The organism is Microcoleus sp. AT8-A3, from assembly GCF_036705675.1.
GTDB lineage: Bacteria > Cyanobacteriota > Cyanobacteriia > Cyanobacteriales > Microcoleaceae > Microcoleus.
The window spans coordinates 319,973-373,544 of record NZ_JAUBVD010000001.1 but is presented as its reverse complement, the minus strand read 5'-3'; the positions used below and the strand labels follow the sequence as shown (position 1 = coordinate 373,544).

Below are 53,572 nucleotides of genomic sequence, written 5' to 3'. Positions count from 1 at the left end.
ATCAATTACGCACTTGATTTAGCTAAACACTTCATCTTATCATGTTTGAGGTTGAAATTAAGATGCGTTTACCCTGGGTTAATTGCGGCTGTTTTTTCATCATTCTGTAGGTTGGAATAATGGTTTCAATCCCTGATAGGGAGTTTGGTTAATTGCGGCTTGTCTAGAGTCAATAGGTGACTACTAAGTAATTAGTGTTTCAATCCCTGATAGGGAGTTTGGTTAATTGCGGCGTAGATTATGTCTACCCTGATGAGACTTCTCATTGGGTTTCAATCCCTGATAGGGAGTTTGGTTAATTGCGGCGGTACATGAGCACAGGAGCCAAGCGCAAGCTTAAGTTTCAATCCCTGATAGGGAGTTTGGTTAATTGCGGCTTAATAATACTTTGGATGGAAGAGATTATATGGTAGTTTCAATCCCTGATAGGGAGTTTGGTTAATTGCGGCATCTGGATGGGCCGACGAGTAATTTACCGCGAGTCAGTTTCAATCCCTGATAGGGAGTTTGGTTAATTGCGGCTTTACAGATGTGATCTCTACTGTACCTATGCTCTTAAGTTTCAATCCCTGATAGGGAGTTTGGTTAATTGCGGCTCAAGATTGGGAGCCGGAAAGCGTGGCTGAACAAGGTTTCAATCCCTGATAGGGAGTTTGGTTAATTGCGGCTCGGCGGCTGGGGCGTGTCGGTGCCGGTGTCCGTGTTTCAATCCCTGATAGGGAGTTTGGTTAATTGCGGCCAGATTTTGGAGAAGTACAACATAAAGCCGAGCCAGTTTCAATCCCTGATAGGGAGTTTGGTTAATTGCGGCCCGCTGACTTTTGCTGAAGAAGAGATACTGCCAAGTTTCAATCCCTGATAGGGAGTTTGGTTAATTGCGGCACTAAACGCAGTCGGTACTTTTCAGCTAAGAGTGTTTCAATCCCTGATAGGGAGTTTGGTTAATTGCGGCATTATTGAAAATTATCATACAGAGTATACAGGTGTAGTTTCAATCCCTGATAGGGAGTTTGGTTAATTGCGGCTGCCACTTTCGGGCATCAGCAGGGAACAATCTAGAAAGGTTTCAATCCCTGATAGGGAGTTTGGTTAATTGCGGCCTTCCCGGTATCCTATGGCATCTCCCCCGGTGAGCGTTTCAATCCCTGATAGGGAGTTTGGTTAATTGCGGCTTTGACGGGGTGGAATGTTTAAATACAGAAGATTGGTTTCAATCCCTGATAGGGAGTTTGGTTAATTGCGGCAATCGGCTCTTTCAGATTTGAGCCTGTGGGAGATGTTTCAATCCCTGATAGGGAGTTTGGTTAATTGCGGCAAACAAAATGACTTACAGCAAATACGATCCAGAGTTTCAATCCCTGATAGGGAGTTTGGTTAATTGCGGCCCTTTGGATGGACTGCCCAATATCTCGATCACAAGTTTCAATCCCTGATAGGGAGTTTGGTTAATTGCGGCCCCATGAACAATCTTATCGCAATTACGCAGCAAGGCGTTTCAATCCCTGATAGGGAGTTTGGTTAATTGCGGCCCACCTGTCGAGCGCGATCGGGTGTTTGTCTTTAGTTTCAATCCCTGATAGGGAGTTTGGTTAATTGCGGCGGATTTAGATTTAGATTCTCACGCTAAGGCTGGGGCTGATCGTTTCAATCCCTGATAGGGAGTTTGGTTAATTGCGGCCCTAGTTGCCATTGCTTACTCCTTAAAAATTTTCGTTTCAATCCCTGATAGGGAGTTTGGTTAATTGCGGCTCAGATACTCTAGCTGCGTTACACTACTTTCTGGTGTTTCAATCCCTGATAGGGAGTTTGGTTAATTGCGGCTTAATTCGTTGTCGATGTCAGCGAGTACGCCACGTTTCAATCCCTGATAGGGAGTTTGGTTAATTGCGGCCTGGTTAATCCTTGGGTTGTTTGGCACTGTCTTAGCTTTGGTTTCAATCCCTGATAGGGAGTTTGGTTAATTGCGGCTTGTCGATTCAAAGGTGGTGGATTTCATGGTGGAGTTTCAATCCCTGATAGGGAGTTTGGTTAATTGCGGCTCGGCAATCCTGGGAGTCCATGAAAAGAGCCAATGCGTTTCAATCCCTGATAGGGAGTTTGGTTAATTGCGGCGGAGAAGAGCTAGAGAGGGGAGGGAAGGCTGGGAAAGTTTCAATCCCTGATAGGGAGTTTGGTTAATTGCGGCGTGCCGTGCTTGCGCTATATAGCCGATTGCCTAGTTTCAATCCCTGATAGGGAGTTTGGTTAATTGCGGCCGTCTTTGCTCCCGTTTTGTAATTGATTCGGATTCGTTTCAATCCCTGATAGGGAGTTTGGTTAATTGCGGCTGATTTGTTTGTATCGTATTTTTTGAGTATAGCGGTTTCAATCCCTGATAGGGAGTTTGGTTAATTGCGGCGTAAAAGCCTTGCCTCTGACGGTGAAGTATTAAGTTTCAATCCCTGATAGGGAGTTTGGTTAATTGCGGCCCAAAGCCAAATCAATGAAAAACATTAACCATAGAGTTTCAATCCCTGATAGGGAGTTTGGTTAATTGCGGCTTAGAAAAATAAAGGGGGACTTTCCCCCTTTTTCGTTTCAATCCCTGATAGGGAGTTTGGTTAATTGCGGCACAAGACGAGATTAAATCTCCTGTTTATTGGTCATGTTTCAATCCCTGATAGGGAGTTTGGTTAATTGCGGCCAAAAGACCCGCGGGGCAAGCGCCAGAAGGGAAGGTTTCAATCCCTGATAGGGAGTTTGGTTAATTGCGGCTATTCGGAGAGTCGATCGATTCCTAATTTTTTGAGGTTTCAATCCCTGATAGGGAGTTTGGTTAATTGCGGCTGGCGGTTCAGTTATTGAAGGCAAAAATTATTTGTTTCAATCCCTGATAGGGAGTTTGGTTAATTGCGGCGCGTTATTGACCTGCGTTATAGGTTAGTGTCCCTGGGTTTCAATCCCTGATAGGGAGTTTGGTTAATTGCGGCCTTAATGAAAAGCTCGATCGCCTTTACCACTGCTGAAGTTTCAATCCCTGATAGGGAGTTTGGTTAATTGCGGCAAATCGAAAAAGATGATTTTGGTCATGGCTTTAAGTTTCAATCCCTGATAGGGAGTTTGGTTAATTGCGGCTGGGGAGAGACCTGGAACGATTCTAAAAATAGATGTTGTTTCAATCCCTGATAGGGAGTTTGGTTAATTGCGGCTAAGGGGGCAGCCAACTTGTTCGGATGGGTCTACCGGGTTTCAATCCCTGATAGGGAGTTTGGTTAATTGCGGCCTGAGAAATTCCATCCTGCTTAGCCGCCGATCGCAAGTTTCAATCCCTGATAGGGAGTTTGGTTAATTGCGGCTCTTTCATATCCTCAGTCGGTGCAGTCTTTGAAGTTGTTTCAATCCCTGATAGGGAGTTTGGTTAATTGCGGCAGATGAGCTTGTGCTGCTCTCCAGCCAGCGAAATTGTTTCAATCCCTGATAGGGAGTTTGGTTAATTGCGGCGTGCCGGCGCTAGCGCCGGCCGCGCGAGGCACGAGCGCGTTTCAATCCCTGATAGGGAGTTTGGTTAATTGCGGCCCGGCACGTCTAGTTTATGCGCTTCTTCATCTTGAGTTTCAATCCCTGATAGGGAGTTTGGTTAATTGCGGCTTTGCAGATACCCACTTTTTGCACTTATCGGTATCGTTTCAATCCCTGATAGGGAGTTTGGTTAATTGCGGCTTCTGAGTTGTGTTGCCTGTAATCTCAGCCTGAATCGTTTCAATCCCTGATAGGGAGTTTGGTTAATTGCGGCTTATTGCTTGGGAATATTGGGACGCAGAATTAAAAGTTTCAATCCCTGATAGGGAGTTTGGTTAATTGCGGCATACCACTATCAAGCATTCCTTCTTGTAGCTTGGTTTGTTTCAATCCCTGATAGGGAGTTTGGTTAATTGCGGCAGCCGATCGCACTTCCCGCAGAAACCCCGGCACTGTTTCAATCCCTGATAGGGAGTTTGGTTAATTGCGGCTGCATAGCTTTAGTGCCATCCCAATCAACCATTTTTGTTTCAATCCCTGATAGGGAGTTTGGTTAATTGCGGCTAACTTGAAACTTGAAACCGCAACCAATCAATTTTGTTTCAATCCCTGATAGGGAGTTTGGTTAATTGCGGCCGAAATTACTTAATTTGATTGATGCTCTTCAAAAGGTTTCAATCCCTGATAGGGAGTTTGGTTAATTGCGGCCCAGAAGATTTTGGTGAGCATCCTGATGCAGCCGTTTCAATCCCTGATAGGGAGTTTGGTTAATTGCGGCGTTTTGCCCCGCGGTGGAGCTCAAAATGCTGGCTGGGTTTCAATCCCTGATAGGGAGTTTGGTTAATTGCGGCAGAGGAAGCTTGGGAGAACTTCGCAGAATTTCTGTTTCAATCCCTGATAGGGAGTTTGGTTAATTGCGGCATTTAATCACAGCCGCCAAAATCCAAGAAGCCCTAGTTTCAATCCCTGATAGGGAGTTTGGTTAATTGCGGCGCATCAGTGATTCCATGAATTTCTGTGCATCACGCTTTGGTTTCAATCCCTGATAGGGAGTTTGGTTAATTGCGGCTAGCTTGAGATATCAAGAGCCTCCAATAATGGCTCACGTTTCAATCCCTGATAGGGAGTTTGGTTAATTGCGGCGCGTAGCTCGCATCCCATTGGTGCGGCGAACATCGGTTTCAATCCCTGATAGGGAGTTTGGTTAATTGCGGCGGGCGGTGTTGCCGCAGGGCATAAGTCTTTGAGTGTTTCAATCCCTGATAGGGAGTTTGGTTAATTGCGGCCAGAAACGCAATGCCAACGAAAGAGCGTTTGCTGATGCTGTTTCAATCCCTGATAGGGAGTTTGGTTAATTGCGGCATTTTGGTAGGTACATATGCAGATGAGGGGTGACGTTTCAATCCCTGATAGGGAGTTTGGTTAATTGCGGCTATAAAAAAAATCAGTGGACAGGCTGGAATAAAGGTTTCAATCCCTGATAGGGAGTTTGGTTAATTGCGGCAATAAAAACTTTTCGATTCAGGATATACGGTAAAGCTTGGTTTCAATCCCTGATAGGGAGTTTGGTTAATTGCGGCCTGATAGGAAATATCTCCCAATTGCTTTAGCGGTGGGTTTCAATCCCTGATAGGGAGTTTGGTTAATTGCGGCTCTTCTATACCCACAAATTGAATGTCCATTAATCCGTTTCAATCCCTGATAGGGAGTTTGGTTAATTGCGGCGGCAGTAGTTTGGATGAAGCTGCAAGGTTGATCGTTTCAATCCCTGATAGGGAGTTTGGTTAATTGCGGCAGTATCTTCAATTGCAATTGATGCTTTTTGAATGGGAGTTTCAATCCCTGATAGGGAGTTTGGTTAATTGCGGCCTGGCTAGTAGATTTTCACTCTTTATACCCTCATATGGTTTCAATCCCTGATAGGGAGTTTGGTTAATTGCGGCAAGAATGGAATACCTGAAAGAAGCACTCTTGGTAAGGTTTCAATCCCTGATAGGGAGTTTGGTTAATTGCGGCCGCCCGTTCCAGAGGCTTTGCTGTATTTGGTTTTCAAGGTTCATTTGCGTCTGCATAAAACAAAAGTACCATTTCAGCCTTCGACTTGTCAATACCCAACTTTTCAGACAGCCCTCAAACCCTTGTCCCGCATAGATTTCAGCGATTGCGTCTACCATTTTATTGCTTGAAGGGCCTCTAACCCTTACAGCATCTACATTATAGCCCCCCAATTTAACACCTCGATTTTTACACCTACTCATAGACGCATTTTCCACCCAAAAACAGACATCAACCGATCACCACTTACCCAAAGCCCCCCAAACAGTACCCGAAACCACCCCCCAAATCGCCCCCAAACCAGCCCCCACGATCGCCCCCGCCACAGGCCCCAACTCCACCGGCACCCCAGCGCTAACAGCCGGAAACATCGCAGACACCCCCGCACCCAACACAGCACCCGCAAAAGTCCCCAAAAAACTACCCCAAATCGCCCCCAAACTCCCACCACTTACACCCGAAGGCTGAAACGAAATCGGCAACTTCGGCGCAAACCCGCAAAAACCCAACAAACCGCCAGAAACCACACCTCCAACAGAACCGACACCAGCCGCCACGATCGCCACACCCAGCAGCAAACGCGCAAACTCATCCACCGGCCGCATCTGGACACCGTACTGCTGCCAAACCACCAGCCCAGCCCCCAAAAAAACACCAGCCAGAGTCCCCACAAACGAGCCCCAGACCGCCCCCAAATACCCTCCCCGCCGGCCCCACACCCTCCCCACCGGCAGCGCCAGAGGAGGCTGAAAACTCGCCCAAACACAGCCCCAGACAGCACCAACCCCCGCCCCAGCCAAAATCCTCTCCCCGATCCCCGGAGTGCTATTAATCGCCCCAAACACCGCACCGCCGATCGCCGCCAACAAAAAAGCCCCCCAAGCCGCCCCCACCAAAACTCCCCCCCACTTCCGCCAAATTTGATTCGGCGACAAAGTAAAAACCCCCCACATCACCCCAAAAAAACAGCCCCAAATCGAACCAACAAAAATCGCCCCCAAAATAGCACTGCCGCCCTCAGCTATTGCCGAATAAATCCCCCCGATCGCCGCCAAACACAAACTACCCCAAACACCTCCCCAAGCAGCATCCTGAATAATGCGCTCAAACTTGCCCAGGGGAACCCGAGGCGCAGGAGTCCGACTCCGAGAAGACATTGGCATCGGTAGCAACGGCACTGCGTACTGGCCCATGGGGCGCGACAGGCCCGTGGCGGGCTGTTGCCGACGCACTGCGGGCTTGGGCACGACAGGCGGTGGTTGGGGCTTTTTACGCTTGGTTTTCGCGGGCTGCAAGTGCAATCCGTGGCTGATTGCTTGCCGCGAAGGAAACGGATCGCGCCCTTTCAGGAGTTTTGCCCGATCGCACCAAGGGCACCGACTGAGATGATTTCCGTATTTATGCTGACTGTTTTTGCTGCAAGTAACTAAAGCATCTTCCGCTTCCCGAATCGCATTCACCCAAGTTTTCGCATCCGGGCGCGCCGCAGGATTGCCGTGCCCTTCCTCAAAACAGCGGATAAACATCTGCCGCAGTCGGGGATGCAGCATCTCAAAAGGAGGCGCAGCGGGCATCGGGCGGTAGGGAATCCGTTTCGTACCTGTGGGGAAATGGCCCGATCGAATTCTCGCTTCCAAAGACGGCGGTTCATCGCTACCGAGATAAACTCCCGCAAACGGATGCGTACCTTCCATCAGCAATTGAAAAATTAATACCGCTAAACCGAACAAATCGTGCTCTGGAGATCGATCGATATCGCGGAAAGTCTGCCCCTGCAACTCCGGCGGCGTAAACTCCGGTTTCCCCACGGGACACCGATAAACGTAACCCGTATAAGGATCGCGGACTTGAAACGAATCCGTGTCCACCAGCGTTACCAGCGCCGTATCCGTCACGAGAATGTTCGACTCGTTTACATCGCCGATGACGTAACCCCTGACGTGGAGGGCATTTACAGCCGAGGCGAGGTTTCTGGCGGTACGGTGGAGGTAAAGATAGCTAAATAGCGGTTTTTGTTCGCGCCTGGTTTTGGGAGTGTAGAAAGTGTGTACCGGCATCACTTTGTTGACGCGTGGCATCACAAAACCGACGATTTTTTCGCGCCCGCCGACAGTATGCAGCAAATCGATCGGCCAAGCAATGGAAGCGTGCCCGGGTTCCGCGATCGGCGCATCCGGCGGCATACTGAACATGACTGTGAGTTTGTCGCCGTCTTCGTCTGTCGGTTTGTGGTAGATTTTTGCTACAAGGGACGAGTCTTGGGCGATCGGGTAGATGCGACCTTCACCCCCACTGGCGATCGCGTTTTTGGTGTCGATCGCAATCAGTTGTCCGCTAAATTGGCGCTGCAACTGCATAGAATTCGCTTAGGGTATGGGGGCATCAATCGATTTTAGATTTGAGATTTTGGATTTTAGATTAAAGAAAGCTACCCCACTGATAAATCCGTAATTCTATTTTATTGTGGGGAGTAGGGGTTGGGCAGGAGAGCCCGCCCTGGAAAATTCAGCAACAGGCTACGAGGGACTGTTCCACGATAATTCTATTTTATTGTGGGTTGGGCAGGAGAGCCCGCCCTGGAAAACTCAGCAACAGGCTAGGAGGGCCTGTTCCACAATAGTTCAATTTTATTGTGGGGAGTAGGGGTTGGGCAGGAGAACCCGCCCTGGAAAATTCAGCAACAGGCTACGAGGGCCTGTTCCACAATAGTTCAATTTTGCAGTTGTGCTTACAATTGATTGGGATCGATGCCCATTTCTCGGAGTCTTGCTTCCAAAGCTTGCGATCGCGATCGTTCTTGTTCCAGCAGCATTTCTGCCTGTTCGGCCCGCGCCTCGGCTTGCTGGATCTGTCGATCGAGTTCCACAAAACTTCTAAACGGTTCTCCAGAGGGCCCGAACATTTCGAGTCCTGTTTCTGATAATTGAAACCGCACTCCCAGTCTCGGACTTACCCAACCATCAATTTGTTCGATCTGTTCTAATTTTCCCTCAGCCCGCAACCATCCTATCAGTTCCAATTTTTCGGGATCGTACAAATAGTATTCTTCTACACCATAGCGTTCGTAAAATTGAAATTTTTGCATCATCGGAGTCAGACGATTTCCCCGCGACCAAATTTCAAATGCGACTTGTGGCGCAATATCATTTTCATACCACTGTTGATAGGAACCTCGATATCCTTTGGGGATGCCAAAAACTGCCATTACATCTGGTGCTTGAGACAGTTTGTTATTGCCTTCCACCGGATACCAAAGCAAGTCACCTGCTACAAAAACATTTGGATCGTCGGCAAACAGCAATTCTAAGTTTTCTTTAATCCAAACAATTAATCGAAACTGATCCGTATTGTTTGACATCGGTTCGCCGTTATCGTCGGGGTAGATGATATTTGATTTTTCGGGAGATTGCAGTTGTGTAACCATTGCTGTTTCCCCAATTTTTTTGACAATTTGATTTTATTTCAGTCGATCGCCTGTTTCCTCTTCCAGTTCGTCAACTGCGGTTTGGATAAAGTTATCCACCAACCAGTCGCGGGTACGCGAGAAATTGCTTCTCAACTCCAGGTACTGACTGCCTAGTTTTGCCTTAAAGTCTTTGGGGAAAATCTCTTTGGCCACTAACATATTTTTCCAGCGAGTTAGCTGGCTGGCGTTGCGTTCGGGAAAGCGGTTGTACAAATAGTCGATCGCGATCGCATCTAGAATATCCGCCCCCAGGATTTCCCGGCGTTTCACCTCGTTTTCTGGCCCTGTTTGTCGCCGCTGAGTTATCTCCCCATGCTGGCAAACATTTGGTTCAATCAAGTGCTGAATCAGCCAGTTTTCTGCACGAAAAAAATCGCGATCGAATTCTAAGTAAATCGCGCCAAACAAAGCTTCACAAGTCTCCGAAAAAACTCTATTGCGATCGCTTTCTTCTGTTTCTCTCCCATTCCATACGCGCCAACTGAGTTCGTTGAATTTCAGATTTTGTGCAAAATCCGCAAGTTTTTTGGGTTCTGCTAAACGAGCTTTTAAGGTTGAGATAGCATCGGGATCTAGTTCGGGATATTCGCGGTAGAGGTAATCGGTAACAATAGCACCGAAAATCGCTCCCCCTAGGAGTGACAGGCGTTGGTACTTAACCTCTTGCCAAGCGGGAGACTCCTCCGGGCGATCGGAGTAATAGCTGGTAGAGGAACGGCAATTTAAGGCAATTTCCAGCAGTTTTGTCTGCTGAAAGCTGGAAAGGTCGATCGCTGCTTTGACTGCTTCAATATCTACCTTTTTATTTTTTATTAGCTCTAATTCTTCTTCACATTTTCCCCACTTTTCCAACCAATCACCGCCCGCGTCTTCCACATACAAATCCACAAAATCTACCCCGTAATTCATCCATTCATCCTGCATTTTTCTGGCTGCTTCCAGTTCTTCCCAGACTTTTTGCAAGTTATTTTCAACGGTATGTGTACCTTGTACTGTCATAGTATTTGATTTTGATGTAATTAGATTTTATTTCCAACAATTTCACCGCAATTAAATCAAATCTCAATTCAATTTAGGCAGACTTGCTAGTTATTTCACCCGATTGATTGCTGCGGTAAATGTTCCCATTGCTTAGCCTTCGTATCAAGCACCTCTTGCCTGTGTCTGGCAAACCCCTCCCGGAGACAGAAAAGGGGAGGAAAAATCTTGCTCTGTTTTCCCTTTTCCAGAATCTGTCTGGGGACTAGGCTGTTGCCCTTCTCGAAAATTGTGCAATATGTGAGTTAGTCAAATTTTTTTTCACAGAGTTTGGAGCAGTCGAACTATTCTCAGCAGCAGATATGCTTGATTTACGGGAACTTGAGGTAACGACCTGCGGGCAAATTATCACTATTATATAATGCTATATTAACTAACTGATTCAGGAAATTTGCATCGTTTTTATCATAACTTAAAAATAATCCTCTGTCAATCCCCCAATCTTGAAGAGTTTGTTGCCAATTATGATATTTTTGTTCAGAGAATTCATCCGAAAGAGTTGTGACTTGAATGCAGAGGGGCTGCTGTTGGCGGCTACTAACGATCGAATCGGTTGCCATAGAAAGATCTGCAACATATCGATACAAAACAGTGCCTTGGCGATCGACTATTCGGGCTGCGATCGCTCGAATGACGAGATCGTCAGCCGGATCGAATTGGCCGGCCTTGAGTTTTTGTTTCCAGATGTAAAATTTGCGATCGTTTTCGCTCAGCCATTTAGGAAATAGATAGCTGTACCAATACCTTTCCCCCGGCGTCATTAACTCAAACGCGGCTTGCTGTTCTCTTTCCGAAGGTAGAGATTGAACTGCCAGCCAAACCTGAGAATCTCGGATAAGCTGCAGCAAAAAAGCCATCACAAATTTTTTAGCAGTTAGCGAACCGGGTTTAACATCTTTCACCCAGCGATTGATTTCATCCAATCTTCTCGCCAAACTCGGATCTATTGGATCTGCGGCGCTAATTAGGGAGTTGAGCTTATCCTTAATCTCTTGTGCTTGCAAACGACGACCTACTGTACAGACTAAAGCAGAATTGTTGACACCTCGATTTTATTATAGAACCGCGCCAAATTTTCACCGCTGATGAGGTTGAACGCATTAGACTTGTTGCAAAATTCAGAATCGGAAATTTTTAACCGCAGATCGACGCCAATTCACCCAGATGGGTATTGGCTGTGGCAAAATGTTTATTTTTAATTGTCCTGTGCCTCCGAACTCGAAAAAGTTGCTAGCAATAATGTTAAGTCATCATCGGTGCGTTCGGAAACGCGGGGCGATCGCAAAAATGACTCTAACTGCTGTTTCGCATCTTCTTCTTCTTTCCACTCGCCCGAAAACCGAAACAAAGGCGCAAAAAACGGCTTGTGCGGCGTGCCTTCTGGGATTTTGAGGGCTAGCATTTGCAACCCGTCGGAAAACACGGCTAAGTGCTGCAGTTTTTCCCGCAGTACCTGAAATTGCGCTGTTTCAATTGCATTCGGCGAAATCAAAAAGATAGTTTCGTTGATGTATTCGCCACAGGGGGGTACTGTCAGGGCGATCGCATTTCCTGCACTATCACCTGCTACCGCCGCACCGTCGCCGATTTGAGCAACGGCGATTAATTCCGGCGTAGCAACAACAGCAATTAAAGTGCAGGCTAAATCTCTCGCAGCCACTTCCCGCACTGCCGCTTCTGCTTCCACCTGCGCCCGCGCAACTTGCAGTGATGCTGTCAAGAATACCTGCCATTCATCGTCATTTTGAGGCAGCCTTTCCTGTTGCTGGCAAATCGTTTCGACAACCGCTTCCACAGCAATTTTTGCCCCAACTTCTGCGAGTGCTGCCGAGCCCGCACCATCGGCAACCGCTGCCGCTAAAACACCGTTTGGCAAGAGACGCCAGCAGTGGGCATCTTGACAAGGCTGCGATCGTTTTTCGTGGCTCGTACCTATCACCGATGCCGCTACAACTTGCCAATTAAAGGATGAATTCTGCATTAATAACTCTTTAACTCAAAACTTCGTAAATTCACAACTATGCAAAGTCTGGACGGGTTTATTTATCCCTAATTAGGTAGGGCGATGCACACCACACTTTACTAATTTGGTAGGGCGATGTACACCACACATTACCGCTTGTCACATACTAATGACCAATGACCAATGACCAATGACCAATGACCAATGACCAATGACCAATGACTAATGACTAAACAGTTCCCCATCCGGGTGGGGGCAGTGCTACTTGTTCATCAATTTTTGAGTGAGAAACTCTCTGCATACTAGCCGACAGCCAGATGAACATCTCTCTAAAGTCTAATCCTCTCAATTTTACAGGCGTGCGCTCGACAATTTGCGCGAGACGAGGAATATTAGCACCTTCCACTCCGACTGCAAAAAATGCCACGCGCTTGTTAATTTCTTCCTCTTTAATCCGCTGTGCTGCTATTTCCACAACATCGTCGGATTCACCTTGAGGTTCGCCGTCAGTAATCATAAATACCCACGGGCGGTAGTAGGTAATGCCGTTGTTGCGGTATTCCGATTTGCGGGCCGCAATGGTATCTAATGCTAGCTGAATGCCGGCGCCCATGTGGGTTTGTCCTTGAGCTGTCAGCAGTGGCGTCTCGAACTGGTCGGCGGTAACGAAGTCTTGCACGATTTTGATTTGATTGTCAAATGAAATAATCGCGACTTCGACTCGCTTTTTAGCTAGTTCGTCTTTAATTAGGTCATTCCTAAAAATTTCCAGCCCCTCATTCAAGGCATCTATGGGTGCGCCTTGCATGGAGCCGGAGGTGTCCAGCAGGAGGACGCAGGGACAGCGCGGCTCTGGGTTTTCGGCAAATTCTACGGCTTCGTCTAGTCTCATGGTTCGGGGTTGACCTGGGAGTGGCTCGATTTCTAGGTTTGTTACTTTCTACCCTAGCAAGTAGGTGACATATTTAACTCAATCTGCCCGCTGGCGATCGTATTTTACCATTTACGTGAATCGATTTTTGATTTTTGATTGTATATTTTAGATTTTAGAATTGGATGTCTGCCGTCAAAAAAACAAAATTCTTCCTGCCTGTGGTAATATAGGCTAATAGTATTACTGCAAAATAAGGATAAATCTTATGATTGCAACAGTCACACAGCAATTAACCTTTGACCAATTCCTTGTAGAATGTCCAGAAGATGGACGTTATGAACTGGTAAATGGAGAAATAGTAGAGATGAATTCCACAAGAAATCATGATGATGTTGCTAATTTCCTGTTATTTGGCTTCAACGATGAAATCCGGCGACTAAATTTGAATTATGTAGTCAACACTACAGCCGTTATCAGAACTGTAAGTAAAGCCGGCATCGAACAAGGGCGGAGACCGGATGTCAGCGTCATCGATCGCGATTTGTGGCGATCGAACCGTTCTGCTTATGCTGCAATGCGGGAACCAATTCAACTGGCAGTGGAAGTAACATCAACAAATTGGGAGGACGATTATATAGACAAATTGGACGAATATCGGCGCCTCGGAATTCCTGAGTATTGGATTGTCGATTATTTAGCAATTGGCAGCAGGGAATTTCTGGGAAATCCCAAAATTCCAACTGTATTGGTTCACCTTTTGGATGCAGATGGCAATTATCAAAGAAGCGCGTTTAAAGGCAGCGAACGAATTGTGTCGCGGACTTTTCCCGAATTAACGCTGACAGCAGAAGATGTGATGAATGTTTAACTTCGGTTAATCCAGCTACCCAGACTATTATCCCTAAAAAATTACTAAAAATATGAAATCTATTTCTGATAATAAACTTTCTAATCAAAAAGCTATTAGTCCTTGGAGTTACAAACCTTGGTGGTGTCAGCCTTGGTCGATTCTTTTAACTGGTACTAGCCTGATTAGCGGTAGTTGGTTTTTATTAAAAACTGTTTGGATAACGGTTTTAGTCGCGATTCCTTTATTAGCTTGGATGGGCTTTTTCTTGTTAGTTTGGCCGAGGTTGATGCTGTCTAGCGGAGTTTTGGATTCCGATGCAGATTAGGTTTTGGTGACGCGCACCTTATGTTTAGGGTAAGGTGCGCGGTCATTGGTGTGAACTTAACGTTAAACCCTCAGTCCGGCAGGGTTTGAAACAACAGCCTCAAAGCGAAAGTCCTCGCTATGAAGACTAATGAGTTCTTCAGTCCTCTTTGAGAGGACTTTCGCTATCAGACAGGGAATTCATTCCCTGGCGGACTGCCGGGTGAGCCGGAGGACTGGCGGACTAAAAGCTTCAGTTGACACTAATAGTGCGCCCTGCACACCCTACCTTTGAGTGTTTCCCAGTCTAGGCTTGCGGGTAATAGTCTTGAATTGCTTTTACTTCCATCGGGTGAGATTTGAGCGATCGAATTCCCGCTGCTGTCGCTTTGGCACCGGCTATTGTGGTAATAATCGGGATTTTGTAAGTCAAAGCTGTGCGGCGGATAAAGATTCCGTCGGCCCGGGATTCTTCGCCGGAAGGTGTGGTGATAATTAGTTGAATTTTCTCATTTTTGATCGAATCCAACAAATTCGGCCGCCCTTCGTGCAGTTTCAATTCCAAATCTACCTCTAAACCTTGCTCTCGCAAAACTTTGCGTGTCCCGTGAGTTGCGACTACTCGGAAACCCAATTCTAAGAATTCCTTGACAACGGGTACAACTGCTAGTTTGTCCCGATCGCGCATCGAAACCAACACGGTTCCAAACAGCGGCATCATTTGTCCAGCACCTAATTGAGCTTTGGCAAATGCTTTACCAAAATCGGTGTCAATTCCCATGACTTCGCCGGTCGATCGCATTTCTGGCCCTAACAAGGTATCAGTTCCTGGGAACTTAGCAAAGGGCAATACAGCTTCTTTTACCGAAACATGAGTGGGTATAATCTCTTCAGTAAAACCCAAAGCTTCTAGAGTTTTGCCAGACATGACTCGCGAGGCCATTTTTGCTAAGGGAACTCCGATCGCCTTGGAGACAAAAGGCACTGTTCGAGAAGCGCGCGGGTTAGCTTCCAAAATGAAAACTTCTTCCCCTTGAACGGCAAATTGAATATTCATCAACCCGATTACTTTCAGGGATTTTGCTAATTCTACAGTCCAGCGACGGATTGTTACCAAAGCTGCATCAGAAAGTGTTTGGTAAGGGATAGAACAAGCAGAGTCGCCGGAGTGGATTCCCGCTTCCTCAATGTGCTCCATAATACCGCCGATCGTCACATTGCCAGTAACATCGGCGATCGCATCGACATCAACCTCGATCGCATTCTCCAAAAACTTATCAATTAAAATCGGATGATCGGGTTCTACCAGCACGGCATAGGTCATGTAACGTTCCAATTCCGTATCGGAATAAACAATTTCCATGGCTCGGCCGCCTAATACGTAACTCGGTCGCACCACTACCGGATAACCTATGCGTTGAGCTACTATTAAAGCATCCTCAAAACTACGGGCCAAACCGTTAGCAGCTTGCTGAATATCCAACTCGCGCAGAATCTTTTCAAATCGCTCCCTGTCTTCAGCAGTATCAATGGAATCCGGCGAAGTACCCCAAATTTTTGTTTGTACATCGGGGTGATTTTCGAGGGCTTTTTGTAAAGGAAGCGCTAATTTCAGTGGGGTTTGTCCGCCAAACTGAATAATTATTCCCTCTGGATTTTCGGCTTCGATGATGTTGAGAACATCTTCTTTTGTTAGCGGTTCAAAATACAGGCGATCGCTCGTATCGTAATCCGTCGAAACCGTTTCCGGGTTCGAGTTGACCATAATTGTCTCAAAGCCATCTTCTCCTAGGGAATAGGAAGCGTGACAACAGCAGTAATCAAACTCAATTCCCTGTCCGATCCGGTTGGGCCCGCCACCTAAAATCATCACTTTTCGCTTGGTAGAAGGCAAAACTTCCGACTCCGGCGCGAGACTGTGGCCCACAGGCGAAACTTTCTTTTCTTCATCGCCCAATTCCCAAATAGCCGCACCCGCTTCGTAGGTGGAATAATAATACGGTGTAAACGCTTCAAATTCAGCGGCACAGGTATCGACTGTTTTGTAAATCGGAATGACGCCTAACTGTTTGCGGTAAGCGCGAACTTGATCTTCCGATGTTTTGGTGGCGTAAGCAATTTGGCGATCGCTAAAACCCAACTGCTTTACTTCAAACATTGTCTCTTTTGTCAACTGTTCCAACCGCGTTCGTTTCAAGAACTTCTCAGTTTCCAGCAATTCCTGCATTTTATCCAAAAACCAAGGATCGATTCCTGTAAACTCGAAGATATCTTCCACCGACATTCCCATCATCATCGCGTGGCGAACTGTAAAAATGCGATCGGGATTTGGCGTCCGCAATCCGGCGCGAATTTGTTCCAAACTCGGCAACTTTTCCGGTTTGTCGCAGCCGAAACCCGCGCGGCCTGTTTCCAATCCCCGCAGGGCTTTTTGGAAGGATTCGTTGAAGCTGCGCCCGATCGCCATTACCTCCCCAACTGACTTCATTTGCGTTGTCAGAGTCGGTTCGGAACCGGGGAACTTTTCAAAGGCAAATCGGGGAATCTTCGTCACCACGTAGTCAATTGTCGGCTCAAAAGACGCCGGAGTTTTCTTGGTGATATCGTTGGAAATTTCGTCTAGGCTGTAACCTACCGCTAATTTTGCCGCCATTTTGGCAATAGGGAAACCAGTTGCTTTCGAGGCCAAGGCGGAGGAACGGGAAACCCTAGGGTTCATTTCAATAACGATGAAATCTCCGTTGACTGGATTGACGGCAAATTGAATGTTGGAACCGCCGGTTTCAACTCCGATTTCGCGAATAATTTTCACCGAAGCATCTCGCAGGCGCTGATATTCTTTGTCTGTGAGAGTTTGCGCCGGGGCGACGGTGATCGAATCGCCGGTGTGGACGCCCATCGGGTCGAGATTCTCGATCGAACAAATAATCACTACATTATCTGCCAAATCTCGCATTACTTCGAGTTCGTACTCTTTCCAACCAATCAAAGATTGTTCGATCAAAATTTGCGAGACTGGACTGGCATCAATCCCGCCTTGTGCCATTTCTTCAAATTCTTCTTGATTGTAAGAAATGCCGCCTCCCGTGCCGCCCATTGTAAAAGCAGGACGAATAATTAACGGATAACTGCCGATTTGGTGACCAATGGCTTTGGCTTCGTCGAGAGTGTTGGCAATTCCCGAAGGGCAAACGGCGACACCAATTCGCGCCATCGCTTCCTTAAATAATAGCCGATCTTCTGCCATTTCAATTGCTGGCAATTTAGCACCAATCAACTCGACGTTGTATTTTTCTAAAACGCCATTTTTAGCGACGGCAACTGCTAAATTTAGCGCCGTTTGACCGCCCATAGTCGGTAAAATTGCTTGAGGTCTTTCTTTAGCGATGATTTGTTCGAGGATGGCCGGCGTTAGAGGTTCGATGTAAATGCGATCGGCAGTTTCCGGATCGGTCATAATCGTTGCCGGGTTGGAATTCACCAACACTACTTCAAAACCTTCTTCTCGCAAAGCTTTGCAAGCTTGTGTCCCTGAATAGTCAAATTCGCACGCTTGACCGATAACAATTGGGCCGGAACCAATGAGAAGAATCTTTTTTAAGTCTTGACGACGGGGCATAGGTTCGTAATTGGTAATTGGACAAGGTTGAGGATTAATTGATATTTTGCATCACTCTTAGAAACAGGCTTTCTAAGCTGTTCCCCCAAAAGCTTACTCAAAAAAGTGCAAGTTTTGTTGTTAATTTGAAATTGTGCACCATTCTCAGCCTTTTGGAAGCAGAACCTAGCAACTCCGGCCCACAGACACCCCCAGCTAACCAGAAATATTGATGAGAAAAGGGTGCAGTCGATCGGTAAATCAAGACTATTTTAAGTGTTGCGGTCAAATCGTGTTCTAAAATACACAATCCATTTATTCCGCCAGATTAATCATTGTAGGGACACTCCAAGAAGCCATTGGTGTCAACTTAACGTCAAACCCAATCACAGACTGTTGTTTGAGTATTAAATCTAGATCCCCCCTAGCCAACCCCTACTCCCCTTAAGAAGGGGGGGACAAGAGTCTTCTCAAAGTCAACCCCTACTCCCCAACAATCAGGGGGATTTAGGGGGATCTAGACTTAGCTAAAAGCTAGATTTATCAATGGTTTCAGGCGATTGTTGACACAACGAAAGACACGGTTTCCCTACCGTATTTCACCCTATTTTTAGGCTTTGCGCGATCGGCGAATGAGTACGCTTATAACTTGTCCCGGCTGTGCGCCTCGCTGGGGCGGACTCCAATCCCCGACGGCGGCAAATCCCAGTCGGTACAAGGTGTGGATGGTTTCTAACACGGCGGCGCGGGAACCGACAACCGTTATCCGCACGACTTCCTGTTCGGATACTGCTGAGTCGTCATTTGGACGCGCGGAAAAGTTATCGTCAGGCACGAATTCCTGTGACATAATATGATCTCCTGGTTTTTGGTTTTCTAGGAAAACCCAAAAACCCAGCCGCCCCGCACGTTAACACAGAGCAGGGCGGCTACAGAGAATGTTAGAATTCTCCATTAGCCTCCATACTGCTTACTCAGTTTGGCGGTAGCTGTCCATTGCTGCTGGTAACAGCTTTGGGCAGTGCAACTAGATTTTTGAGCGACGCGGGCTGCTTCCTCCTTGAGGAAAGCAGCCTTATTTTCACAGCGTAGCCGCAGAGGGGGGCCGCCGTCAATCGATTTTAGATTTTAGATTTTAGATTTTAGATTGGGGTTTTCCTCCTGCAACTCAATCGATTTTAGATTTAAGATTTAAGATTGAGATTTTCCTGCAACAACTCTCTGGTCTCTCCCACCCTCCCCTTCTCCCACTCTCCCACTCTCCCCCTCTCCCCCTCTCCCTCTCCCCCCCTCTCCCTCTCCCTCAATCCAACCCACTAGATGAGGGAATGCGCCGAGGAAGGGGTAAAATATGGAATCGTTCCAAAAGCTTAAAATCAAAAATCTAAAATACAGATATGCCTACAACTCAAGTGCGAATATTCCTTGCACCTGCTGCTTGAAGGCAACCACATCAATTTTTGATTTTTGATTTTTGATTGTCCTCCAACAACTCTCCCCATCTGCTATGCCTAGAACACCAAGCGAATATTCCGTACACCTGCTGCTTGATGGCGGCCACCGCGAAGAAGTGCGTTTCGCAACCCTGCAAGATTTTCAAAAGTGGTACAGCAGTACGCTGGTGCCGAAACAAGATTCAAGAGAATTTCTTAACGTCCCGATTAAAAATATTCAAGGCGAATACATGGTAGTTCGGCCTACCAGTGTTCTCGCAATTCGCGTAGAACCGATATTTACTTCTAGCGTCGAACGATACGATGAATAAGGAAAATAATCAATTGAGTAGGGAAGATTGGAAATTGAGCAAGATTTTTCGCTATCAGCTATTAGCGATCGCCTGTTGCGTTTTGGCGATCGCTTTTTCGGTGCCAGCCGTTGCAGTTCCGTCGCTGCAACCAATTAGTATAAATCAATTGCAAGCGAGTGAGTTGGAGTCGATCGCCTTTGACGCTCAAATCTGGGGCGAAAATGGCAAACCGGGCGATAAAGAATTGCTGTTAAGGTCGATCGACCACAGCCTGCGCTATCTCAATACATCAGCCGCCGCCACTGCTTACAGCCGCTATCCAGTAGCAGGAGTTACGCGCGATCAAGTCCGCCGTTCCCTCGATCGATTCCGCCAATTAGTTGTCAGTTCCACAACCCCAGCACAACTTCAGGAATCTGTCAAGCGCGAATTTGTATTTTACAAATCCACGGGCAAAGACGGCAAAGGAACAGTAGCATTTACAGGTTATTTCGAGCCGACTTACGCAGCATCTCGGACGCCGAATTCCGAATACCGTTATCCCCTGTACCGGATGCCGCCAAACATGGCATCTTGGCCGAAACCTCACCCGACAAGATTGCAATTAGAAGGCGCAGATGCTTTGCAGGCAAGTAAAGGATTGCTGCGAGGATTAGAATTAGTTTGGTTGCGCGATCGATTCCAAGCATTTCTCGTGCACGTCCAAGGTTCTGCGAGATTGCAACTAACAGATGGTAGCGAGATGACCGTCGGTTTTGCAGGCAAAACCAGTCACAGTTATACAGGAGTCGGACGAGAATTAGTTAAAGACGGAAAGTTTACTTTAGAAGAGTTAACTTTGCCGAAACTAAGGGAATATTTTACCAACTTTCCCGCAGATATGAACAAATATTTGCCGAAAAATGAAAGCTTTGTATTCTTCCGGGATAGTAATGGAGCTCCAGCCACAGGAAGCATTGGAGTGCCAGTAACTGCCGAAAGGTCGATCGCCACGGACAAAGCCTTAATGCCACCAGGTGCGCTAGCATTAATTAGTACAAAACTCCCTTATCCGAATGCGGCAGGACAACTCGAACAAAATGCCGTGAATCGGTACGTTTTGGATCAAGATACTGGCGGCGCAATCAAAGGCGCGGGGAGAGTTGATGTATTTATGGGAACGGGGGATTTAGCGGGCGATCGGGCCGGTTATATCAACTCAACAGGAGAACTGTATTATCCGCTTTTAAAGTAGGAACAAAGCGAGTGGCCAGAAACCGGGTTTTTACAAAAAATATTCGCGATAATCCGCAGATTAGGAAAAAACCCGGTTTCTTCGATATTCACTCTATCTACGGTATTTGGTAATATGGGTTAGTTGGTTGGGTAGGGGCGGGTTTATAAATATTTGGGATGGGAATTATAGATTGTGGGCGAACCCGCCCCTACGGTATTTGATAATAAAATAATACATCTAAAATAGCAAAATTGGTAGGGCGGGTTAGCCGAAATTTATATCATCAAATAGCATAATTCATCAACCCGCACCCACCGATCCCAGATACTCAAACACCCGCCCCTTTCCCATCGCAGATACCGACAAACCTGTCCGCATTCGTATAAAATAGAAACAACCCAACCCATCCCCACAAATGCTAAACAAAATTTGGCAATTCCTCAAACGACTCATCCAGCGCCTATTAGGAACCGCACCCCCACCACCGCCGCCACCACCTGCGCCCCGCCCCACCCAAACTGACGCGGAATACGAGTCGAAATTCATGGAAATCCTGGAAGGGGTGAATGTCGGTTGGAGTCGAGGAGATGTAGCGGGATTCTTAATCGCAAAACGCCTTAAAGATGGTGAATTGGCTGCTTGGCTGCGACGGTTTGGGACTCGATTGTTAGAGGGGGAAAACCTGCAGGGCGGGCACGGGGGCACCGCCCCTACGGATGCGGTGGCATCGCTTCAGGAATTGGCGCAGCGGCTGGTTTTGTTAGGTAGAATTGGCAGCGGGGAATTGTCAGAGGTGGCGAGGAGAATTGGGCGGGAGATATTGACACGGTTTCCGCTGCCGGAGGTTGAGGAGGAGGAGACAAAGGGGATGGTAATTGAGGCGGTGTTTGTTGGGGATGGTTTGGGTTTTTCTGGGGAAGGGAACCGCAGAGGCGCTGAGGCTGCGGAGGCAGAATCGGAAGTTAATGTAGAGGCGAAAGCGTGGTGCGATCGAGGGAATGAGCAGTATAATTTAGGAAGATTTGAAGATGCGATCGCATCTTATACCCAGGCAATTGCTCTCCAACCAGACTATCACGATGCTTTGCACAACCGAGAGGTAGCGCAACGTAAGTTAGGCGAAATTAAATAGGCGAACTCGCTGGTATCCATAATTTTTGCTAGGAATTGCGATCGGTATGATAGTATTAATAATTAACCCATTTTTTGTCGCTAAGTATTATAGACTAAAATAGAAGTTGGAGGATTTAAATTATCACTACAAACTTACTTGGTAATGTGTACAGTCCGCACCTTAAAATATGTTTATCCTATGAGGATTAATCCCAAATCCTTGCATCCAAAACTCAAATCGAATGACACAAGTAATCGGCATTGACTTAGGCGGAACCGCAATTAAACTCGGCAGATTTAGCGAAGACGGCATTTGTCACCAATCCTTAACTGTTCCAACTCCTCAACCGGCAACGCCAGAAGCCGTTTTAGCTGCGATGACCGATGCTATTTTACAACTGAATCCGGTGGAAAATGCTGTAAGTGCGATCGGCATCGGCACTCCAGGCCCTGCAGACGCCGCCGGCCGCATAGCCAGAGTAGCAATTAACCTCAAAAACTGGCATAACGTCCCCCTCGCTGACTGGTTGGAAGCTAAAACCGGACTGCCGACAATATTAGCAAATGATGCCAACTGTGCCGGATTGGGAGAAGCTTGGTTGGGCGCAGGAAGGCACTTTAAAGACCTAATTTTAATAACTTTAGGTACAGGAGTCGGCGGTGCAGTTATCCTAGACGGCAAACTATTTGTAGGTCATCAAGGCGCGGCCGGAGAACTAGGATTGATTACTATAAATCCCGACGGCCCGGAGTGCAACAGCGGCAATCGCGGTTCTTTAGAACAGTACGTTTCGGTGCAAGCAATTCGCCGCGAAACGGGTTTGGAACCGCTAGAATTAGCAAATCTAGCTAAGTCGGAAGATGCCAAAGCTTTAGAATTTTGGCAAAATTACGGGCGCTATCTGGGTATCGGTTTGGCAAGTCTCATTTATATTTTGACGCCGGAAGCTATTATTATCGGCGGTGGAATTAGTGCAGGTGCAGAATTTTTCTTGCCGAAGGTTCGACAAGAAATTGAGCAACGTGTACTGCCGAGTTCTCGCGAGGATTTACAGTTATTGGTGGCTGAATTGGGCAATCAAGCAGGCATTGTAGGGGCAGCAAAATTAGCTTGGCAGCTTGTTCAATAGTTAAAATTTCAAAAAGCAGCGCAGTTTATTGCGCTTTTTTCATATCTAAACTTAGGGTGCAACCTAAGCACCTTACCCCAAAAAAAAATAAAATGAATGTTAGGATTTACTAAAAATAGTCTTCCTTCCTCCTTCATTGTTCATACTTATAACTAATGACTAATGACTAATGACTAATGACTAATGACTAACAACTAACGACTAATGACTAATGACTAACAACTAATGACTAATGACTGCTTCATGGCAGAGATTGTCCAGTGGTATTTTTAATGTATTCCTGAATTTCTTGATAAGTTTCCGGGTTGTTTTGGCGCAGGATAATAATATTAGTTGCGCTGTCCGGCAGGCAAAAGCTTAGCCGACCGTTCTGTTCGCAAGCAAAAGAGCTAATTCGACTCATATCGATCGCAAATTCTTTGCGGTCATAATGAATTTTAATCCACGAACCTCTCGAATTGCGATCGATGGTTTTTTTGAGGTAATCGAGAACTTGCTTGTAAGCCTCAGAATTGCCTTGGGGATTGAGGATAATCGGCTGACTGCTATTAGGCAGCCAAAAGGTGAGACGCTTGTTATCCAGTTCGCTAGAAAAAGCACTAATAGTGTCAAGGTCAATTATGTATGTACTTTTCTCATAAGTAATTTTGCTCCAATAAGCCACAAAGCCTCCTCAAACCTGTGTTTCCTGGTATTTTAGGATAGTTTGACAACTCATACCATTTTAGATTTTAGATTTTAGATTTTAGATTGGGCATGACTGATGACTATCGGGGTTGGGAAGTTGCCTAAAGTTACATTTTTTTTTACTGGTATCACCATTGAAATCCAAGCTAAAAAGTTAAGTAAAAATATCAGCATTTTTACCCAATACGCTTGGGTTAAAACTATTTATTCCGGGCGAGATCCCCCTAAATCCCCCTTCCCAAGGGGGACGCAAGAGTAAGTTCTTGTCCCACCCCCTACTCCCCTTTGTAGGGGCGGTGCCCCTGTGCCCGCCCTAGGCGCCAGGGGATCGAGCTTAACTGAACCGTATTGCATTTTTACCTTCTGCCTTCTCCCTTGTGGTACTAGCCCCCCAGCCCTAGCATAGGGGTTGGGGGGGAGGTTTTTCACTCGTTGAGAATGCTGCCCGATATCTAGTCCGATAAGTGCAACCCCTATCAAATCCTATTGGTCTGTTGGGCGGGTTTTGTAATGTCGATTGCCGGGGCGATTTGAATATTGTGTACTCTGAACCGCCCCTACAGACATCTAATATATCAGAACTAATCGATCGCACATGATATGAGATCAGTTTGCTGCAACTTTCTCGGCCACCAAGTCGCGATCCTCATCTTCTAAAACATCCTGCTTTCCCTGGATGCTAGCGGCCTGGATAAACCCTTGAAACAAGGGGTGGGGGGCGCTAGGTCGAGATTGGAATTCGGGGTGAAATTGGCAGGCTATGAAAAAGGGATGGTTGGGAAATTCGATCATTTCTACCAAGCGGCCGTCTGGAGATGTACCGGAGACTGCATAACCTGATTCTAAGAAAAGATTGCGGTAGGCGTTGTTAAATTCGTACCGATGGCGGTGCCGCTCGTAAATCACTTCTTTCTGATAAAGTTTGAAAGCTAGCGTGTCTGGGTTGACACGGCACGGATACAAACCCAGTCGCATTGTACCGCCCAAATCGACTACATCTTGCTGTTCTGGCAATAAATTAATTACCGGATTTGCTGTATCTGGGTTAAATTCAGCGCTGTTGGCATCCTCTAGTTGAGCGATGTTGCGCGCCCATTCAATCACAGCACACTGCATCCCCAAACACAATCCCAAAAATGGAATTTTGTGGTGTTTAGCATATTCGATCGCCGCTATTTTGCCGTCAACTCCCCGAACCCCAAAACCTCCGGGTACAAGAATGCCGTTGATACCTTTGAGATAATTATCGAGGTTTCCCGATTCTAAATCTTCTGAGTTAATCCAGTGTAAATTCAGGTCGCAGCCGATCGCAATTGCCGCGTGCCGCAAAGCTTCGACCACCGAAAGATAAGCATCGTTCAACCGCACGTATTTGCCAACTAAAGCAATATCAATTTTGTGATTGGGACTGTAAAGCCTGTTGACTAAAGTTTGCCACTGATGCAAATCTGGCTGGCGATGTTCGAGTTGCAGCAAATTGAGCGTTTGTTCCGCCAAACCTTCCTGTTCCATCATCAGCGGCACTTCGTAGATACTTTTAGCATCTTGAGCGGTGATGACACATTCTTCGGGGACGTTGCAGAATTCCGACAATTTCTGTTTCATGCCCAAAGACAGCGGGCGATCGCACCGACAGACTAAAATATCTGGTTGAATGCCGATCGACCGCAATTCCTTCACCGAATGCTGAGTCGGTTTAGTTTTCATCTCCCCAGCCGAAGGAATCCAAGGTATCAGCGTGACGTGCATATACACAACATTTTGCCGACCGACATCCTTGCGAAACTGGCGAATTGCCTCCAAAAACGGCAAAGATTCAATATCTCCCACCGTTCCGCCGATTTCCGTAATCACCACATCGGGATTGGTATTTTTTGCTACCCGGTGAATTCGATCTTTAATCTCGTTAGTAATGTGCGGAATCACCTGCACCGTGCTCCCCTGATACTCACCGCGGCGTTCTTTGTTAATCACCGCTTGATAAATGGAACCCGTGGTGACGCTATTGAGGCGAGACATGGAAGTGTCGGTAAAACGCTCGTAGTGCCCCAAATCCAAGTCAGTTTCCGCACCATCTTGCGTGACAAAGACTTCTCCGTGCTGAAACGGGCTCAGAGTGCCGGGGTCAACGTTAATATAGGGGTCTAGCTTCAAAATCGAGACTGAATAGTCCCGCGACTTTAATAGGCGGCCCAAGGAAGCACCGACAATTCCCTTGCCGATGCTGGAAACCACGCCACCAGTCACAAACACAAATTTGCTCATAGGATTTTCGACTTTAGATGTTTCAATGTCAGGTCAGACTCAAATGTGACATAGTTGACACTCCCGGTGCTAAAGCAGCGGGGATTCTTTGTTCGTAGACTCAACTTGCTTGCGACAGGATTTCTCCAGCCAAAGTAGAGGTCGAATCTCCCAAAGCGTTCGGGTCTTTGACCCAAGTTCCGGTATGCCCTACCGTACTCAAGGCTAATTTCAGGATATTAATCGCAGCATTCCAATCCCTATCCATAACGAACCCGCATTCACAAACATGGGTTCTTACGGATAGGGTTTTTTTTACGATTGCACCGCAGTTAGAACATTTTTGCGAAGTATATGCTGGATTGACGGCAACCGTCACCCGGTCAAATTTTACTCCAAAATACTCCAGCCACTTCCTGAATAGATACCAACCCGCATCATTGATCGATTTGGCGAGACAGTGATTCTTTACTAAGTTTTTAATCCTCAAATCTTCGTAGGCGACCAAATCGTTAGATCGGATTACGCAACGCGCCAGTCTCTTAGCGTGTTCTTCGCGTTGCCTACTTATTTTGAGGTGTACTCTTCCTAATCGATTAATTGCTTTCTTGCGGTTGGCAGAGCCTTTCTTTTTACGAGAAACGCGGCGCTGTCGAAACTTTAACCGTTTCTCAGTGGTTCGATAAAACTGGGGGTTTGGTTCAGAGTGACCGTTAGAGTCTGTATAAAACTCTTTGAGCCCTACGTCCAAACCGAGTGTTTTACCAGTCGGCGTCGTATCTACTTCGTTTTCAGCACCGATCAAAAACTGAACGTAGTAACCGTCAGCGCGACGGATCAAGCGTACCCGTTTTATTTGATCGAGCTGGTAGAAGTTTAGATCCCACGTTCCTTTTAGTTTGAGCTTACCAATTCCTTTCTTGTCAGTGAAAGTGATTTGCTTGCGGGTTTCTGAAAGTTTCCAGCCGCTCACTTTATATTCAACTGAGCGACAGTTTTTCTTAAAAGTCGGATAACCTTTCTTTCCGGGAAGAGCTTTCTTGCAGTTGTCGTAAAACCGAGCAATTGCAGAATAAGCTCTCTCGACTGACGCTTGGCAAGCACTAGAATTCAAGGTTTTGACGAAAGGAAACTCTTCTCTGAGCGCAGTGCTGTGCCGATACAAGTCTTTTTGCCCAACACCTCGGTTATCCATCCAGAAACGGATGCACTTATTCCGAACGAACTGAGCAGTCCTAATTGCCTCGTCTATTGCTGCGTACTGATTTGGTTTTCCTTTCGCCTTGAATTCTAGAACGAACATCTTACGTGGAAAATCGCTACGCTAAGATACTAACACTAAGCCGTTCTAAAAGGATGGGGCTTTAGACCCAAGTTTTTGGTAATCCATAAGGGCAACCACGGGGGATTGCCCCCTACACCCATTTGACCAAATTATTGACGATTGTTATGTGCTTGCAACCAAGTTGTCAAATCTGACAAACTGGCAAAGTCTAATAGTGCCTCTCCTAGATTCTCTAATTGCTGAGCGGATAACTGAGCTATGCTGGTTTTGAACTCCGGCGACAGCACGCCGACACTGCGCTCCAACTGACGAACAATTAATGTCATATTTCCTTGTTTGATGCCTTGTTCGATGCCTTGTTCGATGCCTTGTTCAATGCCTTGTTCAATGCCTTGTTCGATGCCTTGTTCGATGCCTTGTCTGATTCCTTGTTCTATCCCGATTCTGGTAGCTTTGGTAATTGCACCGCGCTGGTCTTGAATAAAAATTTCTCGCCTTTCTAAATCCTCCAATTCATCAGGATCGAGATTTGCTTCATTGGCAATTGTAAAAGCTTTGCGGAGTTCCGGTACATTTCCCAACTCTTCCGGCACAGACCTTAACGTGCGAGCGGTTTTCATGAAATATATCCACTTGTCAGTCAGAGTCTCTAATTCTGCTAAAGTCTTGTCAAATTTGGGCAACTCAACAAAGACAAATTCTAATTCATCCGCCAAATACTCGACTAAGTTGTTTTTTTCTTTGATACAAAACCGCGAAATTACTGTTTCCAGATGCTCAAACATTTGGAAATCTGTAATCGTCAACGCAATCACGGGATTTAAGAGGTTGTAGTTTTCTCCGCTTTTTAATTGCACTGAGTAAGCTTTGGTAGCATTGTATAAAATCCGCTTCTCAAAGGATTCTACATTCAATACCTGCATTTCAATTATCACAGTTTTGCTGCCACCAATTTTTGCTTTGACATCCAAGTAAGTATCTTTGACTCCTTTGATTTTGGGAGCTAAATAAGGGTCAAGAATTTCTAAATCTTCGATGACCGGCAGCGCTTCGTAGAGGATGGCATTTAAGAAGCTAATCAAAATGTCTTTGCTGTCAGCCGAGCCGAAGATTTTTTTAAATGCAAAGTCGGTTTTGGGGTTAATAAAATTCATGGCTTTTTCAATTTATTAGAGATTGAGAGGTTGAGGTTAGAGTTATTTAATTATTTAACTATCATACAATCTTCTAGGTTGGGTTCGCGGACGATCGCCCCAACCGACTTCACCCAAATACGGATGCAAGCCCACAGCAGTCTAGACAAAAGTTCCACTCCCCCATGAGCGCCTGTAGAGTTAATCTAAAATCTAAAATCTAAAATCAGCCCTACGCGCTCAGTCATTTTTCCCAAAAAGCTAACTGAGGAACGTTTCGGCAATGGTAAAGTCATGGTAAACAAAGCACCTCAAGTCTGCTAAAAAAAAACAGCTATGAAGTTTGTCTGCGTTCTATCCCCTCAACGGTTGCTTTGTACTGGTATCGCATTGCTCGCAGCCATCGAGTGTGGCGTGTGGCTCGCTCCCAATGGGGCGCGGGCAAATGCTCTTGGGGAAAATTATTCGTCTGTGTCGCCGAAAATCCTCGCTAGTAACGATGTTAATTGCAATGGCGGACGATCGCCCGAAACTCCCTGTCCAGTCGGCGGTTTGTTCGTCAAAACTCCCAACACGACGCCAGAACAAGTCTTTCCTCTGAAACAGACTGAAGTTAAAGCCAAAATAGCTGGCAATATCTCCCGCGTCGAAGTTGTTCAGAAGTTTGAAAATCCTTTTCCCGAATCTATAGAAGCTGTTTATGTATTTCCTTTGCCCGACGAAGCAGCGGTGGACGATATGGAAATTAAAATAGGCTCACGAACTATTAAAGCTGATATCAAACGCCGGGAGGAAGCTTTGGAAATGTACGAACAAGCCAGAAAGCAAGGCCGGAGTGCAGGTTTGTTGGAACAAGAACGATCCAATATTTTTACTCAGTCTCTGGCTAATATCAAACCGGGAGAAAAAATTGAAGTTACGATTCGCTACACCGAAAGTCTCAAATTTGTCGGCGGCGATTACGAATTTGTGTTTCCAATGGTGGTAGGGCCTCGCTATATTTCGGGAAATTCGACCGATGCCGATCGCATTAACCCGCCTGTTTTGCCTCCGGGAGCGCGATCGGGTCACAATATTGCTGTTTCGGTAGAAATAGATGCCGGAGTTGCGATCGGCGATGTCCGCTCTACTTCCCATCAAATTACAACTGACCGCAGGGGAAATATTGTGCAAGTCCAATTAGCCAATTCTGACACAATTCCCAATAAAGATTTAATTTTGCGCTATCGAGTGGCGGGCGAAAATACGCGCGCAACTGTCTTGACTCAATCCGACCAGCGGGGCGGTCATTTTGCTACTTATTTAATTCCGGCATTAAATTACAAAAATAATGAAATTGTACCTAAAGATGTCGTGTTTCTGATGGATACTTCCGGTTCTCAAAAGGGCGAGCCACTAGCAAAATCTAAGGAGTTGATGCGCCGCTTTATTCAAGGGTTGAATTCCAACGATACTTTTACTATTATTGATTTTGCCAACACTACGCAAGCGCTTTCAACTACTCCTTTAGCGAATACGGCAGAAAATCGACAAAGCGCAATTAATTATATCGAAAAGTTGCAGGCTAACGGTGGCAGTGAACTGCTTAACGGCCTTCAAGCAGTGATGAATTTTCCGGCGGCGGCTACGGGAAGGCTGCGGAGTATTGTATTAATTACGGATGGTTACATTGGTAATGAAAATGAAGTGCTGGCTCTGGTTCAGCAGAGTCTGAAACCAGGAAATCGACTTTATAGTTTTGGTGTTGGCGGTTCGGTGAATCGGTTTTTGCTCAACCGTTTGGCGGAAGTGGGAAGAGGCACTTCTCAAGTAATTCGTCAAGATGAACCGTCGGCAGAAGCGACAGAAAAGTTTTTTCGTGAAATTAATCGTCCGGTATTGACTAATATTCAAATTAGTTGGGAAGGAGTGGGGGAAAAACCGGAGATTTATCCGATCGCGCCCCCAGACTTGTTTGCGAGTGGGCCACTGGTTTTGTTTGGCAAAAAGGCCGATCGAACTAACGGCCAACTTCGCATCCGCGGCACTCTTGCAGGTGGCAAAGCTTACGAGCAAGTTTTACCTGTTAATTTTGCTCAATCCGGCGGGCGGCAGCGAGAGTCTACTTCCGTCGCAGCAACCGCTACGGATTTTGGCAATCCGGCGGTAGCTCAACTTTGGGGGCGATCGCGCATTAAAGATTTAATGAATCAAATGTTTGGTGGCGAGACTAAATCTCTGGTGGAAGCTGTGACTAATACTGCTCTGACTTATCGCTTGCTGTCGGAATACACGGCTTTTGTGGCTGTGAGCGAAGAAGTGCGAGTGGAACCAGATGGATCTCGTCGCCGCGTGCAAGTGCCTGTGGAATTGCCGCAGGGTGTCAGCTACGAGGGTATTTTCGAGTCGGGAGGGGAAGAGCCAACTAGGGGCGGCACTCGCAGCGTTACCTCGACTCGCAACTCGGCACCGGTGAGTCCAGCTCCTGCTATGGCGCAGCAGCAAGGTTACGGTGAGTTGCAACGCCCGAAGCCTTTGGCTTCTCGCCTCCAAGTAGTTAGCGTCGAAGGGTTGGATGCCGGGGCGATCGCGGCTTTGAGTCAATACCTGCAATCTGTTAATCTCCCGGCGGGGGTTAGCGGTGAAACGGTGTGGAAGTTATTGGTACAAGACGGCCGCGTTGCCCGATTGGCGCTCGACACTAAAACCTCGACGCTGCAAGCAACAGACGCCGTAGAAACTCTCAAGAGGGCCTTGAGTTCCTGGCAACCTCCTGCAGGATTCAAGGGCACGCTGCGCCTGAAGTTGCGAATTACAGGCGATCGTTAAGGAATGACTATCTATGTCAAGAAACATTAATTTTTAATTCAAAAATACCGAAACTGGGATCGCTACCGCGAGGAAGATATAAAATCTTTATTAAGAGATTGCCTTTAAACAGAAAGTGATGTTAATGAAATTTATACCGTTTGAGGCAAACGCTAAAACAGTTTCCTTTCTGAAACAGTTTCCTTTCTGAAACAACCTTAACAGTAAAGATTTCTGGATCGAAACCCCCCAATCATAGAAGGTATGATGCCCTATGGAAGTTAGCGAACTGCTCAACAATTACGAAAAAGGAGAAAGAGACTTTACTGGAGCCGACCTCAGCGGGAAAGACCTCAGCGGAGCAATCTTAATCGGAGTCAACCTTTCGCGAGCTAATCTTTCCGGGGCGAACCTCAGTAGGGCGTTTCTCACCAAAGCAACACTCAAAGATGCACAGATGCACAGAACAAATCTGAGTTTTGCCAAAATGGGTGAAACCCAACTCTCTGGTGCAGATTTGACAAAAGCTAATTTGAGTGGAGCTTTTTTGGTAAAAGCAAAAATGCCCAAGGTAAAGTTAAGCGGCGCAACTTTAACTGGCGCAAACCTGCGGGGTGCTGTGTTGTGGAATGCCAATTTGTGCAGCGCCGACTTGCAATTAGTTAACTTGCTGGGCGCGAATCTGACGGGAGCTAATTTTAAGTGGGCCAACCTTTACGGTGCAAGGCTCAATAGTGCAAAACTTTTTGGAGCTCAATTAACCGGAGTCAGTCTGCGACGAGCGCAGTTGACAGGGGTGAATCTTTGCGGTGTAGATTTGAGCGGCGTCAACGTGAGCGAAGCTAAACTCATGGGAGCTAATTTGGAAGGCTCGAATTTGGCGGGGGCGAATTTCAGCGCGGCTCAGTTGCGTGGGGTGAAGTTGGCGGGTGCAAACTTAACCGGGGCTAAGTTGAGGGGAAGTTGTTTGAGAGGGGCAAATCTGAATTGGGCAAAGTTGTCTCAAGCAGATTTGATGGCGGCAGATTTGAGCGAGGCGACGTTAATAGGAACTAATTTAGATAATGCTTTGTTGACGGGAGCTATTTTGCCGGAATCTACTAGGCGCTATTTTTCCTTAGCTGGGGCTGGCAGAGTCAATTCTTGGGAAGTTAATGAGATTAACGGTTGATTGTTGACTGTTGACTGTTGACTGTTGACAATTCCCGCATCCAGGATACCCGCCACGTGATTCATCTGTCCAGAAATAAAAAACCTGTATCCGATAAAGGATCCCCCGAATTTATCTCGCGCAAGTCAATGCTAAAATCGAAAATCGAAAATCTAAAATCTAAAATCTAAAATCGATTGACTGTTCACTGATTACTATGACAATTAATTTTGGGGTGGTGCTGGTAACTGCGGCATCGGAGGCGGAAGCGGAGAATCTCGCGAAATCTCTAATTGAAAACAAGCTGGCTGCTTGTGTGAGTTTGTCACCAATTCGCTCGATTTATAGTTGGCAAGGCGAGATTCATTCCGAGTCAGAGTGGCAGTTGCTGATTAAAACTGATTTGGCTAAATTTGAGGCTTTAAAAACAAAAGTTCAGGAACTCCATTCCTATGAAGTTCCCGAAATTATTGCTATTCCTATTATCGCTGGCAGCGATGCTTATCTCAATTGGCTGGGACAATCTTTAAGTTTGTAGTCAAGATTTTAGTCCTAAATTATCCAATGAAGAGGGACGGAATTCCCTACTAAAAATGGTCAGAAACCTAGGAATTATGACTGGTAGGGCCGATGACGCCGATTTTGTGGCGAAAACTTAGTTCGCCGCCGAACCAGCCTGTAACGCCCAGCAAAGTTGCTACGACGATCGATATTGCTAAACCTGTGTATACGATCGGCTCCGCCGGATTTTCTTGTCGCAATAGCAAGTTAATCAGGGTAAGTACCATAACCGCCACATTGCCGCCCATGTGCAACCAACCGGCACTGCGATCGCGCACTCTTTTAACTTTGAAAAAATCTAAAAAGCCCGTGATTGCGGCCAAAATCCCCGCAGCGAAACCCACACCCATCAGCCAAACCGAAGCTCTCGCCCAAAACGGATCGCTTGTCAGCCAATAACCGATGTCCGTGCCGGCGGCTCCTACTAAAAAGGCTACCGGAAAGATGACGATGATGGGGTGGATGGGATGGCCTGCAACTGAAAGCGTACTCGTAATACCGGCGTCGCGGTACTCTGTATCGTGACTTTCTAGAATCGGCGGAAGATTGGGATAGGGCGTACTATTTCTGGGATTTGTTTCCATGATTTCTACGATAACTTTTGTACAAAAAAACCCGTTTTTATTGGATTGAACTTAATCCCAAACCCGTTCGCCATTTTCGTCAACGCGGGCCTGCCGAATTACGTCAGAAATTTCGTCGGCGTCTTTGACGTGGTGCAAAGCTTTCTTTTCCCCGTCTGGTTCTTCGACGATTACATAAGTTGGAACTGTAACTGTATCTCCCACGATGTCGGGTACGTGGTCTACCGCTAGTTGCTGGGCTTTTTCTTCAATGGTTTGCGGTTGGTCGGAAATACGATCGCCCGGATTGACCGTGCGCTCCATATCTTTGCCTGGTTTGTCGATACTCATAAAAACCTCTCTGGTATTTCTAATTTTTTGCTGACTCTAATTCCTACTATTGAACGAAAAATATCTCTACGCAAACATCTCCCGACGGGTGGAAGTTTCAGTTAGGGCGATCGCAGACAGCCTCTTCCTGTAGGTAGAGGTTTTTCGATTTGTTCCGAAAAAACTAAGCTAAAATCTAAGCATGATATTTTCCTTCCCTTTGAGTTGCCCATGAAAAGTTACGATTGGATTGTTGTCGGCGGTGGCATTACGGGTGCGTCACTGAGTTACGAACTGGCAAAAAAAGGTTTTGCTGTGCTGCTTTTGGAACGAGATGCTACCATGCAAAATGCTACTCGTTTTAGTTATGGCGGCTTGGCTTATTGGTCGGGAACGACTGATTTAACTCGGCAATTGTGTCGGGAAGGTATCGAACGCCACCGCCATTTATCGGCCCAATTAGATGCTGATACTGAGTTTCGCGAGTTAGATTTGTTGCTGACAATTGATGCGGGCAATGATGTAGAAAAAGTGGCGGCTAATTACGCGCAATTTGCGATCGTTCCGCAGCTTTTGAGTGTTGCAGAAGCTGGCGAGTTGGAACCTTTGTTGAATAAAAGTGCGATCGCCGGAGCTCTGACTGTGCGTCACGGTCACATTTCGCCGACTGCCACAAATAAAGCTTATTGTCAAGGGTTTCTGCGGTTGGGAGGAACTATAGAATTTGCTGAAGTAATTGGGTTTATAGAAGAGGGAAATCGGATTTCGGGAGTTAAGACGGTACAGGAAAGTTATGCCTGCGAAAATACGGTTATTTGTGCTGGAGGTTGGAGTCGGAGTTTACTGAAAGCCGCTGGTGTTTCTGTGGGAGTTTATTTTACTCGCACGGAGATTTTGGAAACTGCACCTGTGGATTTGAAACTCAGAACTTTGGTGATGCCTGCGGTATTAAAACGTTTTGAATTGGAAGCTGAATCGAGTAGAAATGAGGTGGATTTTCTTTGGGATGAACCTGGTAAAGAGTTGCTGTCACCGATTTTAGATTCGGGTGCCATTCAATTTAATGATGGCAGTTTGCGGATCGGGCAATTGTCGCGCACTTTGAGCGATTTGAATGCTAAAGTCGATCGAGAAACCAGCGAAACGGCAATTCGTGCAGGAATCGGCAAGGTTTTGCCTGATTTGGCAGGTTTACCTGCAACTTGGCACGAGTGTAGTGTGGCATTTAGCGCTGATAATTTGCCTGTAGTGGGGCCGATCGCCGATCGCCCTGGATTGAACGTTTTTTCGGGTCTCAGCAATCCTTTGGCTATTGTACCTGCTTTGGCTGAGCGATTTGCTAATTGGGCGGGGGGAGAAGAAGATAGGGCGATCGAGCTTTTGTCTCCCGATCGATTTGCTTAAAAATGATATCATGTCCGGCCTGATTGAGACTTGTATGAATTTTGTAGGGGCGGGTTCACTAACAATAATTGCCTATAATCTACAATCTCATAAACCCGCCCCCCCGATACTTTTATCTCCTCTCAGTTGAATTGTCCGCGATGAAATTCTGTCGCGTGGTGGGGGCGGGTTTATGTAGATTGTTAGTCTGGATGATAGATTGTTGGTGAAACCCGCCCCTACAAGTATTGTGCTTATTTTACCGGACATGACTAATGACTACTGACGACTGACTACGGACTACTGACTACTAACTAAAAAAGGCAGGGCGACAATAAATGTAGTACCTTTGCCGATCGCACTTTCCACACTTATTGTACCGCCGTGCAGGTCAACTATGTGTTTGACAATGCAGAGTCCCAAACCCGATCCTTTAATGTTGCCTACATTAGCACCCCGTTCAAACTGCTGAAATAGTTTTTCTTGATATTCCGCTGTCATCCCAATTCCCTCATCTCGAACGCACAAAATTATTTGTTGGTTTTCGCAGCTTAACTCTAAACTGACATTGCCACCGTTTGGAGAATATTTAATGGCGTTGGAAAGCAAATTAGTCAGAAGGTGGTGCAGTAGTTTGGCGTCAAGATTGGCGTGCAGCGGATTTGTGTGACTGCGGAAATGTATTAGGTGTTTGTCGGTGACGATAGGTTGCAGTTCTTCTAAAATAGAATTGCATAAATCCGTCGCATTAATCGGATTTAAATTTAAGGAAATTTTGCCTGATTCGGCTTTGCTAAGCATTAAAATATCTTCCAGCAACCCACTCATATTACTGACGGCTTTTTTTATGCGATCGACATTTTTATGGGTGGTTCCGGCGCTTCTCTGCAAGTCGCTATCTTCTAGCATTTCCGCCGATAATTGTATGGTAGTTAAAGGAGTGCTTAAATCGTGGTAAGCCATTGAAATAAAGCGGGCTCTATTTTCGCTTTTTTCTGCTGCTAACGCCATTAAATTTTTCAAACTCACTGCTTCTTGATGTTTGCTCAGTGCTATCTTGATAGTGGCGTGCATTTCTCTTTCTTTAAAAGGTTTGAGCAGGTAGCCGTAAGAACCCGTATTTTCGGCTCGCTGCAAAGTTTCGTCGTCAGCATAGGCAGTTGTATAGATAATTGGTATATCTAATTCTTGATTAATTATTGCTGCTGTTTCTATGCCGTCAATGTCGCCTTTGATAACTATGTCCATTAAAATTAAATCTGGTCTTAGTTCGCGGGCGCGCTGGATGGCATCCGCTCCAGAAGAAACGATATCGGCAATTTGATATCCCAATTTTTCTAATTTAGGGGATAAGTTTTTAGCAATTAACAGTTCGTCTTCGACAATCAAAATCTTAATTGGTTTTTCGACCAAGCTCATATTGTTACAATCTTTGAAAGTAGTTTAACTCGTTAAATTTTAAGTGAAAGGATGTACCAACTTCTCTGGATATTTCGATTGTTCCTTCTAACTGCTCGGTTAAAGTGCAGACAACTTGAAACCCCATCGAGTGAGTTTTCCGAAAATCTAAGTTTTGAGGAAAGCCAATGCCGTTGTCCTTAACTAAAAGGTTGATTTCTCGATCGCCCGTTTGATAGCATTCTACACTAACTGTACCTGTTGTGCCATCAGGAAAAGCGTGTTTCAGCGTATTTGAAACCAATTCATTGGCAATTAAACCGCAGGGAGTAGCAGTTTCAAGATTTAGGGATATTGGCTCAGCTAATACCTGCAACTGAATTCGGTTGTTGCTAATATTGTAAGAGTGAAACAAGTTACTTACCAAGTCTTCGAGATATTCGCCAAAATTAATTTGCGCTAGGTTAGTCGAACGGTACAGTTTTTCGTGAATCAGAGCCATAGAATAAAGGCGATTCTGACTTTCTTCAAACATTTTGCTGACTTGGGGGTCGGCAACTGTGTTCGATTGCAATTCTAACAGACTGGCAACTACACAGAGGTTGTTTTTGACGCGGTGGTGAATTTCTTTGAGCAAAATTTCTTTTTCTCTGAGGGAGTTTTTCAAATTTGCTTCTGCTTGTTTGCGATCGCTCAGTTCAGCTTGCAGTTGCTGGTAAAGTAGAGATTGCTGAATCGCGATCGCCAATTGATTTACCAACTGCTGAAATAAATTGATTTCCGATTCTTGCCACTCACGAGGGCGATCGCATTGGTGGGCTATTAGCAATCCCCAAATTTGGCTGTGCTGAATAATCGGCACTACTAACTTGGCCCTAACTTGAATCTGTTTCATAAACTGGGCCATACAAGGTGTAAGGGAGGGATCATCTAGTTGGGAGATCGCACAAATTCGCCCTTGCAAATAAAGCTGAGAACTTTGGGCCGGAAAAACCTCTTCGCCAAAACATTTATCCACCAGTTGGCTGCATCCTTCTGCAACGGCTTCAGCAATGACTCGCCCGCCATTTTCGGGTAAAAGTTGATAAACCAAAACTCGATCGGCTAATAATACTTGCTGGAGTTCGGCAACGGTAGTGTTGAGAATTTCCTCTAATTGCAAAGACTGGCGCACACGACGGGCGATCGCCTCCACAAGCCTTTCTTGCTCGAACTGCTGCCCCCTAGCGAGTTCGGCATATTTAGAATTGCTGATATCCGCGGCATAACCAATAATTTCGATCGGAACACCTCTGCTATCAACCAATAGTTTGAGTTCCGTCCTTAGCCAGCGGTAACTTCCGTCTTGGTGTAGAAAACGATACTCGCAAATGCAATTTTTTTCCTCAGACAAATCCGAAAAATTTACTAAAAATTGTGGCCGATCTTCAGGATGAATCCGGCTCGACCAAAATTTACAATCTGCTAACAATTCTTGGGGGTCGTAGCCAACGATTGTCTGAACGTTGTCGCTGATGTAAGTAGTACAAAAGTCCCCCATCGGTGCGGCTGTAAAAATTACCGCCGGATTAGAACCCAGTAAAAATTGCAGGCGTTCTTTTAACTGCTGAAATTCCATTTCTGCTCGCTTACGATAACTGATATCTTCGATCGCCCCCATGCTGTAGAGAGGAATGCCCTCGCGATCGCGGATCAGCGTCACCGTCAAGTTTGCCCACATCAGCTCGCCATTCTTCTTAATCAAGCGTTTTTCCCTTTGGAAGCGAGAAATCTTGCCACAGATCAACTGCTTGACTTCCTCTACATCTGCGTGTAAATCTTCTGGATGCGTGAGTTCACTAAAAGTCGTGCTAGCCAACTCCGAATCGCTGTAGCCCAACATCTGGCGGTGAGCTTCATTCACTTTGATCGTGCGGAAGTCGCGCACGCTTGCCAAACCAAGCGCGATCGGAGCATCGTCAAATAAGTTGCGAAACTTTTCCTCGCTCTTTTGCAGTGCAGCTTCTGCGTGTTTGCGAGCGGTAATGTCTCGGGCTACCCACATCACCCGATCGAGCTCCAGGGGCGAAATACTGGCATCAAACCAAAATAACTTGCAGCCAATTTCCATGCTGTATTCAACTCTGTGGGTTTGCCCAGATGCCAATGTTTGGCGAATGTGGGCTAGGGCAAAATTAGCTTCCGCTTCTGGGAAGATTTCGGCGAGGGTTTTCCCCAGCACTTCAGGAGCCGGTTTATACAGCAGTTCGGGAGCCGTGGGGGCGATTTTGAGGTAGCGGCCGCTTGCGTCGAAAACCAGGACGATATCCGTCATGGCGTTAAACAGCGCCAGCAGTTCGGCTTCGGAGTTTTGGAGTTTTTCTTCGGTCAATTTGCGATCGGTAATGTCAGTGTCAGTGCCAGTCAGGCGGAAAGCCCTGCCAGAAGCCGATCGAATCGCGCTGCCGCGGGCTAGTATCCAGCAGGTGCTGCCGTCTTTACGCACCATCCGGTGTTCTACTTCATAAATTTCTGTCAAACCTTCTAAATAAGCATTTACTGCTTGGGCGACGGCAACTCGATCGTCGGGATGAACGTGAGATGCCCAATTTTCCATGCGGTTAGGAATCTCTGTGTCTTGATAGCCCAACAAAGCTTTCAAAGAGGGAGCAATGTAGATTTCATCGGTTTGCAAATTCCAGTCCCAAACCCCCACTTTGCCGGCCGATACTGCCAGTTCGTACCATTGTGTCCGCTGCTGCACTCTCAGTTCTAACTCTGCATTGAGCTGCTGCAAAGCGATTTCTGCTTGTTTGCGATCCGTGACATCCCTGCCTGCAGCTTGATACTCGACGATTTGTCCGCTCTCGTCAAATATAGCCCGATCGATCCACTGGTGCCAGCGAATTTCCCCGCTCGGCAAAATTACTTGGTGCTCGCAGGTAAAAATAGGGTTGTCGGGAGACACAGAAGTATATTGCTGTTGAAAAAATTCTCGGTCTGCTTCTGGCAGCAGCGACATGAAGCATTTGCCTAGTAAGTCGATCGGCTGCACGCCGAAATAACGGCAATAAGCTTGATTGACAAAAGTTATTTTACCGTCTGGGAGGTAGCTGCAAATCAGTTCGGTTTGGTCTTCCACAATCGCCAGGTAGCGCGCCTCGCTCTGCCGCAGGGTATTTTCGGCATTTTGGCGATCGCTGACTTTTTCTAGTTCACAATTGCCCTCTAACAGTTCGCATTGTTCCTGGAGTTTTGCCACTTCTTGGTGCAGTGCCTCGCTCCAGCTATACATTGCTGGACGAATACTTTTTTCACTGATTAAACCTACTGGCTGACCCAGTTCATCTACAATTGGCAAGCAATCAATCGAGTATTGACAAAATAGCTTGAATGCGGTAGTAATATCTGTAAATTCTGATTCTTTTAAAACAATTAAATTCCGCGTCATTGCGTCGGCAACTTTCATGCCTTGCCATCCATATTCGGTCGCAGCTAAGTTGAGCACATCTTCCGGGCTTAGCAGTCCGACTAGCTGATTTTTATCGACAACTAAGACGCAACTAATAAATGCTTTTACAGTTTCGTTTGAGTCGGGAAATGCAGGTGAATTAGGCAGTGGGCAATGGTTGTTCGTCCGACGCATCAGGGCGATCGCCTCTGGGAGCGAAGTTGAGGGCCCAACCATCACAGGATGGCGATCGACAGCTTCGTCGGGCGATCGTAAATTGACCGACAAATTAGCAAGTTCCATTAGTCTTGGTGAAAAAGTATTGTTAATTAACTTTAGCAACACTTGTAGTCATCAGCCAGATGACTGATGACTGATGACCGATGACCTGCCTTATATTCGGCCAAGGAGCAGATAAGTTTTCATTGCCCCTTTGCCCTTAACTTCAATAGTTCCCCGCTCCTGAAATACATATTTGTGTTCCAATAACTTATAAGTAGTTTCGCTCACTTGAATCCGCCAAGGCAAACCGTGAGATTCCATGCGGGAAGCAATATTTACTGTGTCGCCCCACAAATCGTAAATAAACTTTTTTATGCCAATTACTCCAGCCACAACCGGGCCGCTGTGAATGCCGATGCGGATGCTAAAATATTTATTATGGCTAGCATTAAATCGGGCTATTTCTGCTTGCATATCTAGCGCCATTTGGGCGATCGCCTCTGCGTGGTCTGCCCTGGGTTCAGGGAGCCCTCCAACCGCCATGTATGCGTCGCCGATGGTCTTGATTTTCTCTAACCCATGCCGTTCGCACAAAAGGTCAAATCCTGAAAAAATCTGATTCAGAAGATCCACCAGTTCGATCGGATTCATGACGGCAGACAAAGCAGTAAACCCCACAATGTCAGCGAACAAAACAGTCACTTCTGGAAAGTATTCGGCAATAGTAGTTTCGTTTTGCTTGAGGCGTTCTGCTATTGCCTTGGGCAAGATATTTAACAGCAGCTTTTCTGATTTTTCTTGTTCTTCCCGCAGGGCATCTTCTGCTTGCTTGCGTTCCGTAATGTCATGGTAACTCCAGACTCGGCCGATAATTTTATCTCCCAACCGCTGCGGTTGCGAATAGCGTTCAAAAAATCTGCCGTCCTGAAATTCCAACAAGTCGTAACTTTCGGCTTCTGGCTGATCGTAAAGCGATTCTATTCTCTCTTGAAATGTTTGGGCGTCTTTGAGTTGATTCAGGAAAAAGGCGATCGTTGTGGCGTCATTTCGGAGTGCCATCACTTCGTTAGGTAGGCCCCACATTTCCACAAATTCTCGATTGAAAGTGACTATTTTTCCGCTCCTGTCAGTAGCTAAAATACCGTCAGCAGTAGAATCAAAAGTTGCTTGCAGCAGGGATACAGATTTTGCTAGGGCGTCTTCGGCCATTTTTCGAGCAGTAATGTCTCGCAAAATAGCGCGAATCGCTACTAGCGAACCTTCCGCAAATTTACAGCTTATGCTGCCTTCTAGCAAAATTTGTTCGTGATTTTTAGTAATAAATATTGTTTGAATAGAGTCAGGATACAATGTATTTTCATTGACCGTTTTTTTGGTAATAGCTTTATAGAATATATCCAGAGACTCAGGCGAGCTGTTCGGATGAATGATATCAAAAACAGTCATTTGAGCAATTTCTGCTTCGGTGTAGCCCAGAGTTTCCCGCCAAGCCCGATTTACATACAAAAAATGACCGTCCGCTCCTATACTTTGAATTAAGTCAGTAGCATTTTCAAATAAGTCTCGCAGTTGTTCTTCGCTTTCCCGCAAAGCTATTTCAGCTTGCTTGCGCTTAATGAATTGACCAATTTGGCTACCGATTGTTGCCATGGTTTGGAGCAATTCTTCATCAAAACACTGCACTTCCCTGCTGAATAAAATCATCACGCCCAAAACAGACCGGGCCGATTGTTCCGCCTCGTAGCCACCCAAAATTGGGAAACCAAAAGCTCCGTGCAGCCCTTCTTCAGCAGCGATTTCTCGGCGCAGACAACTGTCACTTTTTGTGACATCTGCAATCCACTGAGCTGAACCGCTAGCCCAAACGAAACCGGGCAATCCTTCGCCAAATGCACAGGTCATTTGTTCGGTAAATTCTGCAAATTTGGGGATCGAAAGTGAGCGTTTTGTCCAACTGGCGACACAGCGAAGCAAATTGGGAGCGGAAACCGCAGTTATTCTCTTAGTTTCTGACAGCAGTTTTTCCCCGGATTCTGGCATCCAAAGTTCGACGGTATCCCATCCCAAGCTGTCGCAAATTACAGGGAGAATTGCTGCTATAGCTTTTTTGATTGTTTCGGATGCCGACAGGATGCGAGTAGCGATGTACTGAGTTATTTGTCGCTTGCGGGCGCGCTGTTTATCTGTGACATCGCGGCCGATGTACACGAAATCTTGAAGGGTGGGCAAAGAACTAGAAATGCCTTGAATGTCAGTCGAAATAGCCGTACAGGAAAACGAAACTGTTAGTTTTTCTCCGGTTTTTGCCGTGCAAATTACTTCGGCATTAGTTTGCGATTGTTGAGGCTCATCTGGGCTAACTGCTTGCAAAGAGGAGCCAAAAGCAGCAAGAGCGTCTATTTGCTGGCCTACTAATTCTGATTCGCTGTAACCGAACAAATCTTGAGCCGCTTGATTGACTTTTTTAATCTTTCCCGATGCTGTTGTTACCAATAAAACTTCGGCCATTGAAGTAATAATTTTTTCAACATAATTATTAGTAGCGGCTAAGGTACTCAATAAAATATCCATTTCATTGGTAGCTTGCACTAGAGTTTGTTCTAAAGCCATCCTGTCGCTTACGTCTTGAAAAAATATAATTAATCTCTGATAATTTTCGTCATTGCTAAACTCCACGATATACATATCAAAATAAAGCCGCGAACCATTTTCTAATAGTCGCGTCATCGCTTTTAATTCAAAATTTGGCAAACGTTTTTCAAAAATATCGATTAAAATTTCTTCAGTTCCCACTAATTCGGGAAAGGGAATGCGAACATCGTTGCCGGCGACTACTTCCTCGGGACAGTCGGCAAACTGCTGCACTTGTAGAGAGATTTCTTGGATAAAAAAGTTTTTATCCAGTGCTAGGTACTCCAAGTGGTGGGGAACTAACAGTTTTTTTAACAAGGTTTTCATGTGAGATTTTTCTTATTGAATGCGCCCTAGGGATTGAATTATCTAAAATCAATCTATTTATCTCTGTTTATTAAATGGAATTCTGACTAAAAAGGTAGTGCCTAGCCCTATCTCGCTGGAAAACTCGATTTGACCTCCATGCAAATCTACACACTGCTTGACTATGGATAAACCCAGTCCTGTACCGGGTATTTTTTCGACATTTTTGGCTCGATAATAAGATTCAAAGAGTTGTTCTTGGTCTTCGAGAGGAATGCCAATGCCTGCGTCTTTAATTTTAAATGTGGCTTCTTCATTATTCTGACAATTTAATTCAAAATAAATATTGCTGTCGAGGGGCGAATATTTGACTGCATTTGACAGCAAATTTGTCAAGATGTGTCGCAGCAATTTGGGATCTAGTGCGGGCAACTGTTCCGTTTCCTGTAAGTTGGTATCATCTTTTTTCGCTGGCGTAACTAATTCTTGATAAATAAAGTTAATTGTATGATTTTTCCCATAACTAATTTTAATGAATTCTACTAACTCGCTGCAAAATTTTTTTAAGTCAACTGGTGCGGGATAGAATTCGAGTTTTCCTGCTTCGGCGCTGCTGAGCAACCGCACGTCATCTAATAGCTGAGCCATTTGTTGAGATGCTGATTTAACGTGTTGCAGGTATTGTTGTTTTTCCGCGTGGGTGATATCGTCGCCGTAGTCTTGGAGGATTTTAGTAGCAAATAATACTGTACTTAAAGGATTGCCAAATTCGTGAGCAATCATCGAGAAAAAACGAGATTTTACCTGTCTGAGTTCTTGCTCTTTTGCCAAAGAGCGGCGAATTTCTATTTCTTGTTGTTTGCGTTCTGTGATGTCCCTACCTATATAAATGAAATCGTAAAGTCCCTCTAATTCTGTCTGAACTGCCGAACAGGAAAATTCTACCCAAATTTTTTCTCCTGCTTTAGTAGTGCAGACTATTTCTAGTTCTCTACGTAGCTCTTTTTGAGACAAAATATATCGGTGGCGAGCTTGGTAAATTAATGTTTCTTCGACTACTATTATGGACAGGGGGTTGCCGATTAATTCTGCTTCGTTATACCCAAATAACCATTGGGCAGATTGATTGATTTTTTTGATATTTCCTAATGTTGTTGTCACCAACAAAGCATCACCCATCGAACGAATAACTTTATCTATATAATCTTTAGAAGCGGCTAAGGCACTAACCAAAAGATTAGCTTCATTCGCCCTCTGAATCAACGATTGCTTCATGACCATCTTTTCGGTGGTATCTTCAATCAAAATTAGCAATTTACTTGGGACATCTTCTTGTTCTTCTTCATATTTGATAGCCAACATATCAAAGTATAAAGGGCGGTTTGGGTCGGCAAACCGAGCGATACCTTTGACTTCAAAACCGGGCAGCCGTCCCATAATGATGGACATGAGGATATTTTCAATGCCAATCAGTTCGGGAAAACTCAGGCGAGCATCTGCACCGGGTATAGCCTGGTCCGGAATATCAGCATAATGCTGCACTTCGGCGGAGGTTTCCTGAATGATGAAATGGTGATTTACTAGAAAATACTGTGTTTGTCGCGGGCCTAACAGCTTTCTTAACAGGAGGTTCATACTTGTTCTACCATTGTGTAAGCTAGTTTGTAGAAAATTTCGTCAACGTCTTTGCCTGTTTTAGCAGATGTTGTGTAAACTCCTATTACTTTGTCTTGACTTATCGAATGGGACATTTCCACTAGCAGCGCCAATTTTTCCTCGTCAATCAAGTCTACTTTGTTCAAAGCGACGATAATTGACCCTTTAGGATTGACTGAAGAAAAAAGCTGAATGTGTTCGGAGATTCGCTCAACTGTTTCGGAGCGGCTGACATCGGCAACGATTAAAACGCCGCTAGCTCCCTGCAAGTAAGTCGGTGCTATTCCTTTGAATTTTGTATGCCCTTCTAAGTCCCAAATCAGCAACTTTGCAGTGACGTTTTCCCGCTGTTTTATCCCTTCTAATTCTACGATTTTGCTGGAAATTTTTACTCCTACTGTGGAGAGGTATTGGTCGCTGAATTGCCGATCGACAAAACGGCGGATTAGGCTAGTTTTACCCACGCCGAAATCCCCAATCATGCACATTTTTTTAGATATAGTAACTGACATAATTAGTTGCTGTTTATGGTCTTAGTTATTGGTTCAAATAGCACACATCTGCTTAAAAGTAGCGGTTGATTGGGTTCCAAGCCGGAAGGAGGATGTGGGCTGCCAATCGCGACAAGGCGCTTGGGGTCAGCACCTTGCCGCACTAAAGCCTCTTGCACTGCTGTGGCACGCTGGAGTGACAACCGTTGATTTGTGGCAAGTTCCCCAGTTCGATCGCTGTGCCCAATTATCTTAATATGTTTTTGAGGATATTGATCCATGAAATTTTTGACACTGGCGATGATTTCTCCGTATGTAGGGTCTAATTTTGCCGTTCCTGGCTGGAAGTAAATGCGGCTTGTAATTTTCAGCGGCTCTAATTTAATTGTGCTAATCACCGATTGAACACCGGGAATTTGCTTCAGGGACTGAGCTATTTTCTGTGCGTCTGCACCATCTCTAACGCTACCCTCTACTGTCACTTTACGATCGCCATACCGCGTAGAAATAGAAAGGCCCTCTTTCTGATTCAAAACTGCGGTAATCCGCTGTACCTCAGCCGCCGTCAAAACTGGATCTGGGGGGACATCTACAGCTAGAATTCTATTATCTAATTGCAATTTCGGTGCAGTTGATGCGGCTATTTTTGCAGCTTGTGCCCGCAATTCTTGATTTGGCAACTTTCCGGTTAGCTTTAAAGTTTTGCCATCAACTGTAACATCTAAGCGGTAAACTGCTAATTGGGGAGTGGATGCTAAAGCTGCGATGGCATTTGCTTCGAGGCGACGGTAAATGTTGCTGCGATACTGAGAAATTCCCCAAGGTACTAAGATTAAGCTCAGGGCGGCTAAACTGATAGCCGCTAGGGCGATCGGGGGTTTTGTTGATTTTTCCCTTTGCAGCGGGTCGAATAAACTTTTTATACAGGGGTGCAGCGAATCCGGTATAGTACCGGGGTCGCCGTTAAACTCGTGAATTACTTTAGCATAATTAAGGATGAGATTACTAACTGTTTGCCGCAGTTTGTTGATGAAAGACTGTGGCGGTTCTCCTTTAATCACGACTGCCATGTAGCAATATCCCGCTACTTCGAGCATAATTTTTGAGTCGCCGTATTCAATTTGATTTAGTTCGGAAACTTCTCCGGGCTGCACGATGCACTCGTTAACAAAGCTGCGAATAGCGGTGAGCATTCCTGCTACCATTTCTGATTCTAACTGGTAGCTTTCTGAGTTTTGAAATTCGGAAATTATCAAGCCTGATGCTTTATGAATTAAGAATGCTGCTTGGACGGTAAAGGGTATTGATTCTTTGAGGATTAATTCGGCTTCGGAGACTCCTTGTACTTTGGATCTAATTTTGCGCTGAACTCCTTCAACGCTGAGGGCGTTTGACACTTTTTCATTGATTGTCTTGATAGCTTCTGCCATGTATCGGGAAATAGTATTGCCAATTACGGGATAGAGGGCATCCACCATTGCGTCGCGTTCGAGTTCAATTTGGGCTGTAATCGCTTTGCCCATTTCCGGGGCGAGGGCTTGAGCGATCGACTCTTGGTCAAGGCGAATTTGCTCTTTAATTGCCAGACCAATTTCTGGGGCGATCGCCTTAGCAATATCCGCTGGCGAATTAACTATTTGTTGAGCAAGTGCGTCGGGAAGCAGCTCAGCTATTGCCGCACTCATTGCCGACTTGTTTTCGACAGTTTTTGCCCTAATCACTTCGTCAATAATCGGCACGATCGCCTTAACAACTTCTTCCCTGGAATCGGCGACTTTGCGACTGAGAATTTCTGCGATCCAAGGTAACATCAACTCAATCAACTCTTGGGGATCGTAGATTTGGTGCTCCAATTTTCCTAATTTATCGTCGATTGTTGCCATCAGGTGGCGCACACCCGGCAAATCGTTTTCTGCCAGCAGATTTTTGACTTGCTCGATATCTGATATTTTTGAGCCAAAAATCAGATTTTGCAGCGTTTCCATCGCGCTGTCTGCTTCATTTAAATCCTGTTTAATTTGACCTAATATTTCTGCTGGCTGCGATCTCGTTGTCGGCTGTTCTACCAAGTTTGGCATCGATTGAAGCGAAGAAGCAACCACCGGATCTAAATATGCAGTTGATGGTGGATCTGAGACTTTGGAAAATATGGGATTATGGGAAATTTCCGAGGATTTTGACTCGGAATCGGTTGCGGAAACATCTTGTTGCGGATGGAACCCCTGGGATTTTTGAGCCTCTACGTAATGTAGAGAATCTTTTATTGTCAAGTTAGACAATGCTTCGACAGGCTGTGATTCCTCCTCCAAATCCGGCTGGGCGATCGCGGAAACATCTATAGTTTTAGCTGAGGAATAGTCTTTTTCCAGTTCTGAAGTGTTGAGTTTTTGAGTAGCGAATAGCAAACTTTTGAACTCATCTTTAACATCCCACGAATCGCCAGACTCCGGTTGGTGAGATCCAGTTTCGGGTACACTCGCTGCAACTTCCTCTGGCGCTTGCTCAGAAATACCCAACAAATCCATCAACCCGCCGAGGGCCCCAGCTTGATTATTTTTGTCGCTGCTGTCATCTTCGGGCTCTGCATTTTGCTGGTTGGAGCCTGCAATAATTTTGAGATCGACTAACAGATTCAGCAAGGGTTCTAGCTGGGTTGCTGCATGGGAAGCAGACTCGTCAGGTTGAGAAACAAAACCCTCTAACTCATTTTCGTCAGCCGGATTTTCTTTCGGTAAAGCCATGCGTTATTATCCGTTATGGTGGCGCTCCGGCAACAGAAACTCGGTATTTAACTTATTATCCGCAACGCCTTTAAGTTCGGGGACAAATTCTGTTCCTTTGAGCCTCATGCCGAGTTCAAACAGAATTTCTGCCATGTCGTCTCTAGAAACTTTAACATCTCTGAGCATAGAAAAGCGACGATCGAGTTCTTCAAAAACCTGTGTTTTCAAAGTGCGGGTTTCTTCAGATAGTCGCTCTCTGGTTTGGGAGAGTTCGTCACGCAGCGAACTGGTTTGATTGTCTATAGCCTCGTCGAGGGCTTCCATGCTGCTGGAGAATTTGCGGTTAATGCGATCGACTTGCTGGCGGATGTCTGCGCTTTCTTCTTGGGTGTTTGAGGTGAGCGATTTAACTTTCTTTTCTAGCGAATCAACTGCAGCCCTCATTTCTCCTGAAAGAACTGTTTTTACTTGTTCGATGCGAGTTTGCATATCTTGCTGCATCATCGACAAGTCGGAATCTATTTTATCGAAGCGATTATCGTATTCTCTAAGCTGCGCTCCGAAAATTATATCGCGAATCTGGTCGATATTTCCCAGCCGTTCGCGCATTTCTTCTTTAGTTATTTCGGCCATAATACCTGGAATCTCCGGAGATGGTGAGTTTAAGAACTGTGCTAGTGATTTACTACCGTTGTTGGTGGCACTAGCTTTTTTGAGTGGGCGGGCTTTTATTGTTTGAACTCTCACCCCTGCGTCGGGGATGGGATTTTTTAGAGTCTTGACTCTAAATATCCTGAGATTCAAATTTTTGAGCCTGGTCTTGTCACCAAAAATGGCGGTTGGCTATCCTTGGCTTGCAGCAAGCTCATAGAAGCGTTGATTTTGCTGCTATACAGCACAGCGGGTAGGTTTTAATGTCTTGACTGACATCCTCAATCATATCCCATCTTGACAGTGCCTCATACGACAGCGGTGGAGTCCCGGCAAAAAGCAGGCGGGCGCGCTCCACGTGCCATTATATATAATATATAACTCAAAACCTGCACCGATCGATCGCCGATCGGCTCGGAGGGATGCTGCCTTTGAGCAGAAAGCACTTAGGAGCGCGAATTAAATAATTTACACAAGTTTTTGGGGAGTAGGGGTTGGGCTTATAGCCCGCCCTTTCTGGACGGGCGGGACGCCCATCCCACAAGAACCATCACGCATTGTAAGTTATTTAATTCTCATTCCTTATAAAGTCGAACTCGGCCGAGCTCTCCCCCTCGAATCCTCTTCTCCTGCGATCGCCCTATAAAAATTCATAGGGCCCGATCGACAGCGATCGGACCCAATAATATGAGAGCTTTGTTTTTTCTAACAAACGAGATGTGTTTCCGGTGGAGAACTTTTACTTACTAGGGTTTACAACTTGTGCAGCTTTACTGTTAATCCGCAACTACAACTACGTCTGACTCGACTGCGGTTTGGCTTGACTGCTCGATCGGCAGTTCGCCACTATTTCAAGTTGTGTTCGGTTAATTTCTGCTGCGCCTGGGAATCTAGACCGGAGACACCATGTCTATATCCTCGAACTTTCTTTCTAAATATAGCGACCTCCTTTCTCTTCCTGTCCCGGTGTCTATTATTAAGTTAGCATGAGCTTTCCGAGGAGTAAAGCACTATTTGCAAAACTTGATAGGTCTTTACATTACTAAGTATAATGATATGAATATCCAAATAGATGTAAGTTAGCACTCACGCACTCGCCCACAAAGAAACCGGGTTTTTTCACCGAGATTGAGGATTTTAAGCAAGTATTTTGGTTGAAAAACCCGGTTTCTGGACACCCGTGCAAAAGTCCTATAAATTCTATTGTTGCTACATCTTTACATTCTTAACAGTTCTTGTCATGACTATTTCTCCTAAGTTTCTCAGTGGTAGCCAAATCCGCCAAACATTCCTCGACTTTTATGCCCAGCGGGGACATAAGATATTGCCGAGTGCTTCTTTGGTGCCCGAAGATCCGACAGTGTTGCTGACGATCGCCGGAATGCTACAATTCAAGCCGATATTTCTCGGACAGCGCACCCCCGAATCACCGCGCGCCACGACTTCTCAAAAGTGCATCCGCACCAACGACATCGAAAACGTCGGCCGCACCGCCCGCCACCACACGTTTTTTGAGATGTTGGGTAACTTCAGTTTCGGGGATTATTTCAAGAAACAGGCGATCGCCTGGGCGTGGGAACTTTCCACGGAAGTTTTCGGTTTACCAGCGTCCAATTTGGTTGTTAGCGTTTTCCGAGAAGATGACGAAGCTTTTGCGATTTGGCGCGATGAAATTGGCATTCCGGGCGATCGGATTCAGCGCATGGGAGAAGATGACAATTTCTGGCAATCCGGCCCGACAGGCCCCTGCGGCCCGTGTTCGGAGATTTACTATGATTTCCACCCAGAAAGAGGCGACAATATTGACCTCGAAGATGATAGCAGGTTTATTGAATTCTACAACCTGGTTTTCATGCAGTACAATAAGGATGCAGAGGGCAATTTAACACCGCTGCAAAATCAAAATATTGATACTGGGTTGGGACTGGAACGGATGGCGCAAATCCTCCAGAAAGTCCCCAATAATTACGAAACAGATTTGATTTTTCCGATCATTCAATCGGCGGCAGAAATTGCCGGGATTGATTACCACAATAGCGATGAAAAAGTCAAGATTTCGCTGAAAGTAATTGGCGATCACATTCGGGCTGTGGTGCACATGATTGCGGACGAAATTCGCGCGTCGAATGTGGGTCGGGGTTACATTTTGCGCCGGTTAATTCGCCGGGTGGTCCGCCACGGGCGACTGATTGGAATTCAGGGCGAATTTACGGTGCGGGTAGCTGAAAGTGCGATCGCCCTTTCGGAAGCAGCTTATCCGAACGTGCGGCGGCGGGAAGCTCAAATTAAGGCGGAATTGGCAAGGGAAGAGGCGCAGTTTCTCAAGACTTTGGAACGCGGAGAGAAGCTGCTGGAGGAAATTGTCGATCGCACAAAACAGCAAGCAAACCAACAAATCAGCGGTCAAGATGCTTTCACTCTTTACGATACCTACGGTTTCCCCTTAGAACTGACTCAAGAAATTGCTGAGGAACAGGGAATTTCTGTGGATTTGGACGGCTTTGAAGCCGCGATGGAGGAACAGCAAACTCGCGCTAAAAATGCTCGCCAAACCATCGATTTAACCGTGCAGGGTTCTTTGGATAAGTTGGCTGAAACAATCCAAGGAACTGAGTTTGTCGGTTATGCTGAATTGTCGAGTTTAGCTGAGGTGGAAGTTATCTTAGTTGACGGCAAATCTGTCGAGGAAGCAGCCGCCGGTACTGAGGTACAAGTTGTTTTGAAGAAAACGCCATTTTATGCAGAATCCGGCGGACAAATTGGGGATAAAGGTTATTTGCAAAGCGGAGATAATGGTGATGGTTTGTTGGTGAGAGTTGATGATGTGAAGAAAGAGTCAGATTTTTTCGTGCATTTCGGCTTGGTGGAACGGGGAACCCTGAAAGTTGGCGACAGTATTACTGCGAAAATTGACAATAGCGGTCGCCGCCGAATTCAGGCCAACCACACAGCAACTCACTTATTACAATCAGCTTTGCGGAAAATTGTGGACGATTCGATTTCGCAAGCTGGTTCGCTGGTATCGTCAGAAAGATTGCGGTTTGATTTCAATTCTCCGCGCGCTGTCACAGCAGAAGAGTTGCAGAAAATTGAGGATTTAATTAATAGTTGGATTGCTGAGGCCCACGCTGCGGAAGTTGCGGAAATGCCGATCGCCCTTGCGAGAGAAAAAGGCGCGACTGCGATGTTTGGCGAGAAGTACGGCGACGTGGTGCGGGTTATCGATTTTCCCGGCGTTTCGATGGAATTGTGCGGCGGAACTCACGTCAGCAATACCGCAGAAATCGGGCTGTTTAAGATTGTTTCGGAAGCGGGGGTAGCGGCGGGAACTCGCAGGATTGAAGCGGTTTCCGGTCAAGCTGTTTTGGACTATTTGAATGTGCGGGATAAGGTGGTGCGCGATTTGGGCGATCGATTTAAGGCGAAACCTGAAGAATTGCCGAACCGGATTACTAATTTGCAGAATGAGTTGAAGGATACTCAGAAACATTTGGCTGCTGTGAAGTCGGAATTGGCGATCGCAAAATCCGACCAGTTGCTGAGTGCGGCGGAGGCGATCGGCGAATTCAAAATCATTGTAGCTCAATTGGGAGATGTGGATACAGAAGCGCTGAAAACTGCGGCGGAAAGATTGCAGCAAAAGTTAGGAAATGCTGCGGTTGTTTTGGCCTCAATTCCTGAACCGGATAAGGTAAGTTTGGTGGCAGCTTTTAGTCCTGAAGTCAATAAGAAAGGATTGCAAGCTGGCAAGTTTATCGGGGGAATTGCTCAAATTTGCGGCGGAAAAGGCGGCGGGCGGCCGAATTTGGCGCAAGCTGGGGGACGCGATGCGAGTAAGTTGCAGGAAGCGTTGGAAAGTGCCCGGAATTTGTTGCTTGAAGGGTTGGGTAATTAGGAAGAAACTCGGCCGTTGAGAAACCCGGCGGTTGAAACCGCGGCTACACAGACGAAACCCGCCTTCGCGGGTTGAAGATTCCACCCGGTGATTTTTAATCCCCGGATACCCTCTTCGTCCGCGTAGGCGGACATTGTTTGTGTAGCCGCGATTTCCAATCGCCGGGGGCCTCATAATCAATTAATCCCTAATCCATCCGTGTATCCGTGTCAAAATCCGTGTCGTGCCATACCTTGTTTTTGCCCCACAAAAAATGTACAATTATCCAAACATGGGTATTCCAATGAACGAAAAACAAATTTATCTCCCCCTAATCCAATCCCTCCTCAACTCCCAGGAAGACGAACAAATCGCCATCCTGCAAAACAATCTCGAACTAATCGACGATGGTTTTGCCCAATACTTGCGCGAGTGGGCAACTCAAACTCTCGCAAAAATGGAGTCAGAGGAAGCTATAAATATTATTATTCCTATTTTTAACTTCAGTAACTTAATTCAACAGTTTCCACTGGGTAGCAAAAGCAGCAATATGGAAATTGCCATTGCAGGCTATGAAGTGGGAATGCAAATTTTTAAGGGAGATACTTATGTCTAAATTTGGGAAAGTATTCAAATTTTTTTGGCAAATAGTCCTTGTATACTATAGCAGAATCAAGGGAGACAGGGCGGAGAATATCGAAAGAGAGATTGAGTTTTATGAAATTGCTTTAGAACTTCTTGTTTTTAACCCCGCTGCATTCCCGCAACGGGCGATGACTCAAAATAATTTAGGAGAAGCTTACCGTGACAGAATCAGGGAAGACAAAGCCGAGAATATCGAAAAGGCGATCGCCTGTTATGATTTGGCATTAGAAGTTTACACCCGCGCCGCTTTTCCCCAAGATTGGGCGATGACTCAAAATAATTTAGGAGAAGCTTACAGAAACAGAATCAGGGAAGACAAAGCCGAGAATATCGAAAGGGCGATCGCCTGTTATGAATTGGCATTAGAAGTTTACACCCGCGCCGATTTTCCCCAAGATTGGGCGATGACTCAAAATAATTTAGCAAATGCTTACAGTGACAGAATCAGGGAAGACAAAGCCGAGAATCTCGAAAAGGCGATCGCCTGTTATGATTTGGCATTAGAAGTTTACACCCGCGCCGATTTTCCCCAAGATTGGGCGATGACTCAAAATAATTTAGCAAATGCTTA

34 protein-coding genes and 1 CRISPR repeat array are annotated in these 53,572 nt (G+C 46.0%); of the genes, 13 read left to right on the top strand and 21 right to left on the bottom strand.

Annotation, left to right across the window (positions count from 1 at the left end; translation table 11 throughout):
* Positions 1–122: 122 nt before the first annotated feature.
* Positions 123–5,514: direct repeats of the CRISPR family, unit length 37 nt; unit sequence GTTTCAATCCCTGATAGGGAGTTTGGTTAATTGCGGC.
* A gap of 278 nt (positions 5,515–5,792) precedes the next feature.
* The 6 genes from QUB51_RS01550 to QUB51_RS01525 all read right to left on the bottom strand — a co-directional run bounded on the left by QUB51_RS01550 (position 5,793) and on the right by QUB51_RS01525 (position 12,912).
* The gene (locus QUB51_RS01550; RefSeq protein ID WP_333054284.1) at positions 5,793–7,910 is read right to left on the bottom strand and encodes a DNA-binding protein; all 2,118 of its coding nucleotides are present in this window, start codon (positions 7,908–7,910) and stop codon (positions 5,793–5,795) included.
* A 371-nt stretch (positions 7,911–8,281) separates the two neighbouring features.
* Positions 8,282–8,977, bottom strand: a complete 696-nt coding sequence (locus QUB51_RS01545) for a Uma2 family endonuclease (protein ID WP_333232938.1) — start codon at positions 8,975–8,977, stop codon at positions 8,282–8,284.
* A gap of 33 nt (positions 8,978–9,010) precedes the next feature.
* The gene (locus QUB51_RS01540) at positions 9,011–10,018 is read right to left on the bottom strand and encodes a ribonuclease III domain-containing protein (protein ID WP_333054286.1); all 1,008 of its coding nucleotides are present in this window, start codon (positions 10,016–10,018) and stop codon (positions 9,011–9,013) included.
* Positions 10,019–10,368: 350 nt separating this feature from the next.
* Positions 10,369–11,061, bottom strand: a complete 693-nt coding sequence (locus QUB51_RS01535) for a hypothetical protein (protein WP_333259483.1) — start codon at positions 11,059–11,061, stop codon at positions 10,369–10,371.
* 191 nt (positions 11,062–11,252) lie between these two features.
* Entirely contained in the window at positions 11,253–12,038 is a 786-nt protein-coding gene (locus QUB51_RS01530; RefSeq protein ID WP_333259486.1) for a PP2C family serine/threonine-protein phosphatase, read from the bottom strand.
* Between the two features lie 211 nt (positions 12,039–12,249).
* Positions 12,250–12,912, bottom strand: a complete 663-nt coding sequence (locus tag QUB51_RS01525) for a VWA domain-containing protein (protein WP_333054290.1) — start codon at positions 12,910–12,912, stop codon at positions 12,250–12,252.
* Positions 12,913–13,159: 247 nt separating this feature from the next.
* Between QUB51_RS01525 and QUB51_RS01520 the strand changes: the two genes are divergently transcribed.
* Complete coding sequence (locus QUB51_RS01520) at positions 13,160–13,762, top strand: Uma2 family endonuclease (RefSeq protein ID WP_333259489.1); 603 nt, start codon at positions 13,160–13,162, stop codon at positions 13,760–13,762.
* Positions 13,763–13,814: 52 nt separating this feature from the next.
* Positions 13,815–14,069, top strand: coding sequence for a DUF6737 family protein (locus tag QUB51_RS01515; protein ID WP_333054293.1), 255 nt, complete (start codon positions 13,815–13,817; stop codon positions 14,067–14,069).
* Positions 14,070–14,354: 285 nt separating this feature from the next.
* On the opposite strand, the gene carB is transcribed toward QUB51_RS01515, so the two are convergent.
* Together carB and QUB51_RS01505 are read right to left on the bottom strand one after the other, a co-directional pair.
* Positions 14,355–17,666 (bottom strand): carbamoyl-phosphate synthase large subunit, encoded by a 3,312-nt coding sequence (gene carB / locus QUB51_RS01510; RefSeq protein WP_333054411.1) that lies wholly within the window; start codon positions 17,664–17,666, stop codon positions 14,355–14,357.
* Positions 17,667–18,255: 589 nt separating this feature from the next.
* Positions 18,256–18,495: a hypothetical protein gene (locus QUB51_RS01505; RefSeq protein WP_333054294.1), complete on the bottom strand. Its 240-nt coding sequence runs from the start codon at positions 18,493–18,495 to the stop codon at positions 18,256–18,258.
* A 657-nt stretch (positions 18,496–19,152) separates the two neighbouring features.
* Between QUB51_RS01505 and QUB51_RS01500 the strand changes: the two genes are divergently transcribed.
* From QUB51_RS01500 to QUB51_RS01485, 4 genes are all read left to right on the top strand, one after another.
* Positions 19,153–19,410 (top strand): hypothetical protein, encoded by a 258-nt coding sequence (locus tag QUB51_RS01500; RefSeq protein WP_333070949.1) that lies wholly within the window; start codon positions 19,153–19,155, stop codon positions 19,408–19,410.
* Positions 19,403–20,626 (top strand): murein transglycosylase A, encoded by a 1,224-nt coding sequence (locus tag QUB51_RS01495; RefSeq protein ID WP_333259494.1) that lies wholly within the window; start codon positions 19,403–19,405, stop codon positions 20,624–20,626. The genes QUB51_RS01500 and QUB51_RS01495 overlap by 8 nt, the downstream gene beginning before the upstream one ends.
* A gap of 397 nt (positions 20,627–21,023) precedes the next feature.
* Entirely contained in the window at positions 21,024–21,740 is a 717-nt protein-coding gene (locus tag QUB51_RS01490) for a tetratricopeptide repeat protein (RefSeq protein WP_333207920.1), read from the top strand.
* A gap of 223 nt (positions 21,741–21,963) precedes the next feature.
* Positions 21,964–22,851, top strand: coding sequence for an ROK family protein (locus QUB51_RS01485; RefSeq protein ID WP_333054299.1), 888 nt, complete (start codon positions 21,964–21,966; stop codon positions 22,849–22,851).
* A gap of 241 nt (positions 22,852–23,092) precedes the next feature.
* Here the strand turns inward: QUB51_RS01485 and QUB51_RS01480 are convergent, their stop codons facing one another.
* From QUB51_RS01480 to QUB51_RS01465, 4 genes are all read right to left on the bottom strand, one after another.
* On the bottom strand, positions 23,093–23,515 hold the full coding sequence (locus tag QUB51_RS01480; RefSeq protein ID WP_333149438.1) for a hypothetical protein: 423 nt from the start codon (positions 23,513–23,515) through the stop codon (positions 23,093–23,095).
* 629 nt (positions 23,516–24,144) lie between these two features.
* Entirely contained in the window at positions 24,145–25,803 is a 1,659-nt protein-coding gene (locus QUB51_RS01475; protein ID WP_333207921.1) for a CTP synthase, read from the bottom strand.
* A 100-nt stretch (positions 25,804–25,903) separates the two neighbouring features.
* A complete protein-coding gene (locus QUB51_RS01470) occupies positions 25,904–27,085 on the bottom strand; it encodes a transposase (protein ID WP_333054304.1) in 1,182 nt (393 codons plus the stop codon).
* Between the two features lie 131 nt (positions 27,086–27,216).
* Positions 27,217–28,221: an Rpn family recombination-promoting nuclease/putative transposase gene (locus QUB51_RS01465; RefSeq protein ID WP_333259498.1), complete on the bottom strand. Its 1,005-nt coding sequence runs from the start codon at positions 28,219–28,221 to the stop codon at positions 27,217–27,219.
* 315 nt (positions 28,222–28,536) lie between these two features.
* Here QUB51_RS01465 and QUB51_RS01460 point away from each other — a divergent pair, with 315 nt between their 5' ends.
* The 3 genes from QUB51_RS01460 to cutA all read left to right on the top strand — a co-directional run bounded on the left by QUB51_RS01460 (position 28,537) and on the right by cutA (position 32,675).
* On the top strand, positions 28,537–31,008 hold the full coding sequence (locus QUB51_RS01460) for a VIT domain-containing protein (protein WP_333232926.1): 2,472 nt from the start codon (positions 28,537–28,539) through the stop codon (positions 31,006–31,008).
* Positions 31,009–31,261: 253 nt separating this feature from the next.
* Entirely contained in the window at positions 31,262–32,158 is an 897-nt protein-coding gene (locus QUB51_RS01455) for a pentapeptide repeat-containing protein (protein ID WP_333054310.1), read from the top strand.
* A 196-nt stretch (positions 32,159–32,354) separates the two neighbouring features.
* Complete coding sequence (cutA, locus tag QUB51_RS01450; RefSeq protein WP_333207924.1) at positions 32,355–32,675, top strand: divalent-cation tolerance protein CutA; 321 nt, start codon at positions 32,355–32,357, stop codon at positions 32,673–32,675.
* Between the two features lie 67 nt (positions 32,676–32,742).
* Here cutA and QUB51_RS01445 read toward each other — a convergent pair whose 3' ends face one another.
* Both QUB51_RS01445 and QUB51_RS01440 read right to left on the bottom strand, forming a co-directional pair.
* Positions 32,743–33,282, bottom strand: coding sequence for a DUF2231 domain-containing protein (locus QUB51_RS01445; RefSeq protein ID WP_333207926.1), 540 nt, complete (start codon positions 33,280–33,282; stop codon positions 32,743–32,745).
* A gap of 51 nt (positions 33,283–33,333) precedes the next feature.
* Positions 33,334–33,612 (bottom strand): hypothetical protein, encoded by a 279-nt coding sequence (locus QUB51_RS01440; protein WP_333207928.1) that lies wholly within the window; start codon positions 33,610–33,612, stop codon positions 33,334–33,336.
* Between the two features lie 210 nt (positions 33,613–33,822).
* On the opposite strand from QUB51_RS01440, the gene QUB51_RS01435 reads away from it, so the two are divergent.
* Positions 33,823–34,995, top strand: coding sequence for an FAD-binding oxidoreductase (locus tag QUB51_RS01435; RefSeq protein WP_333207930.1), 1,173 nt, complete (start codon positions 33,823–33,825; stop codon positions 34,993–34,995).
* A gap of 279 nt (positions 34,996–35,274) precedes the next feature.
* On the opposite strand, the gene QUB51_RS01430 is transcribed toward QUB51_RS01435, so the two are convergent.
* From QUB51_RS01430 to QUB51_RS01400, 7 genes are all read right to left on the bottom strand, one after another.
* Positions 35,275–36,393, bottom strand: coding sequence for an ATP-binding protein (locus tag QUB51_RS01430; protein ID WP_333207932.1), 1,119 nt, complete (start codon positions 36,391–36,393; stop codon positions 35,275–35,277).
* A gap of 4 nt (positions 36,394–36,397) precedes the next feature.
* Positions 36,398–40,105, bottom strand: coding sequence for a PAS domain S-box protein (locus tag QUB51_RS01425; protein WP_333259501.1), 3,708 nt, complete (start codon positions 40,103–40,105; stop codon positions 36,398–36,400).
* Positions 40,106–40,195: 90 nt separating this feature from the next.
* Positions 40,196–42,982, bottom strand: coding sequence for an adenylate/guanylate cyclase domain-containing protein (locus QUB51_RS01420; protein ID WP_333054324.1), 2,787 nt, complete (start codon positions 42,980–42,982; stop codon positions 40,196–40,198).
* A gap of 57 nt (positions 42,983–43,039) precedes the next feature.
* Positions 43,040–44,596: a PAS domain-containing sensor histidine kinase gene (locus QUB51_RS01415; protein ID WP_333232921.1), complete on the bottom strand. Its 1,557-nt coding sequence runs from the start codon at positions 44,594–44,596 to the stop codon at positions 43,040–43,042.
* Entirely contained in the window at positions 44,593–45,129 is a 537-nt protein-coding gene (locus tag QUB51_RS01410; protein WP_333054326.1) for a Rab family GTPase, read from the bottom strand. Before QUB51_RS01410 ends, QUB51_RS01415 begins: the two co-directional genes overlap by 4 nt.
* A gap of 2 nt (positions 45,130–45,131) precedes the next feature.
* The gene (locus QUB51_RS01405; protein WP_333259505.1) at positions 45,132–47,849 is read right to left on the bottom strand and encodes an OmpA family protein; all 2,718 of its coding nucleotides are present in this window, start codon (positions 47,847–47,849) and stop codon (positions 45,132–45,134) included.
* Positions 47,850–47,855: 6 nt separating this feature from the next.
* Positions 47,856–48,464, bottom strand: a complete 609-nt coding sequence (locus QUB51_RS01400; protein ID WP_333054328.1) for a hypothetical protein — start codon at positions 48,462–48,464, stop codon at positions 47,856–47,858.
* A gap of 1,258 nt (positions 48,465–49,722) precedes the next feature.
* Here QUB51_RS01400 and alaS point away from each other — a divergent pair.
* The 3 genes from alaS to QUB51_RS01385 form a co-directional block, all read left to right on the top strand.
* Complete coding sequence (gene alaS, locus QUB51_RS01395) at positions 49,723–52,377, top strand: alanine--tRNA ligase (protein WP_333259508.1); 2,655 nt, start codon at positions 49,723–49,725, stop codon at positions 52,375–52,377.
* Positions 52,378–52,660: 283 nt separating this feature from the next.
* Positions 52,661–52,972: a hypothetical protein gene (locus QUB51_RS01390; protein ID WP_333259511.1), complete on the top strand. Its 312-nt coding sequence runs from the start codon at positions 52,661–52,663 to the stop codon at positions 52,970–52,972.
* Positions 52,965–53,572: tetratricopeptide repeat protein (locus tag QUB51_RS01385; RefSeq protein WP_333259515.1), on the top strand; the 608-nt coding region annotated here is incomplete at its 3' end. The genes QUB51_RS01390 and QUB51_RS01385, both read left to right, overlap by 8 nt.

Coding starts and splice junctions, on each gene's coding strand:
- QUB51_RS01550 (WP_333054284.1), bottom strand. CDS start 7,910: ATGCAGTTGCAGCGCCAATTTAGCGGACAACTGATTGCGATCGACACC.
- QUB51_RS01545 (WP_333232938.1), bottom strand. CDS start 8,977: ATGGTTACACAACTGCAATCTCCCGAAAAATCAAATATCATCTACCCC.
- QUB51_RS01540 (WP_333054286.1), bottom strand. CDS start 10,018: ATGACAGTACAAGGTACACATACCGTTGAAAATAACTTGCAAAAAGTC.
- QUB51_RS01530 (WP_333259486.1), bottom strand. CDS start 12,038: ATGCAGAATTCATCCTTTAATTGGCAAGTTGTAGCGGCATCGGTGATA.
- QUB51_RS01525 (WP_333054290.1), bottom strand. CDS start 12,912: ATGAGACTAGACGAAGCCGTAGAATTTGCCGAAAACCCAGAGCCGCGC.
- QUB51_RS01520 (WP_333259489.1), top strand. CDS start 13,160: ATGATTGCAACAGTCACACAGCAATTAACCTTTGACCAATTCCTTGTA.
- QUB51_RS01515 (WP_333054293.1), top strand. CDS start 13,815: ATGAAATCTATTTCTGATAATAAACTTTCTAATCAAAAAGCTATTAGT.
- carB (WP_333054411.1), bottom strand. CDS start 17,666: ATGCCCCGTCGTCAAGACTTAAAAAAGATTCTTCTCATTGGTTCCGGC.
- QUB51_RS01505 (WP_333054294.1), bottom strand. CDS start 18,495: ATGTCACAGGAATTCGTGCCTGACGATAACTTTTCCGCGCGTCCAAAT.
- QUB51_RS01500 (WP_333070949.1), top strand. CDS start 19,153: ATGCCTAGAACACCAAGCGAATATTCCGTACACCTGCTGCTTGATGGC.
- QUB51_RS01495 (WP_333259494.1), top strand. CDS start 19,403: ATGAATAAGGAAAATAATCAATTGAGTAGGGAAGATTGGAAATTGAGC.
- QUB51_RS01490 (WP_333207920.1), top strand. CDS start 21,024: ATGCTAAACAAAATTTGGCAATTCCTCAAACGACTCATCCAGCGCCTA.
- QUB51_RS01485 (WP_333054299.1), top strand. CDS start 21,964: ATGACACAAGTAATCGGCATTGACTTAGGCGGAACCGCAATTAAACTC.
- QUB51_RS01475 (WP_333207921.1), bottom strand. CDS start 25,803: ATGAGCAAATTTGTGTTTGTGACTGGTGGCGTGGTTTCCAGCATCGGC.
- QUB51_RS01470 (WP_333054304.1), bottom strand. CDS start 27,085: ATGTTCGTTCTAGAATTCAAGGCGAAAGGAAAACCAAATCAGTACGCA.
- QUB51_RS01465 (WP_333259498.1), bottom strand. CDS start 28,221: ATGAATTTTATTAACCCCAAAACCGACTTTGCATTTAAAAAAATCTTC.
- QUB51_RS01460 (WP_333232926.1), top strand. CDS start 28,537: ATGAAGTTTGTCTGCGTTCTATCCCCTCAACGGTTGCTTTGTACTGGT.
- QUB51_RS01455 (WP_333054310.1), top strand. CDS start 31,262: ATGGAAGTTAGCGAACTGCTCAACAATTACGAAAAAGGAGAAAGAGAC.
- cutA (WP_333207924.1), top strand. CDS start 32,355: ATGACAATTAATTTTGGGGTGGTGCTGGTAACTGCGGCATCGGAGGCG.
- QUB51_RS01445 (WP_333207926.1), bottom strand. CDS start 33,282: ATGGAAACAAATCCCAGAAATAGTACGCCCTATCCCAATCTTCCGCCG.
- QUB51_RS01440 (WP_333207928.1), bottom strand. CDS start 33,612: ATGAGTATCGACAAACCAGGCAAAGATATGGAGCGCACGGTCAATCCG.
- QUB51_RS01435 (WP_333207930.1), top strand. CDS start 33,823: ATGAAAAGTTACGATTGGATTGTTGTCGGCGGTGGCATTACGGGTGCG.
- QUB51_RS01430 (WP_333207932.1), bottom strand. CDS start 36,393: ATGAGCTTGGTCGAAAAACCAATTAAGATTTTGATTGTCGAAGACGAA.
- QUB51_RS01425 (WP_333259501.1), bottom strand. CDS start 40,105: ATGGAACTTGCTAATTTGTCGGTCAATTTACGATCGCCCGACGAAGCT.
- QUB51_RS01420 (WP_333054324.1), bottom strand. CDS start 42,982: ATGAAAACCTTGTTAAAAAAACTGTTAGTTCCCCACCACTTGGAGTAC.
- QUB51_RS01415 (WP_333232921.1), bottom strand. CDS start 44,596: ATGAACCTCCTGTTAAGAAAGCTGTTAGGCCCGCGACAAACACAGTAT.
- QUB51_RS01410 (WP_333054326.1), bottom strand. CDS start 45,129: ATGTCAGTTACTATATCTAAAAAAATGTGCATGATTGGGGATTTCGGC.
- QUB51_RS01405 (WP_333259505.1), bottom strand. CDS start 47,849: ATGGCTTTACCGAAAGAAAATCCGGCTGACGAAAATGAGTTAGAGGGT.
- QUB51_RS01400 (WP_333054328.1), bottom strand. CDS start 48,464: ATGGCCGAAATAACTAAAGAAGAAATGCGCGAACGGCTGGGAAATATC.
- alaS (WP_333259508.1), top strand. CDS start 49,723: ATGACTATTTCTCCTAAGTTTCTCAGTGGTAGCCAAATCCGCCAAACA.
- QUB51_RS01390 (WP_333259511.1), top strand. CDS start 52,661: ATGAACGAAAAACAAATTTATCTCCCCCTAATCCAATCCCTCCTCAAC.